42 protein-coding genes are annotated in these 57,671 nt (G+C 51.7%); 32 read left to right on the top strand and 10 right to left on the bottom strand.

From position 1 onward, the window contains the following. Window positions 1-408: 408 nt before the first annotated feature. From V8F51_RS01970 to V8F51_RS01960, 3 genes are read right to left on the bottom strand one after another with little or no spacing between them, the layout of a single operon-like run. Complete coding sequence (locus V8F51_RS01970; protein WP_337098353.1) at window positions 409-2,049, bottom strand: FAD-binding protein; 1,641 nt, start codon at window positions 2,047-2,049, stop codon at window positions 409-411. A gap of 18 nt (window positions 2,050-2,067) precedes the next feature. Then, a complete protein-coding gene (locus tag V8F51_RS01965) occupies window positions 2,068-3,432 on the bottom strand; it encodes an ABC transporter substrate-binding protein (RefSeq protein WP_337098352.1) in 1,365 nt (454 codons plus the stop codon). Between the two features lie 53 nt (window positions 3,433-3,485). Next, a complete protein-coding gene (locus V8F51_RS01960; protein ID WP_337098351.1) occupies window positions 3,486-3,836 on the bottom strand; it encodes a ferredoxin family protein in 351 nt (116 codons plus the stop codon). A gap of 340 nt (window positions 3,837-4,176) precedes the next feature. Between V8F51_RS01960 and V8F51_RS01955 the strand changes: the two genes are divergently transcribed. The 15 genes from V8F51_RS01955 to V8F51_RS01885 all read left to right on the top strand — a co-directional run bounded on the left by V8F51_RS01955 (window position 4,177) and on the right by V8F51_RS01885 (window position 25,556). Then, window positions 4,177-5,502: an ABC transporter substrate-binding protein gene (locus V8F51_RS01955; RefSeq protein ID WP_337098350.1), complete on the top strand. Its 1,326-nt coding sequence runs from the start codon at window positions 4,177-4,179 to the stop codon at window positions 5,500-5,502. A gap of 162 nt (window positions 5,503-5,664) precedes the next feature. Then, window positions 5,665-6,252 carry a thioredoxin family protein gene (locus tag V8F51_RS01950; protein ID WP_337098349.1) on the top strand — a complete coding sequence of 196 codons (588 nt, stop codon included), beginning with the start codon at window positions 5,665-5,667 and terminating at the stop codon, window positions 6,250-6,252. 256 nt (window positions 6,253-6,508) lie between these two features. Further along, the gene (locus tag V8F51_RS01945; RefSeq protein ID WP_337098348.1) at window positions 6,509-7,888 is read left to right on the top strand and encodes an ABC transporter substrate-binding protein; all 1,380 of its coding nucleotides are present in this window, start codon (window positions 6,509-6,511) and stop codon (window positions 7,886-7,888) included. Between the two features lie 78 nt (window positions 7,889-7,966). Next, complete coding sequence (locus V8F51_RS01940; protein ID WP_337098347.1) at window positions 7,967-9,082, top strand: ABC transporter ATP-binding protein; 1,116 nt, start codon at window positions 7,967-7,969, stop codon at window positions 9,080-9,082. A 27-nt stretch (window positions 9,083-9,109) separates the two neighbouring features. Continuing rightward, window positions 9,110-12,097 carry an extracellular solute-binding protein gene (locus V8F51_RS01935; RefSeq protein WP_337098346.1) on the top strand — a complete coding sequence of 996 codons (2,988 nt, stop codon included), beginning with the start codon at window positions 9,110-9,112 and terminating at the stop codon, window positions 12,095-12,097. Beyond that, window positions 12,087-13,226 (top strand): carbohydrate ABC transporter permease, encoded by a 1,140-nt coding sequence (locus V8F51_RS01930; protein ID WP_337098345.1) that lies wholly within the window; start codon window positions 12,087-12,089, stop codon window positions 13,224-13,226. The genes V8F51_RS01935 and V8F51_RS01930 overlap by 11 nt, the downstream gene beginning before the upstream one ends. Then, a complete protein-coding gene (locus tag V8F51_RS01925; protein ID WP_337098344.1) occupies window positions 13,226-14,113 on the top strand; it encodes a carbohydrate ABC transporter permease in 888 nt (295 codons plus the stop codon). The genes V8F51_RS01930 and V8F51_RS01925 overlap by 1 nt, the downstream gene beginning before the upstream one ends. A gap of 37 nt (window positions 14,114-14,150) precedes the next feature. Beyond that, a complete protein-coding gene (locus V8F51_RS01920; protein WP_337098343.1) occupies window positions 14,151-16,307 on the top strand; it encodes a YIP1 family protein in 2,157 nt (718 codons plus the stop codon). After that, entirely contained in the window at window positions 16,304-18,586 is a 2,283-nt protein-coding gene (locus tag V8F51_RS01915) for a DUF5696 domain-containing protein (RefSeq protein ID WP_337098342.1), read from the top strand. Before V8F51_RS01920 ends, V8F51_RS01915 begins: the two co-directional genes overlap by 4 nt. Further along, complete coding sequence (locus tag V8F51_RS01910) at window positions 18,587-19,453, top strand: carbohydrate ABC transporter permease (protein WP_337098341.1); 867 nt, start codon at window positions 18,587-18,589, stop codon at window positions 19,451-19,453. 282 nt (window positions 19,454-19,735) lie between these two features. Beyond that, complete coding sequence (locus V8F51_RS01905; protein ID WP_442956392.1) at window positions 19,736-20,626, top strand: carbohydrate ABC transporter permease; 891 nt, start codon at window positions 19,736-19,738, stop codon at window positions 20,624-20,626. 25 nt (window positions 20,627-20,651) lie between these two features. Further along, entirely contained in the window at window positions 20,652-22,406 is a 1,755-nt protein-coding gene (locus V8F51_RS01900; RefSeq protein WP_337098338.1) for an ABC transporter ATP-binding protein, read from the top strand. After that, window positions 22,390-24,216, top strand: a complete 1,827-nt coding sequence (locus V8F51_RS01895; RefSeq protein WP_337098337.1) for an ABC transporter ATP-binding protein — start codon at window positions 22,390-22,392, stop codon at window positions 24,214-24,216. The genes V8F51_RS01900 and V8F51_RS01895 overlap by 17 nt, the downstream gene beginning before the upstream one ends. A gap of 30 nt (window positions 24,217-24,246) precedes the next feature. After that, a complete protein-coding gene (cysK, locus tag V8F51_RS01890; protein ID WP_337098336.1) occupies window positions 24,247-25,191 on the top strand; it encodes a cysteine synthase A in 945 nt (314 codons plus the stop codon). A gap of 74 nt (window positions 25,192-25,265) precedes the next feature. Then, entirely contained in the window at window positions 25,266-25,556 is a 291-nt protein-coding gene (locus tag V8F51_RS01885) for a hypothetical protein (protein WP_337098335.1), read from the top strand. A 30-nt stretch (window positions 25,557-25,586) separates the two neighbouring features. Here V8F51_RS01885 and V8F51_RS01880 read toward each other — a convergent pair whose 3' ends face one another. Continuing rightward, the gene (locus V8F51_RS01880) at window positions 25,587-26,390 is read right to left on the bottom strand and encodes an aminoglycoside N(3)-acetyltransferase (RefSeq protein ID WP_337098334.1); all 804 of its coding nucleotides are present in this window, start codon (window positions 26,388-26,390) and stop codon (window positions 25,587-25,589) included. A gap of 308 nt (window positions 26,391-26,698) precedes the next feature. Between V8F51_RS01880 and V8F51_RS01875 the strand changes: the two genes are divergently transcribed. From V8F51_RS01875 to V8F51_RS01835, 9 genes are all read left to right on the top strand, one after another. Next, window positions 26,699-27,649, top strand: coding sequence for an AEC family transporter (locus V8F51_RS01875; protein ID WP_337098333.1), 951 nt, complete (start codon window positions 26,699-26,701; stop codon window positions 27,647-27,649). Between the two features lie 629 nt (window positions 27,650-28,278). After that, complete coding sequence (locus V8F51_RS01870) at window positions 28,279-28,971, top strand: ABC transporter ATP-binding protein (RefSeq protein WP_337098332.1); 693 nt, start codon at window positions 28,279-28,281, stop codon at window positions 28,969-28,971. Then, complete coding sequence (locus V8F51_RS01865) at window positions 28,946-29,980, top strand: efflux RND transporter periplasmic adaptor subunit (protein ID WP_337098331.1); 1,035 nt, start codon at window positions 28,946-28,948, stop codon at window positions 29,978-29,980. The genes V8F51_RS01870 and V8F51_RS01865 overlap by 26 nt, the downstream gene beginning before the upstream one ends. A 93-nt stretch (window positions 29,981-30,073) precedes the next feature. Further along, complete coding sequence (locus V8F51_RS01860) at window positions 30,074-32,959, top strand: ABC transporter permease (RefSeq protein WP_337098330.1); 2,886 nt, start codon at window positions 30,074-30,076, stop codon at window positions 32,957-32,959. Window positions 32,960-32,962: 3 nt separating this feature from the next. After that, a complete protein-coding gene (locus V8F51_RS01855) occupies window positions 32,963-33,847 on the top strand; it encodes an ABC transporter ATP-binding protein (RefSeq protein ID WP_337098329.1) in 885 nt (294 codons plus the stop codon). A 261-nt stretch (window positions 33,848-34,108) separates the two neighbouring features. Beyond that, the gene (locus tag V8F51_RS01850; RefSeq protein WP_337098328.1) at window positions 34,109-34,870 is read left to right on the top strand and encodes an SDR family NAD(P)-dependent oxidoreductase; all 762 of its coding nucleotides are present in this window, start codon (window positions 34,109-34,111) and stop codon (window positions 34,868-34,870) included. Window positions 34,871-34,906: 36 nt separating this feature from the next. Further along, on the top strand, window positions 34,907-36,778 hold the full coding sequence (locus V8F51_RS01845; protein WP_337098327.1) for a cache domain-containing sensor histidine kinase: 1,872 nt from the start codon (window positions 34,907-34,909) through the stop codon (window positions 36,776-36,778). Continuing rightward, complete coding sequence (locus V8F51_RS01840) at window positions 36,775-38,061, top strand: ABC transporter substrate-binding protein (RefSeq protein ID WP_337098326.1); 1,287 nt, start codon at window positions 36,775-36,777, stop codon at window positions 38,059-38,061. The genes V8F51_RS01845 and V8F51_RS01840 overlap by 4 nt, the downstream gene beginning before the upstream one ends. Window positions 38,062-38,075: 14 nt before the next feature. Continuing rightward, complete coding sequence (locus V8F51_RS01835) at window positions 38,076-39,155, top strand: LacI family DNA-binding transcriptional regulator (RefSeq protein WP_337098325.1); 1,080 nt, start codon at window positions 38,076-38,078, stop codon at window positions 39,153-39,155. A gap of 118 nt (window positions 39,156-39,273) precedes the next feature. On the opposite strand, the gene V8F51_RS01830 is transcribed toward V8F51_RS01835, so the two are convergent. The 3 genes from V8F51_RS01830 to V8F51_RS01820 form a co-directional block, all read right to left on the bottom strand. Further along, a complete protein-coding gene (locus V8F51_RS01830; RefSeq protein ID WP_337098324.1) occupies window positions 39,274-41,262 on the bottom strand; it encodes a transglycosylase domain-containing protein in 1,989 nt (662 codons plus the stop codon). A gap of 542 nt (window positions 41,263-41,804) precedes the next feature. Continuing rightward, window positions 41,805-43,622, bottom strand: coding sequence for an ABC transporter ATP-binding protein (locus V8F51_RS01825; RefSeq protein WP_337098323.1), 1,818 nt, complete (start codon window positions 43,620-43,622; stop codon window positions 41,805-41,807). Beyond that, window positions 43,619-45,418: an ABC transporter ATP-binding protein gene (locus V8F51_RS01820; protein WP_337098322.1), complete on the bottom strand. Its 1,800-nt coding sequence runs from the start codon at window positions 45,416-45,418 to the stop codon at window positions 43,619-43,621. Before V8F51_RS01820 ends, V8F51_RS01825 begins: the two co-directional genes overlap by 4 nt. Before the next feature lie 221 nt (window positions 45,419-45,639). Here V8F51_RS01820 and V8F51_RS01815 point away from each other — a divergent pair, with 221 nt between their 5' ends. The 4 genes from V8F51_RS01815 to V8F51_RS01800 are packed head-to-tail and all read left to right on the top strand — an operon-like array spanning window position 45,640 to window position 49,696. After that, the gene (locus V8F51_RS01815) at window positions 45,640-47,100 is read left to right on the top strand and encodes a spore germination protein (protein ID WP_337098321.1); all 1,461 of its coding nucleotides are present in this window, start codon (window positions 45,640-45,642) and stop codon (window positions 47,098-47,100) included. A 35-nt stretch (window positions 47,101-47,135) separates the two neighbouring features. Further along, the gene (locus tag V8F51_RS01810; protein WP_337098320.1) at window positions 47,136-48,227 is read left to right on the top strand and encodes a GerAB/ArcD/ProY family transporter; all 1,092 of its coding nucleotides are present in this window, start codon (window positions 47,136-47,138) and stop codon (window positions 48,225-48,227) included. A 21-nt stretch (window positions 48,228-48,248) separates the two neighbouring features. Further along, the gene (locus V8F51_RS01805) at window positions 48,249-49,451 is read left to right on the top strand and encodes a Ger(x)C family spore germination protein (RefSeq protein ID WP_337098319.1); all 1,203 of its coding nucleotides are present in this window, start codon (window positions 48,249-48,251) and stop codon (window positions 49,449-49,451) included. Between the two features lie 26 nt (window positions 49,452-49,477). Next, entirely contained in the window at window positions 49,478-49,696 is a 219-nt protein-coding gene (locus V8F51_RS01800) for a hypothetical protein (protein ID WP_337098318.1), read from the top strand. 143 nt (window positions 49,697-49,839) lie between these two features. Here V8F51_RS01800 and V8F51_RS01795 read toward each other — a convergent pair whose 3' ends face one another. The 3 genes from V8F51_RS01795 to V8F51_RS01785 are packed head-to-tail and all read right to left on the bottom strand — an operon-like array spanning window position 49,840 to window position 53,204. Further along, window positions 49,840-51,018, bottom strand: coding sequence for a glycoside hydrolase family 130 protein (locus V8F51_RS01795; protein WP_337098317.1), 1,179 nt, complete (start codon window positions 51,016-51,018; stop codon window positions 49,840-49,842). 48 nt (window positions 51,019-51,066) lie between these two features. After that, window positions 51,067-52,263 (bottom strand): AGE family epimerase/isomerase, encoded by a 1,197-nt coding sequence (locus V8F51_RS01790; RefSeq protein ID WP_337098316.1) that lies wholly within the window; start codon window positions 52,261-52,263, stop codon window positions 51,067-51,069. Then, window positions 52,260-53,204, bottom strand: coding sequence for a glycoside hydrolase family 113 (locus V8F51_RS01785; protein ID WP_442956389.1), 945 nt, complete (start codon window positions 53,202-53,204; stop codon window positions 52,260-52,262). Before V8F51_RS01785 ends, V8F51_RS01790 begins: the two co-directional genes overlap by 4 nt. Before the next feature lie 365 nt (window positions 53,205-53,569). Between V8F51_RS01785 and V8F51_RS01780 the strand changes: the two genes are divergently transcribed. The 4 genes from V8F51_RS01780 (at window position 53,570) to V8F51_RS01765 (ending at window position 57,561) form a co-directional block, all read left to right on the top strand. Beyond that, window positions 53,570-54,892, top strand: a complete 1,323-nt coding sequence (locus V8F51_RS01780) for an ABC transporter substrate-binding protein (protein ID WP_337098314.1) — start codon at window positions 53,570-53,572, stop codon at window positions 54,890-54,892. A gap of 93 nt (window positions 54,893-54,985) precedes the next feature. Next, window positions 54,986-55,876 (top strand): carbohydrate ABC transporter permease, encoded by an 891-nt coding sequence (locus V8F51_RS01775; protein ID WP_337098313.1) that lies wholly within the window; start codon window positions 54,986-54,988, stop codon window positions 55,874-55,876. A gap of 3 nt (window positions 55,877-55,879) precedes the next feature. Then, complete coding sequence (locus tag V8F51_RS01770; RefSeq protein WP_337098312.1) at window positions 55,880-56,710, top strand: carbohydrate ABC transporter permease; 831 nt, start codon at window positions 55,880-55,882, stop codon at window positions 56,708-56,710. 92 nt (window positions 56,711-56,802) lie between these two features. Further along, a complete protein-coding gene (locus V8F51_RS01765) occupies window positions 56,803-57,561 on the top strand; it encodes a response regulator (RefSeq protein ID WP_337098311.1) in 759 nt (252 codons plus the stop codon). The last annotated feature ends 110 nt before the right edge of the window (window positions 57,562-57,671 follow it).

Raw genomic sequence — 57,671 nt, 5'->3', positions numbered from 1 at the left:
TCCTCTTCCTCAATGCTTCTTACTCAATGCTTCATTCATGATATTGATGTATTACAAATAAGGTGCTTTTATTTCCTTTCTCACACTCTCCCGTCAGATCAGGACGTAGGTTGAGGAGATTGTTGATAGCATGAGTAGAGGGGAGAGTGAGCTAAAGCGTGTAAAAGATAGTAGCAAGCCTGAGTAGAGGGGAGAGTGTGCTAAAGAGGGGAGAAAGGTAGAAGCCTGAGTAGAGGGGAGAGTGTGCTAAAGAGTGTAAAAGGTAGGAGTCTGAGTAGAGGGGAGGCTTTGCTAAAGGGTGAAAAGAGAGAGCGGTAATCCGCGTTGAGAGTTGTGCAGAGTGACGAGATACCTCAGTCTAAGAGGTTTCCCCTCGAAGACGGCGTGACTTCGAGGGGGGGGGTTGGATTAGCCGATGCTTCGGATGACTCTATCTTTGATGGAGCCGGGTACGGGCTCGTGGCTGATGTTTATTGTTTCGATTCCGGACAAGATGATGCGATGAAGCTGGCTAGGATCTTGTTCTGGATATTCTTTCAGTGCATGCATGCCGCGCGACTCTTTGCGTTCAAGTGAGGCTGTGTGCATCCATCGTGCCGTTGCGGCCATCGCGGCGAGCTCACGCGAGCGGAGACGCTGTTGAATGGTAGATCCTGCATAGCGGGCGGAAGCTGATTGCCAAAGAGGTTGCAATCGTGCAAGCGATGCCTGGAGTCCAGGTACGCTGCGGAAGTAGTTGATGCTCAGCGATACTTCTTGCTGCAATGCCTTCACTAGCTCATTTTGCTCCGCTTGCGATAACGAGCGTGTACGCTCATTAACGGAGTCGCTGTCGTCGCTAGCTTGGCGGATGCCATAGCGACCGGCAGCGCGAAGGCTACGCTGGTCTGCATCGCGCTCTTGACGCAGAGCGTGAGCGGCAGCAGCCTCGCCCGACCATGTGCCGGAGCAAATGGCCCATGAAGCGTTGAAGGCGCCGCCGCCGGACATGCCGCCCATTAGTCGCTCGCGAGAAGCGGCATCACCGGCTGCATAGAGCCCGGCTACGGTCGTGCTGCAATCTTCGCCGACGATGCGGATACCGCCCGTGCCGCGAACCGTTCCCTCGAACCTCAGCGTCAGCGGGAACCGCTGCGTGAACGGATCGATGCCGGAGCGGTCATACGGCAAGAAGAAGACGGCGTGGGAGTGGCGCAAAATATTGCGCTTTTCTTCGGTGTCCGCTTTGTCGAGGACGGCGTATACCTTCTTGCCCTCGCTTATATATTTCTGCAGAATACCGGCACGATTGCCGTCGCTGTTCAATACATTGCCTTCCTCGTCAGAATAAGTAGCCCAGCCGAGCAAGCGGCCGCGTGTAATGGTGCCGAAGGCGGCGCTTGGCGCATAAGCGCGGCTGAATTCCATGCCCGACAAGTCAGCGCCAAGCTCGGCGGCCATGAGCAGGCCGTCTCCGGTGAGCACGTTGCAGCCGAGACCCTTGCTAAGGAAGGCGCAGCCGCCGGTTGCGATGACGACGGCGTTCGCTCGGACCTCCCATTCTTTGCCGTCCAGGCGCGAGATGCCTCGAGCCCCGCCGACACCGTGCTCATCGGTGAGCAGCTCTAGCGCCGGAGACTGGTCAAGCACCTTCACGCCTGCTTTCAGCACGACCTTCCGCATTAGACTCATATATTCGAGTCCTTGCAGATGACCGCGCATCGGGGTGCCGTTCTCGTCACGGACGAACGGGTAACCCCAATTTTCGATCCGCTCCAGATTGATATAGACCTGATCGAGCACCCGATACGTCCAGGACGGCTCCGATAGGAAGCCGCCCCCCTTCAACCGATGCTCAACCGCTTGATCGCGCAGCGCCTGATCCGGCGGCAAGTAAAGCAGATTCGTGCCGCCGGGCGCAGTCGCGCCGCTCGTCCCGAGGTAACCCTTGTCGGCGAGCACGACCTTCGCCCCCTTCGAGGCGGCGCTCCACGCCGCCCAAGCCCCTGCAGGACCGCCGCCGATGACGAGCACATCGGCCGTTAGTTGCTTCGTAACGTTCGAGCTCATCCTTATCGCCTCCTGCTGTTATTTCGTCTTTTTGACCGTTTCGAGCTCCTTCAGAATGAGATCTTCCGCTGTTCTTGCAGCCGTATTGATATCCACTCCGCGCAGCGCGATGTCCTCAATCGCTTTGGTCAGGTGTTTGGAAACGTAGTTCTCGTTAGGATCGAGATGAAGAACCGAAGGCTGGGTTGTGAAAATATTAGCGATCTTCTTATCCTTCAGCACCTCGATGTCCGCGCCGAATTCCTTCTCCAGCTCCGGGGCAACAATAGCAGGCACGCGGCCGTTGCGTGCAACAATGCGCTGCACTTCGTCGGACAGAATATAATCAAGCACCTGGAATGCAACATCCTTATGCTTGCTGACGCTGGAAATGACGAGCGAGTGAACGTTCGCTTCCTTGTTCACGCCGAGATTATCGCTGAAGTTCGGAATCGGCGCGATGTCCCAGTTAAGCGGTTTGCCTTGTGCGCGAAGCTCCTCGAGCGGTCCGATTAGGTTCGCCAGCAGCGTCGGGCGCATCGCTACGTTCTGGTCGACGAGGAACGCATCGCGGTCGTACGTATATTTGTCGCCTTGGACGAAACCTGGAATGTCATAGTTTTGTTTCAAAATCCGGAATACGTTCTGCCATTGCTCCGATTGCAGCGCAGGCAATCCCGTCTTCGGATCAAGAGCGGCAATACCATAGCTGCGCTGCAGCGAAGCTGGGCCGTTCTGTACATCAATGCCAATATAGTTAACGCCGTTGTCCGAACGTGTCAGCTTCGTTCCGATTTCAAGCGCTTGCTCCCAAGTTAGTTGCTCGTCGCCAGGATAAGGCACGCCGAACTTATCGAAAATATCTTTGTTATAGAACAAAGCGGCGACATTGGATGAGAACGGCAGCGTGAAGATTTCGCCTTGCTTGGAGAAGTTGATGATCGTATCCAGAAGCACCGGCTTTAGGCGCTTCGTATCGAAATTATTTTTCTCGATGTAAGGCGTTAAGTCTTCCATGACGCCAAGATCCTGGAAAGCGTGATAGGATCCGCTCGTTAAGTAAACGATGTCGGGCACGTCGCTTGAAGTGAGCACCTCAGCAGGCGTAACGCCTTCCGCAGGTTTGACGAGGTTGAGCGTAATATGAGGGAATTTCTTCTTCACCGGCTCCTCGAAGAAGATTTTGAATTCCGTATCGGTAAGCGTGCCTCCGCCTACGTAGAACGATAGAGTTACGGGTTCGGCAGCTGGAGGAGCTTCTTCCTTAGGTTTATTGGTCTGGGCAGCAGCAGCTTCAGCGGGCTTATTCGACGCCTGCCCCTCTGTAGTTCCGCTCTTCGCGGAGCATCCGGTTACAAGCAATATTGCAGTTAAAGAAATGACAGTCAGCAAACGCAGTTTCATATGGCATATAGCCCCTCTCTAATAGATCGTTTCATCTCTCATTTACAATTGTTTTAATTCGGTCTGGCAGGTCGCGGAGGCAAAATCCGATTGATGAATTCCGTCGTATCGACGGATGCAAGCTTCGTTCTCCCGGGTCCCCAGCCGATCGTTGCGCGCCAACTGCCAAGCAGGCCGGATGCTATAAGCTGCTCCTCATCGACTGCTTCTTGCACATCAGCCTGAGGCGATACGTATAGCGCATCTACTGGACAATGCGCCTCGCATACGAAGCAGGTCTGGCAATCTTCCTGCCGTGCAATATAGGGCAAGCCGTTATCGTCCTCATCGAATACGTTCGTCGGACATACCTTCACACAGAGCCCGCATTGGATGCAGCGTTCGGCGCTAACCAGCTCTATCATGTTGTCATCACCTCCCTTAGTAACACAAAAAAACGGAGAAGCACAAGGATCGTGTTTCTCCGTTAGAACGGTCGATTATGAAACTAAACATTATTATTCATAGTTGTTTAGTTGGAATTTATGACAACAATCGTAGCATCTCGAGTTTTGCAAGGTCAAGCATAATTTTTGTGGTTGACAATTCGATTGCCAAGAAACTATATTTAATCCCACAAGAGAACTTGGGTATTACCAAAGGGCATACGGTTTCGACCGTTCGGACGGAGATGTGCTTCCTAGCAGGAAGTATGCCTCCGTCTTTTTTTTGTTTGTATTTGGCCAAAAAGGGGAGTGTTGAGAAATGGGTAAAAGTAAGATTGCAAAATGGTTGATGCCTATCTTAATGGTGATGGTTGTTGTATGGGTAACGGCTTGCGCGCAAGGGACGCAGAAGACGCCGACGCCAGCCGCTACGGATAAGCCAACCCAAGAACCTGTCGAGTTGCTTGTATTCAAATGGGGCGGAGTGACGCTTACCGCAACGGAGGTCGAGAAGTATTTTAATGAGCCGATCGCGAAAAAGTTCCCCCATATCAAGGTGAAGCTGATCGACGTACCGGAGGGCGATCCGATTGAACCGCTGCTTACGCAAGGCATTATCCCGGACATTATTTTCGGCGGCTCGTACACCGCTATTGAAGAGGCGGGTCTAGCTGAAAAACTCGCCCCGTACAAGAAAAAATTTGGGTACGATGACAAGAAGATCAAGCCGAGCGTGAACGAATCGATCGAGCTGAAGAGCGGCGGCAATCAGGTGCCTTTCTCGGTTAATTTGCCCGTTATCTACTACAACAAAGATATTTTTGATAAATTCAGCGTGCCGTATCCGACTGAGGTGCAGAGCTGGGATCAAATTCTTGATACGGCGAAGCAGCTGACAAGAGCGGACGCCGGGGTTAACTATATCGGCATTGATTTGCAGCCGACGAGACTGGCTAGCGGACTATCGCTCGATATTATCGATCCTGCTACGAATAGGGCGGCAGTCACTTCGCCCGAATGGGTGAAGGTATTCGAGACGCTCAAGAAGCTATACAGCATTCCTGGGTTTATCGGTACAGACGATAAATACAAATACGCGGATAAAGACGATGTGTTCTACAATGATCAGAACTTGGCGCTATATTCACACAATCTAGCTCAGCTTGTAGGTCCGCTTGAGGAGCTGCGCAAGCAGGGCATTACGCTCAACTGGGACTTCGCGCCGCATCCGAACTTCGAGGACGCGCTTGGCACAAGCATCGAGATCAACGTTCATACGTTAACGCTGTCGAAAGCGAGCAAGCACAAGGATGAAGCCTATCAGGTGATTGAGTATATGCTGTCGGAAGAAGTGCAGCGGATCATAACCCGCAACGGCCGTGTGTCAGTGCTCGATTTGCCAGAGCTGGAGAAGGAATACGGCGCGGATATCGAGGTGCTGAAGGGCAAGACGATCGAGAATATTTTCAAGACCGAGCCGCGCCAAATCCATAAGCCGAACATTTATGAAAGCAAGATCACCAAATATATTAACGATGCTGCTAAAGATGTGGCAATAGGAGGCGTCGACATTAACACGGCGCTCCGAACGGCGAAGGAGAAGATCGACAAAGACTTGGAGACGCTGGAAACTACGAAGTCTTGATCAAAGAGCGCAACACGCGCAGATCTAAACCATACTTGACAGGTAGGGATAATGTGTTATTATCGGATTAGCACAGCCTACCGGTCAACCGGAGACACTTTCCTACCAAAGGAGTGTCTCCTTTTTTTATTTTATTTCATAATAGAAGGGATGAACGTATTCATGGCTTTTACGTTACAAATTGGCGAGCAAGCGCCGGATTTCAACTTGCTGGCTACAGATGGCAAGCATTACGGCTTAGCGGATTTCGCCGCTTCGAAAGCGCTGGTCGTGTTCTTCACGGCTAATCATTGTCCGTTCGTTAAGGGCTCGGATGAAGTGACTCGCGCAACAGTGGAGAAGTTCGCGCCGCAGGGCGTATCATTCGTCGGCATTAGTTCCAATAGCGTTACCGCGTATCCGGATGACTCATACGAGAAAATGGTAGAGCGAATTGCGGAGCATGGTTTCCCTTGGACTTACGTATACGATGAGAAGCAAGAGGCAGCACTTGCCTACGGTGCGCTTAGAACGCCGCACTTCTACGTGTTCGATCAAGAGCGCAAACTGATCTACACGGGCCGCGCTGTCGATTCGCCGAAGGATGCGGACAACATCACGTCCTATGATTTGGAAAATGCGCTTAACGATTACTTGGCAGGCCGCGAGGTGGCGGTGCCGCTCACTAATCCGATTGGCTGCAATGTGAAGTGGGAAGGCAAAGACAAGCGTTGGATACCTGAAGAAGCATGTGATCTCGTATTAAACTAAGGCTAGTGTACAGCAGCATGTGAGGACATCCGCTACTGACGCGAACAATGCCTCGGTAGCGGATTTTTATTTAAAAAAAAGGCTTTGACACGATCCGTGCAGGATGCTATTATAAGCCTAATTTAAAACCGACTAATACAATATGAATTATTGGTAATGTGAGTCGACCGTATAAACGGAGACGCGCTTCGAAACGAAGTGCGTCTTCTTTTTATTTGTCCACAAACATCGAAAATGAAAAATGGGGGTTTTGAGAATGAAAAAATTTGTTGTTCTTCTTATCAGTATAATGGTTGTCGTGACGTCGCTTACGGCATGCGCTTCGGGCAGTGGCAATAAGCCGGCAGCGACTGACGGCAGTGATCAAAGCACTAGTTCTAATGCCAACAAGGATGCTGAGAAAACCGAGGAAGTCAGCACGGAGCCCATTACACTGAAGGTGCTTCGCGCAGGCATTACCGTAACGGAAACGGAGTTTCAGAAGTTTCTCGTAGAACCGACGAAGAAAAAATATCCAAACATAACGCTTGAATGGGTAGATGCGCCTGAGGATGTAGAGCTCGAGCCGCTCATTACAGCGGGCACTGTGCCAGATATTATTTTCGCATCGACGGCGGCAGTCTCAACGACTTACAAGGAACTGGACCTGGTCGAGAATCTGAAGCCATACGTAGACAAAAACGGAGTCGATCTAAGCCGCCTCAAGCCAGCTGTTCTGGATGCGATCACCAAATATTCGCCGGAAAACGAGCTGTCGGTCATTCCGTTCTCGATCAACGTGCCGGTATTGTTCTACAACAAAGATATTTTCGATAAATTCGGCGTTTCGTACCCGAAAGACGATCAATCGACGTGGGATGAGCTTGTCGAGCTTGGCAAGCAAGTGACGAGAAACGATAACGGCGTGAACTATATCGGCATCGACTTGTTCGGCCCGACCAACATTAACACAGGACTTGATCTGAACATCGTCGATCCGGCTACGGGCAAGGCTGACGTAACGACGGACGGTTGGAAAAAGGTGTTCGAGACGTTGAAGAAAAGCTACGAGGTGCCAAATTATATCGGCGAAGACGGCCGATTCGAATATGCGAACGACGACGATATTTTCTTCAACGAACAAAATCTAGCGATGCTTCCTTATAATATTGCACATTTGCTTGGCCCGCTTGAGGAGCTTCGCCAGCAAGGCACGGAGCTGAACTGGGACTTCGCGCCATTCCCGAACTTCACCGAAAATCTCGGAACAGGCAAAGCGATCAACGTTCACTCGTTATTCGTGACGAAGTCGAGCAAGCACAAGGAAGAGGCGTTCAACGTCATCGCTAACGTGCTGTCTGATGAATCGCAGGAGACGTTGTCCCGCGGCGGACGCGTTCCGACTGTAGCGAACGAAGCATGGGAGAAAGTGTACGGCGCGGATATTCCAGTTCTAGCAGGCAAGAAGATCGAGAACATCTTCAAGGCTGAGCCGCGCAGCGTTGTACGTCCTCATAAGTTCGAAAGCAAAGTTCGCAAATTCATTAACGAAGCGGCGAAAAATGTTGCCGTAGGCGGTCAGGACGTCAATACGGCGCTGCGAACGGCGCAAGAGGCGATCGAGAAAGAACTCGAAACGCTTAGCAAAACGCAATAACAAACAATGGTAAGGAAGGGGCGTCTCCTTAATTGCGGATGTCCCCTTCGTTTTTTCTGAATTATAGGGGGTGGGCTTATGGCAGGTATTCGCATTGAGCATCTGTACAAAAGATACGGCAAGGATAAGCAAACGGTCGTGAACGATTTTCACCTCGATATTAAGGATAAGGAGTTTCTGGTCTTCGTCGGTCCTTCAGGCTGCGGCAAATCGACAACGCTGCGCATGATCGCCGGGCTTGAAGATATTACGGAGGGCGAGATTTACATAGGCGACCAGCTCGTCAATGACTTGCCGCCGAAGGATCGCGATATTGCGATGGTTTTCCAAAATTACGCGCTTTACCCGAACATGACCGTTTTTGAAAATATCGCCTTCGGTCTTCGCCTCCGCAAGCTGCCGCGCCATGAGATCGAACAGTCGGTGAAACGCGCGGCGCGCGTGCTGGAAATTGAAGCGTATTTGAACCGCAAGCCTAAGGAGTTGTCCGGCGGACAACGGCAGCGCGTTGCGCTGGGCCGCGCTATCGTGCGGGATCCGCAAGTGTTTCTCATGGATGAGCCGCTATCCAATTTGGACGCGAAGCTGCGCGTACAGATGCGGATGGAAATTATTAAGCTGCACAAGACGCTCGAGACGACGTTTATATACGTTACGCATGATCAGATCGAAGCGATGACGATGGCGGATCGGATCGTCGTCATGAAGGACGGCGTTATCCAGCAGATCGATACGCCGGAGACGGTATATACGACCCCGAATAACACATTTGTGGCGAGCTTCATCGGCTCGCCGCAAATTAATCTCATAGAAGGCAAAGTCGTGGAGGATATTCCGGGCAGCGGCAGGCTTAAGTATGAAACATCGCGCTTCTCGCTGCCGATTCCCCAAGAAGCGGCGCGCGTGCTCGTTCACCACAATAAGGTGAACAAGCGCGTCACGCTTGGCATTAGGCCGGAAAATATCGGACTTGAGGGCTTGTTCTCGGACGCGATTATTACCGGCGTATACAAAGTGAGCGAGCTCATGGGAGCGGACCGCTTCCTCCATCTGGACATCGGGCAGGATAAGCTGCTCGTCGTGCGGGTGAATGCATATTACCATTGCGAGGAAAACGAAAAAGTTCGCATCGTTCCCGATATGTCGAAGGCGCTGTTCTTCGATGCGGACAGCGGCGTTCGATTTCAGATCTAATTAAGGCGGGAAGGAGTGTGCTGCCTGATGCTGCGCGCCATCATTCATTCTAAGACGTTCAAGCTGCTATTTCCGATAGGGGCGGCAGCCGTACTATTATTGTTTTTCGTCGCATGGACGTCCAGCGCGACCGCGACGGTCGATGCCGGCCCTTTCAAGCTTAGCAGCTTCGATGCCGGCTTTGTAGAGTGGGAGGATACGTCGCTCGCCGCAGCCGATCTTGAGCCCTATTATGAGAAAGTGCTTAAGGGGCTGGAAGAACAGGGCGTGAGGCCTGCCGATGAGGAGGTTGTCATCGAGGCGGCCGCTCCTTCCGGACAATCCGATAGCTCGGTCATTCGTACAGGCGATTACGAAGGCAAAAGCAATGTGTTGATCTGGGAATCAACCGACACGAATTGGGTGGAGTATACGTTCAATGTCGAGCAGGATGGCATATACACGATCTTCGCCGATTACCATCCTCTGCTCGGCAAAGGGTATACGCGCCCGGTCGTATGGGATGTGACGATCGACGGATCGCGGCCATTCCGCGAAGCTTCTTCAATTACTTTATACCGTCAGTTCAAGGATAAAGGGTTGCCCCAGGTTAACGACGACGGGGATCAGATTCGTCCAACTTCGGTGGACATCTCGACGTGGTCGACGATGCCGTTCATCGATTCCGGTGCCAACTACGCCGGGCCGTTGAAATGGCATTTCACGAAAGGCAAGCATACGCTGCGTTTCGAAGGGTATGAGCCGGTTGCGCTGAATACGATATCGCTGGTGCCGCCGGAGACGTTGCCTAGTTACGTGGAAGCAGCCGCGGCTTATCCGTCAAGCGAGCCTGTTGCCGCTCAAGGAATTACGCTGCAGGCGGAGCAGATGACGAGCAAAAACGACGCTTCCGTACAAATGATGTCGGACCGCGACAGGCGTACGAAACCGCTGGCGAAAGGACGTATTACGTACAATACGGTCGGCGGCGTGAGCTGGGACTGGCCGAATCAAGAGGTGGCATGGACATTCGAAGCGCCCGAGACGGGGCTGTACAAAATCGCGCTGCGGACGCTGCAAAACCGCTTCTCGCAGAAGGCGTCGTTCCGTACGATACTCATCGACGGCAAAGTGCCGTTCGATGCTTTTCTAACTTATCGATTCCCGTATGCGGCATCGTGGAAGGGCACGGTGCTTTCGGGTGACGATGGCGAGCCGTATGAACTGTACTTGGAGAAAGGAACGCATACGCTGTCGCTTGCTCTAACCCATTCGACGGTGAGTCCGATTGTTAGAGGAATCGAGAACCTAAGCGCATTGCTGCGCACGGTTGATCAAGATTTGAAGTCGCTCACCGGCGGTCAATTGGACCGTAATCGGACGTGGAAGATCGATCGCGACTTGCCGGATTTGAAGGAGCGGCTGGAAGTCGCGGCCGGCAATCTCGACGTGCTTGCTGACGAGATGGCCGAAGTGAACGGACGCAAGGACAGCGCGAGCGAAGGCTTCCGTTCGTCCGCCTCCGATATTCGCTCCTTGTTGGAGACGCCTGACGATATTCCCTACCATATCGATGAGATTACTTCGATTGATGAAAAAATCAACAATTTCGTTGTCAATTTGTATAAGCAGCCGCTCTTGCTCGATGAGATCTATATCGTCCCCGCGGAGAAGTCTTTCCCCGATATGACGGCATCCGTTGTGGATAAAGGCGTTGGCCTGCTGGCGAACTTCGCTTATTCATTCAACTCCCGCGAGAGCTTAAGCGATATGGATGACAAGGAGCTCAACGTCTGGGTGCAGCGGGGCAGGGACTATGTGACGCAGCTTCAAGAGCTGACCGACGAGCTGTTCACGCCGGCAACCGGCATCAAGGTGAAGGTTAATCTGCTGCCGAACGCACAGCTGCTCGTCATGTCCAATGCGGCAGGCTTGCAGCCCGATGTGGCGCTGGGATTGTCGCAGGATTTGCCTGTCGATTACGCGATTCGGGGCAGCGTGTACGATCTTAGCAAGTTCCCGGATTTCAATGAGGTGTACGAACGATTCAGTCCAGGTTCTTGGCAGGCGCTTTACTACGATAAGGGCTACTATGCCGTGCCGGAGACGCAATCGTTCCAAGTGCTCTACTATCGCAAAGATATTATGCGGGAGCTCGGCCTCGACATTCCGCAGACATGGCAGGATGTCTATGACATGTTGCCGACGCTGCAGCAAAACTTCATGAACTTTTATGTGAATCCGCAAATGTTCCTGCCGTTCATCTATCAGAACGGCGTCGAGTTCTTCCAGCCGAACGGCTTCACGACGGCGCTGGATTCGCCTGAAGGGTTCAAGGCGTTCAAGCAATGGACCGATCTGTTCAATACGTATGCGCTGGAGAAACAGGTGCCGAGCTTCTATCAGCACTTCCGGACAGGGACGATGCCGATCGGCATCGCGGATTACAACATGTATGTTCAGCTGGCCGCGGCAGCACCTGAGCTTAACGGACGCTGGGGCATCGCGCTTATTCCGGGCATGCCGGAGCAGGACGGGACGATCAGCCGCTGGGCGGCTGGCGACCAGACGACGGGCGTCATTTTCGAAGCTTCTAACAAAAAAGATGAAGCATGGCAATTCATGAAATGGTGGATCAGCACCGAGACGCAGGAGCGTTACGGCTCCGATCTCGAATCGATCAACGGCGTTTCGTTCCGTTGGAATACGTCGAACGTGGAGGCGTTCGTAAGATTGCCATGGAAGACCGAGGATGCGAATGTGATCCTGGAGCAGTGGAAGTGGTACAAGGAGAAGCCGAACCCGCCGGGAGGCTACTTCATGGGCAGGGAACTTAACAATGCATGGCTTCGCGCGGTTATCGACGGAATGAATTACCGGGCGTCGCTCGAGACGGCCATTCTGGACATTAATCGCGAGCTGCGCCGCAAGCAGCAGGAATTCGGATTTATCGACGAGACGGGCAAGCCGCTGAAGACGCTGGACTTCCCGCATATCGATAAGCCGTGGGAAGGAGTGGACGAATATGTCAGGTAAAGGAACCGGCGCCAGCGTCGCGGTCGTTCCGCAGTCTACGGCAGCCTCGCCCGAGCTGGAGAACACTCGGGCTGCGGCAAGTGTAGAGATATCGCACGATGCTGGAGTAACTGCCTTGCCATCGCCAGTCTCGCCTGCGCTAGCTCATCAGGTTGACGCTGCGCAAGCGAAGGCGATCGCGGCTCTTGAAGCGGCCCAGCAGCGCAGGAGCAGAGGCAGGTTCGCGCGGCTGTTGGCGGAAATATGGTCGTTCCGCCTCAGCTACCTGTTCGTTGCTCCGTTCATGCTCTGCTTCGCCGCTTTCATACTTGTACCTGTAGGAGCGGCCATCGTTCTTAGCTTCACCTACTTTAACGCGATCGGCCGCCCGCGTTTCATCGGGTGGCAGAACTTTCAATATTTGATTTCGCAAGACTTGCTGTTCCTCAAGTATGCGCTGCCGAACACGTTCAAGTTCGCCATTATCGTCGGGCCTGGCGGTTATATCGCCGCTTTCCTGCTCGCTTGGCTCATCTCGCAGCTTCCGGGCAAGCTGCGCAAATGGTTTGCGCTTGCGATGTATACCCCTTCGCTTACGATCGGTATCGCCATGTCGATCGTCTGGCTTCCGATGTTGACTGGCGATCGGATCGGTTATCTCAACAGCGTATTGCTGCGGCTCGGCCTAATCGATGTGCCGAAGCTATGGGTAACCGATCCGTCTTATCTGATGAATTCGATGATCGTTGTCACCTTATGGTCTAGCATGGGCGTCGGATTCCTCGCGATGTTGGCCGGCATTCTTAATGTGAACCGCGACTATTACGAAGCGGCCAAGATCGACGGCATGAAGAGCAGGCTGCAAGAAATCTGGTATATTACGATCCCGTCGATGAAGCCGCAAATGCTGTTCGGCGCCGTTATGGCGATCGTAACGACCTTCAAGACGGGCGCAATCGGCGTTGAGCTGTCCGGCGTCAATCCGACGCCGGGTTACGCGGGGCATCTCATTATTAACCATATCGACGACTTCGGCTTCATCCGCTTCGAGATGGGGTATGCGGCGGCGATATCGGTATTTTTGCTTCTCCTTATGTATGCTTCCAATAAACTGAGCTGGAGCTTGTTCGGCTCGAAGGGAGATGAGTAATGGTGCAACGACTTCTTGGGCTGCGATGGAGAGGCTCGAGGCTGCAGGCGATGGACGGCTTTCAGAAGCTGCTGACGCTGCTTATGATCGCGCTGTCCGTATTCATGCTGCTGCCGATCGTCTACATTTTCAACCATGCATTCAAGCCGTACCATGAGCTGTTCGTCTACCCGCCGACCTTCTTCGTGCGAGAGCCCAGCTTCCAAAATATTAACGAGCTTCTGTCGGTAACCTCCAGATCGACCGTTCCGATGATCCGCTACTTGTTCAACAGCGTCTTCATATCGGGGCTGGCAGTCGTCTTCGTGACAGGCGTGAGCGCGTTATGCGCCTTCCCGATCTCGAAGCATAAGTTCCCTGGGGCGAAGCTCGCGTTCTCGACGATTCTGCTTACGCTTATGTTCGCGCCGGAAGTAATCCAAATTCCACGGTATTTGGTCGTCAGCAATCTCGGCATCATGAACACGTATTTCGGACATTTGCTTCCGATGCTGGCGATGCCGATCGGTGTGTTTCTGCTTAAGCAGTTCATCGATCAAATTCCGGATGCGCTGCTGGAGGCGGCAAGAATCGACGGAGCGAACGAGTTCTATGTATTCATCCGGATCGTCATTCCGGTCTGCATGCCGGCTATTGCGACGGTAGCCATTCTTGCGTTCCAGAACTCTTGGGGCAATGTAGAGTCTTCTTCACTGTTCATGCTCGACGATGAGATGAAGAGCTTCGCCTTCTTCCTATCGACGCTTACGAACAACCTCGCGGGCAATGTGGCTATGCAAGGCGCAGCGGCCGTGGCTTCACTCATTATGTTCGTTCCGAACTTGATTGTTTTTATTATTTTGCAAGGCAAAGTGATTGCTACGATGGCGCATTCCGGCATCAAGTGATGCCGATACGAGAAAGAGAGAGAAAGGAGGGGGGCGAATGCCTAAGCGGCTGACGTTACGCCTGATGCTGTTGCTCGTTGCGGCTCTAGCCGCGCTTGCATCCATCCACCCGGAATCGGTATCCGCGGATGTGCCATATCAAACCTATTACAAGGACAATTACAATCAACTGTTCAAAATGCAAGCGGCGTACACGCCGGCTGGCGCGCTCGGCAAAGATCTGTTCATTCCGGATCCGTCGAATCCGGGCCAAACGGTATACTCCCCGCTGAATCAGCCGCAGGATCTGTATATCGATAGCCGCGATCATATTTATATCGCGGATACGGGCAATAACCGCATCGTGCATCTCGATGCGGAAGGGCAGCTTGCCGGGCTGCTGACACTTCCAGAAAGCCCGTTCAATCGGCCGCAGGGCGTATTCGTCGATACGAACGACGATATCTACGTTGCGGACACGGGCAACCAGCGTGTCGTTCGATTGAATGGCGAAGGGGAGCTGCTCGCCGAGTTCGGCAGACCGGAATCGAAGCTCATTCCCGAAGCGTTTAAATACGATCCGATCAAGCTGGTCGTCGACAAGCGCGGCTTCATGTATATCGCTACGCTAGGCGGGTATCAAGGCTTGCTGCAGCTTGATCCGCAAGGCGAGTTCCAAAGCTTCTTCGGCGCCAACAAGACCGGCTTCTCCTTGTCGGATTCGATCAAGCGGCTGCTCTATACCCGCGAGATGTACGAGCGGGAGATCAGCAAGCTGCCGGGCTCGATCGCGAGCGTCGACAAGGACGAGAACGGCTTCGTGTACACGGTGACGAAGGAAGTCCGCACGAAGCAATTGAAGAAGCTCAATATCGCGGGGCTCGACCAGCTCGCGGGCAAGGGCGAGTTCGCCGATACGATGACGGACGGCAGCTTCGGCGAGTATACACACCGGGCAGGACGCACCGGCTATCCTCAGCTTAACGATCTGACCGTCGACGGGAACGGCAATATGACGGTCGTCGATTCGAAGCTTAATATTGTGAGCCAATATGACGGCAACGGCAATTTGCTGTTCTTCTGGGGCGGAGCGGCAGGCGATACGACGACGAAGCTCGGCATCGTGAAGATTCCGGCGGCTATCGAGACGAATTCGGCGAACGACCTGTTCATTCTGGACAGCGAGAACAATATCGTGCAGAAGTATCGCTTGTCCGAATTCGGCGCGCTCGTACATAAGGCCAATCAGTTGACGCAGGATGGCCGATACGAAGAGAGCGAGCCGCTATGGCTGGAGGTTAATCGGCTGAACGCTTATTACGCGCCAGCCGTGCTTGGCCTCGCCAAAGCCGCTTATAAGAAAGGCGAATACGAACGCGCGCAGGAGCTTTTCAAGCAAGCGGGCTGGGCGCAAGGCTATTCGGATTCGTTCTGGCAAAATCGCCTGTTATGGTTTCAATCCAACTTTGGGTTGCTCATGAACGTAGTGATCGGGGCTCTGCTTATCCTCTTCGCCGCGAGGTTCACGGCTAGGAGACTTGGCTTCGGCGGAACGAAGCGCAAGGCGGGGCGAAGTGAACAAAAGCAAGCTTCGAGGCCGCTCCTGCGACAGCTTGGTCATGCCTTCTATGTGCTCAAGCACCCGATAGACGGCTTCCATTCGATTCGTTACGAGCAGAAAGGCGGCTTGCTTAGCAGCACGATTCTATTCGTTCTGGCGCTAGTTTCATATGCCATTATGAGGGCGGCAATAAGCTTTATTTTCAATCCTTCTATTATAGTAGAAGTTCAAATCGTCACGATTCTCATCCAATTCATTGTCGTATGGCTGAGCTTCGTGATCGCTAATTATTTGATCAGCTCGTTGTACCACGGGGAAGGCCGCTTCCGCGATGTGCTGTATGGCAGCGCGTATGCGCTATTCCCGTTCATCCTGCTCGGTATACCGATTACGCTTATCTCAAACGTAATGACGCTAAGCGAGCAGTCGATCTTTACGTTTCTGGAGTACGGCCTCTATGTGTGGGTCGCGCTGCTCTTCTTCTGGATGGTGCAAGGCATACAGAACTACAGCGTCGGCGAGACGCTCATTAATTTGCTGCTGTCGATCATTACGATGGCGATCTGCGCGGTTCTTGTATTTATCGTATTCAGCTTAACTTCGGAGCTCTTCAATTTCATTTACTCGGTGTATCAGGAGGTGACCATCCGATGAAACGCAAAACGATAGTGAAGCTTTCGGCGGCCATAGTAACGGTGCTGCTGCTGATCGGATGGGGCCTGCTGCTGCAGCGTGATGTCGATCAGCAGGCTGTGCCGGCGGATGATGGGAATGCCGCCGTGAACAACAATAATGGCGCGGGCGGGGCGAGCGGCGGTTCGCCAGTCGAAGCGGCGCTTCCTGTAGAAGCCGCCTTCGTGAAGGCGGCGGAATCAGAACGCTTCGTGTTGTGGGCGGATGCCGTAACGGCTCATTTTAAGATCGAAAGCAAGGAAACGGGAAAAGTGTGGCGCTCCTATCCGAACCCGGAATACTGGGAGCTGGAGAAGACAACCGGTACTTGGAAGAGCAGCTTCCTATCGCCGGTTATGCTCGAATATATCGACGCATCCAATTCGAAGTCGCAATCGAAGCTGACGAACTGGATGGAAGAGAAGGGCGTCCTCGAAAACTATGAGCTGACGGGCGATGGCTTCAAGGCGACGTTTTATTTTCCGGGCACGAAGTTCACCATTCCCGTAGAAGTAGCCTTGATCGGCGATCATGTGGAAACGAAGGTCTTCGATGAAGGCATTGCCGAAGGAAACTTAAGCTTACTCAATCTGAAGCTGTATCCGCTCTTCGGGGCAGAGCCGTCGCACGGCCAGGAAGGTTATATGCTCGTACCCGACGGTTCGGGCGCATTGATTAAGTTCAATGAAAATCGCAGCAACGACAAATCGATTTACCGTGAAAATGTGTATGGCGCCGATCTATCGTTTTATAACGAGCAGACCGGCAGGCAGGAAGTTAAGATGCCGATCTTCGGCTTGAAGTCGGGCGACCAATCGTTTCTTGCCGTTATGACGGATGGCGAGGAGTATGCGAAGCTGTTCGCCGCTCCTGCCGGAGCGCTCGGCATATCCAACTGGATTACGCCGGAGTGGCAGTATCGGATCAAGTTTTTCCAAAGCACGAATAAACAGGGGGATCAAGGGTTTTATACGTACAGCAAAGACCGCTTCGTAGCAGGGGAGCGTACGACCCGTTATTATCCGATTGACGGCCCGAAGGCGGACTATGCCGCAATGGCAGAGCGTTATCGGAGTTATTTAATAGAAGAGAACGGGCTTGCGCGCCTTGAGCAGGCGAAAGAGAACATTCCACTGTACGTCGATATTATCGGTGCTGATCTGAAGCAAGGGCTTCTATGGGATGATTACATCGAGGGCACAACGACGAAGCAGGCGGAGACGATGGTGAAAGAGCTGAGTGAAGCAGGCATTGCGAATTTGTCCGTACTGTATGCCGGCTGGCAGCGTTGGGGCTATAGCTCATACGGCGGTTTGTTCCCGGTCGATAAGCGGCTTGGCGGCAACAGCGGCATGAAGGCGTTCATAGACGCCGCTCATAAGCTGGATGTGTCGGTATTCTTGTCCGCGAATTATTCGCTGAATAGCAGCGGCCGCGGCGGATTCTGGAAGCTGAATGACGGCTTGCGCAATTTGGCTGGCACTCTGCAGGAGCAGTACGGAGGCCGCAACAACGATGATAAGGTTACGCTGACGAGTCCGTTGTACGGCATTCGCGAGGCGGAAGGAGACCTGGCGGCGTACAAGTCGCTTGGCGCCGATGGCCTGCTGCTGGAGGGCGGGATCGGAAGAGCGCTGAATACCGACTTCAACAATCGGCATAAGGCGAGCCGGTCCGAGGTGCTGGAAGGGCAGCAAAGGCTGCTGGAGAAAGCCGATCAAGAGCTTGGCTCGATAGGCGTTGCGAATGGCAGCTTCTACTCGCTCGCGAATGTGGATCATATTCACCGAATTGCGGATGACTACTCCTACGATATTTTCGTCGATGAGGCTATACCGTTCGAGCAGATCGTCCTGCATGGTCTCGTTACGTACTCCTCGGACTGGGCGAATCTCAGCGACGAGTACAATGCCGACTTTCTGCGCAGTGTCGAGTATGGCGCTTACCCGTCTTACGTATTCACGGCGGCGGATTCGGGAAAGTTCAAGCGCGCGTACACGATCTGGTATTACAGCATGAGCTATCGCGACTGGAAGCAGTCGGCTGCCGAGCAGTATAAGCGGCTGAACGAAGCGCTCGGGGATGTGCAGGACCAATATATCGTTGGTCATCGGACGCTCGCCGAAGGCGTGAAGGAAACGATTTACGAGAATGGCAAGACGATTATCGTTAACTACAACGAGAAGCCTTACTCGATTGCAAGCGGCAGCGTGACCGTGCCCGCACTGGACTTCATCGTGACGACGGGAGGTGGCGCATAGATGAGCAAGAGACGTAAACCGAATTCAGCCATGCTTCGCAAAATCGAAGGCTCTATCTTCATCGCTCCGTGGGTATTCGGCTTCCTTGCGTTTGTCGCATTCCCGCTTGGTTATTCGTTCTATATGAGCTTCCATCAAGTGCGCATTACCGTAACGGGCGTGCAGACGACGCCGGTAGGCTTCCAATACTACCGCGAAATTCTGTTCGCGGACGGCGGCTTGCTCTATGACGATCTGTTCCCGTTTTTGCGTGAGGCGCTCGTCATGATTCCGATTATTATCGTCTTCTCGCTGTTAATCGCTATTTTGCTGAACTTGAAGTTTTATGGGAGAACGGCGTTCCGGGTTATTTTTTTCCTGCCGGTCATCTTCTCTTCCGGTCAGATCATTACCGAGTTCATATCGCAGGGCGAGGGCGAGCTGTCTATCATTCAGAACTTGCGCATCGATACGTTCCTTGCCGAGTATATTCCAGCGTCCTGGGCCGGGCCGATCCAAAACGTCATCGGCTCGTTCGTGCTTGTGCTCTGGTATTCCGGCGTACAGATTCTAATCTTCCTGGCTGGGCGTCAGACGATCTCCGCTTCCGTATACGAGGCGGCGCGCATCGACGGGGCCGACCCGTGGAGCACCTTCTGGAAAATCACTTTGCCGGGGCTCGCACCGTTTATTTTCCTGAACGTGATCTACACGATCGTCGATTTGTTCACCTTCCCTTCGAATCCGATCATCGGCAAAGTGACGACGGAGAACTACGGCGTTTCAAGCGCGCTCGCATGGGTGTACTTTATGATTGTGCTGCTGTTCATCGGCATCGCGCTGTTCTTATACGGAAGAGTCAATAAGTCGATGACGGCGAGGCGGTAGCGGGGGTGGAAAAAATAACGGGAAAAGCTCCCTCTATTTTCTTCATAATACGCTTACGAGAAAGAATAGAGGGAATTTCTACCGTTAACATATGGGGAAATCAAGTCTTAGGGCAGTAGACGTGTTAATAACGGGAGTTTTTCCTGTAAATCGCCAATTTGGCGTCCAAACTCGGTTAATAACTGGAGAAAATCCCGTTATTGCCGACGAAGGGCTGAGGGAAGCGGACAGCTCGATACAAGAAGGGAGTGGAGGAGCGTGGGGAAGCTGGCTAGGCTTAGAATGAGGCTGCTTGGACGGGAAGCTGATAGAGGGCTGTTGTTCCGGCTGTTTATGTACGTGCTGCTCATCGATGTAGCATTTATTTATTTGAAGCCCGTATTTTATATGGTAACGACAATGGTGAAAAATGCGGGCGATTTGCTTGACCCGGCTGTCATTTGGGTGCCAAGCGCGATCTACGGGGGGCATATTGCCGAGGCGTTCCGGATGCTTCATTACGCGGGCAGCTTCGCGCTCAGCTCGGGGCTTTCGCTGTTAGTCGCGGTGCTGCAGGTACTCTCGTGCGCGGTGGCGGGCTATGCGTTCGCAAGGCTCGATTTTCCGCTTAAGAAGCTGTGGTTCGCCGCGCTGCTGTTCACGTTCATCATGCCGCCCCAAGTGACGATATTGCCATCGATTCTGATGTTCAAGGACCTCGGATGGATCAATACGGTGCTGCCGATGGTCGTGCCTGCGTTGTTTGGGCATGGACTGAAGGGAGCTTTGTTCGTCATTATTTTCAGACAGTTTTTTGGGACGCTGCCGAAGGAAATGGAGGAAGCGGCGCGAATAGATGGAGCAGGGGCATTTCGCATTTTCTTTCGCGTCATGCTGCCGATCTCGCGATCGGCTATCATCGTCGTGTTCTTGTTTTCCTTCGTATGGACGTGGAATGACGCTTATTTTCCGTCGATGTATATGTTTGGCGCGTCTGATGTACCGTTGTCGGTCGGGATGGCGAAGCTTAATGCTTCGCTTAGCATGGAGTCGGATCAAGGCGGCCTGCGGGTATTCGTGGAGCCGCTTAAGATGGCTGCTTCTTTTCTCATTATTTTGCCGCTGCTCGTGCTTTACGCGTTCACGCAGCGCTGGTTCGTCGAGGGCGTGGAGCGTACCGGGCTAGTCGAGTAATTCGAAGGTAGGAAGTGATACGGAATTGAAATCACCGCGATTGTTAGCCGATTTTTTCAGACAGACCTGGCATATTTACATGTTCTCGATTCTGTTCCATCTTATCGCCAATATCATTCAAGTTAACTTTCCGAAGGTGCTTGGCGACTTTACGAACGAGCTGGAGAGCGGAAGCTTGACGACCGATTCGGTCATCCGCTACAGCTGGCTGCTGCTTGGCATCGGCGTTGGCTTCGCGTTAATCGGCGGCCTCGCACAATACCTTGTCATGTACGTCGGCAGGCTGTTCGAGTTTCTGACGAGGCGCCGGCTGTTCACGCATTTTACGGGCTTAAGCGAACGGTTCTATTCGAAGAACGGCGTAGGGAAGCTGCTCAGCTACTTCATGAACGATGTGACGAGCGTGCGCGAATCCATTTCGATGGGCGTAAACCAAACGGCTGGCGCGACAATTCTGCTCATATCTACCGTTACGATGCTGTTCCTTAGCGATATTCCTTATTACTTAATTATTGCTTGCATTTTGCCGCTGCTTAGCATTCCGGTCATCGTGACGAAGTTCGGTCCGGTCATTCGCAAACGGTCGATGTCCGTGCAGGAGTCGCTCGGGACGATGACGGAATCGGCGGAGGAGCAGTTCGGCGGCATTCGCGTCACGAAGAAGTTCGCTGTAGAAGGCATTATGAACCGCCGCTTCGGCGAGACGGTAGACCGGATTCGCGACAACCAGTTGAGGCTGGTGCGGGTATCGTCGATCTTCCAGGCGCTCATTCCGTTCCTAGGTTCTCTGTCGCTCGTGATCGCACTTGCGCTGGGCGGTTACTTGACGATTACAAAACAAATCTCGCTTGGAAGCTTCGTTGCGCTGACGCTTTATATTCGGATGCTAATGAACCCGTTGCAGCAGATTGGCAACGTCATCAATACAATGCAGCGCTCGCGTGCGTCGCTGGCGCGTCTGAACGATCTGCTCGGCAACGAGCCGGATATCAGGCAGCTTGAGGATGCGTTGTCGCTCGACTTCCGCGAATCGGGCATCTATGTTCGCGACCTTACATTCGCGTACGAGGAGTCCTCAAGGCCGGCTCTGCGCAATATCGATCTAGAGATTAAGCCGGGCACGACGCTTGGCATCGTCGGCAGAACGGGCAGCGGCAAGACAACGCTCATGAAGCTGCTGCTCCGTACTTACGATGCGCCGCCGGGCACGATTTGGTTCGACGGTACGGACATTCGCGAGCTGACGCTGGAGAGCTTGCGCGGTCAGATCGCATACGTGCCGCAGGACGGCTTCTTATTCAGCACGACTATACGCGAGAATATCGCATTCTACCGCCGTGACGCCTCGCTTGCGGAGGTTGAGGCAGCTGCGAAGCAAGCACAAATCTATAACAACATCATCGACTTCCCTGACCGTTTCGAGACGAAGCTCGGGGAGCGCGGCGTCACATTATCCGGCGGCCAGCGCCAGCGTACAAGTCTGGCAAGGGGCATTATTAAGGATTCGCCGGTCATGATACTCGATGATAGCGTCAGCGCCGTAGACGCAGTGACGGAGACGGATATTATTGAGACAATCCGGGCAGGACGCAAAGGGAAGACGACGATTATAATCGCCCACCGTATCAGCGCGCTTAAGCATGCGGATGAAATCATTGTGATGGATGACGGAGAAATCGTTCAACGCGGGACGCATGAGCAATTGCTTGCGCAGGAAGGCTTGTACAAGACGCTTCATGCGATACAAGAGGAGGGAAGTCAGCATGCCGCAGGCCATTAACAACTGGCAGATGGATCAGAAGGCGGACCTTAGCCAGCCGGCAGCGAAACCAAAATATATATCGACGTTTCGGGCGCTTGGGGGCTATGCGAAGCCTCACTGGCTCGCTTTTCTCGGTGTATTCTTATTTACGATTATTGCGATTGCGGCGGAGCTGCTTCAGCCGTACCTTGTAAAGATCGCCATAGACGATAAGCTGATCGGTGGGAATGGCGATTATAGCGGTTTGCTGGTCATTGGCGGCGTCTACCTTGGGCTGTCGCTGCTTAGCCTGCTGTTCACTTACATGCAGAACAACGTGCTGCAGTATGCAGGGCAAAGCATTGTTGCGCGCATTCGCAAGCAGCTGTTCGAGCATATTTCGAAGCTGTCCATGTCCTACTTCGACCGCGTGCCGAGCGGCAGCTTGATTACGCATGTATCGAGCGATACGGAGGCGATCAACCAGTTTTTCAATCAGGTGCTGCTTAGCCTGCTGAGAGACGGCATGACGCTCGTGTTCATCATCGTGCTCATGTTCCAGCTCGACGTCCAGCTTACGCTGTATTGCTTGATCTTGCTTCCCGTTATCGCGCTTATCGCGATCGGCTTCCGCTCGTATATGCGCAAGACGTACCAGATGGCGCGGACGCGGCTGTCCCGTCTCGTGGCGTTCACGGCGGAGAACTTGTCGGGCATGAACCTGATCCAGGTGTTCCACCAGGAGAAGGAGCAGGGCAAGCAGTTCAAGGAGCGGAATGATTCGTACTTCCAAGCGAACGTGCGCGAGATACGTACGAACGTGCTGTTCAACCGTTCATTCGAAGTATTAAGCAATATTTCAATTGCGCTGGTCACTTGGCTCGGCGGCAAAGCGGTGCTCGGATCGGATCTGGAATTCGGCGTCTTGTATGCGTTCATCACGTATATTCGCCAATTCTTCCAACCGATTAATACGATTACGCAACAGTGGAACACGCTGCAATCGGCGACGGTGGCTGTTAACCGGATTTGGGGCATCTTCGCGATCGACCCGGAAGTGGACGATCGGAAGGACGCTAAACCGCTCGATCCTGCATCCGTTGAGGGACATATTAGCTTTGACGGCGTAACTTTCGGTTACGGAGGAGGCAGTCCCGTTATACGTAATCTTGATCTTCATATTAAGGCTGGCAGCATGATCGGCATAGTTGGCACGACCGGAGCCGGCAAAAGCTCGTTAATCAGTCTGCTGTGCCGGTTCTACGACGTGTCTGAAGGAAAAGTGACGATAGACGGCACCGATATTCGGGATATTCCGCAAGCATCGCTGCATCGCGTCATTGGTCTAGTGCAGCAGGAGCCGTACTTATACTCCGGCACGATACTCGATAACGTCCGATTATTCGATGAAACGATCACTCGCGAGGCCGTCATTCAAGCATGCGAATTCGTCGGGGCCGATTCATTGATCCGTCAAATGAAGGACGGCTACGATACGCGCCTGTCGGAGCGAGGCAGCGGCTTATCCGCAGGGGAGCGGCAGCTTATCTCCTTCGCCCGCATTATCGTATTCGAGCCGAAAATATTAATTTTGGACGAAGCGACCGCCAATCTTGATTCGCATACGGAGCAGTTGATCCAGTCGGCGCTTCAGCTCGTATCGGCTGGACGGACGACGATTGTTATCGCACACCGGCTATCGACGATTATGCAAGCCGATCGTATTATCGTCATGAAGAAAGGCGAGATCGTGGAAGAAGGCACGCATACGGAATTAGTCGATATCGGCGGCTATTATGAGGAGCTGTATCGGCATTCGCAAGGCAAATCGATGCATGAGGCTGGTTAATCAATTACTGTGAAATTGGAGGAGAAGAGCATGGTGAAAGCTGTACAGAACATTACAGAGCTAATCGGCGGAACGCCGATCGTCAAGCTGAATGGAATCGTGCCGGAGGATAGCGCGGAAATTTATTTGAAGCTGGAGTTTTTCAATCCCGGCAGCAGCGTGAAGGACCGGATTGCGCTAAGCATTATTGTCGAGGCGGAGAAGGAAGGAAAGCTGAAGCGCGGCGATACGATCATCGAAGCGACAAGCGGCAATACGGGTATCGGCATCGCGATGGTTGCGGCAGCCCGCGGCTATCGATCGATCATCGTTATGCCGGAGACGATGAGTCTGGAGCGGCGCAGCCTGCTTAAAGCTTTCGGCGCGGAGCTAGTGCTTACACCTGGTGCGGAAGGGATGAAGGGGGCGATTCGGGTCGCCCAGGAAATACGGGAGCGCAACCCGCATTACTATCCTGCCCAGCAGTTCGATAACGAAGCGAATGTGAAAATCCACCGCGAGACGACGGGGCCGGAAATTATCGAAGCGATCGAATCGCTGGACGGTCAACTGGACGCCTTCGTGGCCGGCATCGGCACGGGCGGTACGATTACGGGCGCGGGCGAGGTGCTTCGCGAGCGCTTCCCGTCCATTCATATCGTGGCGGTCGAGCCTTCCGCTTCGCCCGTCTTGTCAGGCGGAGCGAGCGGTCCGCATAAGATTCAAGGCATTGGAGCCGGCTTCGTCCCTTCGATATTGAATACCGATGTGTACGATGAAATTATACAAGTGACGAACGAGCAAGCCTTCGAGGCTTCGCGCCGCGTCGCACGCGAGGAAGGCATTCTCGGCGGTATTTCCTCGGGAGCCGCGGTCCATGCAGCACTGGAGGTTGCCCGCAGGCTTGGCAAAGGCAAACGAGTCGTCGCCGTTATTCCAAGCAACGGAGAGCGCTATTTGTCGACGGTATTGTATCAAGAAGAACAACAATTGTAATTTCCGCCCTCTCCCATACGTAGTAGTAAGTAGTAAGTAGTAGTCATTCAGTTACTGCGTAGGAGGGATGGGGGATGTTGATGATGGTATGGCTATTGTCATTAGCGCTATGCGTATTCGTCGTCTATTTCATTTACCGCAAGCGCCAGGAGGATGAGAACGGCTTGTTTCTGAAGCTGCTCGTATATTCCTTCATTGGCGCTTTTTCCTTAGGATTGAACGACATTAAGCTGCCCTTGGGCTTCTTTATCGGATTGTTTATCGTTGCAAGGCCGAATAAGCGGAATCGGAAGTCGAAGCAATACGCGCTTCTTTTCGGCCTGCTGCTCTACCTCTGGTCGCTTGCGGCGCCGGCTGTGGGGTAGCGGATCTGGATGAGTGCATCGCTACCTGCGTTATCGGCGATGCAGTTGCATCCAGTCAACGGCCCAGTCGATAAGCGGCCTTTGCTTGAGCAATCGGACGGCGGCGTCACCGACCTTATGAATAGGGATGCCGTATTGTTGCTCATACGCTAAGCCAAGCGGGACAAAATCGTCATCAACGACGACTTGGGTGCTGTAGGTCGTCCATCTTCGTCCATCGCTTGTCATGATAGCGCTGCTCTCGTCGACGAACCGCTTGGATGGAAAGCTCGCCCGCGTTTCAGCCAAGTGCAAGGACGTGTTTTTGTCATGGCCGACTCCGATAAGGAGCACGAAACCATCCAGCTCGTAAAGCTTGGCGATCGGGGAGCCTTCGCCAAATATATTGCTTAGGTCATGATCCTTGGTTATGTATTCGGCGTGCTTTCCTATGGCCGCGAATGATCTGGCTGGATGATCGGAGCGATGGGCTTTCGGCCAACTTCTGAACATTTCGGCTACCGCGCCCATGCCGATGGCCGGCGTGATATGTTTGTCGTACGCGGGCCAGTTCTCCCTTATGATCGGCCACCATTCGGCGGGTTCTTCCCAGTGGACGCCGCTCTCTGGATCGAGATTTTTCCACGTTTGGGAAGGCATGATAAGCGTGCCTTCCTCTCCGACGATCTCAAGGAGCGCACGTATTAACGTTTCGGCCCCTCCTACGACAAAACCGATGCTGCTTAAGGACGTATGGACGATGATCGATTGTCCTTCCGCTACGCCGCAGTTTATCAATTGCCGGGTAAGCTGTTCCTTCGTTAGGATTGATCGAGTGGTGTTGATTTCCTTCATGACTAAGCTCCTCCATTCTTGAATTGGACAAATTCGGCTTAATTGGGCACAAAAAAAGACAACCCCTCTAGATTAGAGGGGTTGTCTCCGGTAAAACCGGAAAAGCATTGCCCATAAATTGTGTGATTAACTCTCGTATTTACCAGTATACGGGAAACGGCGGAGCACGGCAACGGGATTATTGCAACGCGAATCCTTGCCTAAACAGGCCGCTGCCCCTAGAATAATAGAAGCACGCTATGCGCGGTCGCTGCTTCCCCAGTTACGGGGGGCATGCGAGTACCTAATAGAAAGAAGCAGATGCAGCTATGGATATTTTCATACATATATTACTGACGAACGTGTTGCCGATGGGCATTATGATCGGGCTGGGCATCATTATCCAAAGGGCTTTCTCGCTCGATATTAAGACGTTGTCCAAGCTGAACTTCTATTTGTTCTCGCCTGCGATTATGTTCGATCTACTCTACAAGACGGAAATTTCAGCTAAAGTCATTTATCAGGTGCTCGCCTTCTTCGTCGTCTTCATGGCGGCGCAATATATCATCGTAGAGGCGGTTGTGCGTGCCAGAGGTTATAAGCCAAGCATGAAAAGCGCCATGCGCAACAGCGTCTTATTCTACAATAGCGCGAACTACGGCATACCGCTGAATCAATTGGCCTTCTCCGGCAACGAGAGAACGCTAGCCATTCAAGTGCTTATCATGATGATGCAATCGCTCGTGCCGAACACTTACGGCATTTATAACGTTAACGCTCACAAAGCGGATATGCGGGCTATTATGAAGACGATTCTGTCTATGCCCATCATCTATATTATTCCGCTCGCCTTCCTTCTAAGAGGCTTGCACGTTCCGATTCCCGGACCGATCGCTACCCCGATCGACTATTTATCCAAGGCGTTCATCGGTACGGCGCTAATTACACTAGGCGTACAGCTTGGCAATATGGAGTGGAAAATTAGCCGCTCGCTTGCGATCGACGTCAGCATTTCCGGCGTTCTTCGTCTGGTTGCGGGTCCGTTGCTTGCATGGCTGATCGTATGGACGATGGGTCTCATCAAGCCGATGGAGCTCGACAAGCTGATGGCGGCGGCGCTGATCGTATCATCGGCCGTTCCGACTTCGCTCAGCAGCGTGCTGCTGGCGGTAGAGTTCGACAATGAAGCCGAATTCGCCTCGCAGTCGGTATTCGTATCTACTTTAATCAGTATGATTACCGTCACAGTCGTCATCTTCTTTTTGAATCTGGATATATGAGCACCATTTGCAATCGAAGCTACCGGGGCAGCGTCTATGCCCTCGGCGGCTTTTTTTTGTGAAAGAGGAGATTGTCGATGCAGTCTTTGTTACGTTTGCCTGTATTTCAACCAGTCTAATCGGTTACAATCGCCCGTGGCGTGACTTTTGAGTGGACATCATACAGCCAAAACCAGCATTTTAGCTCTCAGTCTACTTTTATCGTCCATTTGACTGTACAGAATCCAATCAAACTCTGCTATCTTCTCGTTCCTAGTCCTTTGACTGTATGAAATCCAATCAAAAACCTAATACATCTAAGCAAGCCAAATGAATGTCCGGACAGTCTTAAAGAGGTTAAGAAAACACCTGATAAGCTGTGAAATTCTTATTTATTTCCAAATTAAGCGATGATAGGATGAAATAAACGCAAATGGGAGCGGGGGGAGGCAGCCAAAAAAGCTTCTATTAAAACATAAATATAAAGCATTGTGACATGTATTTCGGATTATCACTCGATTATACTACTAGTGCAGCTATTTCTGCTTGTTGGATTAGTAGAATAGGTTTAAAATGGAAGCGACAATACTGTAAGCGTTTTATAGTAAAATAATGTCTAGTATTCTCGGAATGTGGAGGTAAGTAGAACGATGCAGGCTGCAACAGACGCTATGATTCATGCAAACGCTTTAAAACGTACCTTCGGAAAGGGTACGGGGGCGGTTACGGTATTGAAGGGTGTTGACCTACACATTCCTTCCGGCAAGCTGATTGCTTTCAAGGGCCGCTCTGGATCGGGCAAAACGACGCTAATCAATCTGCTTAGCGCGCTTGATCGCCCGTCAGAAGGACAGATCCACTTTGCAGGGCGCGATCTGACGGCTATGTCGAATCGGGAACGTGATCAAGTGCGGCGAACGGAGATGGGCCTGATCTTCCAGTCTTTCGCTCTCATACCGTTAATGTCCGCTTACGAGAACGTCGAGTTTATATTGCGTGTATCAGGGTTTCCGGCGAGCGGACGCAAGGACGCAGCCGTGCAAGCGCTTGAACAAGTCGGCTTGAAGTCGCGCATGCATCATCGTCCTTTCGAAATGTCGGGCGGCGAGCAGCAGCGTACCGCTATTGCTAGGGCAATTGCTCACAAGCCGAAGCTGCTGCTTGCGGATGAGCCTACTGCCGAGTTGGATAGTCGAACGGGGTTGCAAATTATGAAGGTGTTTCGCGACCTGGTCGAGGACGCCGGAATGACGATTATTATGACGACGCACGACCCTGCCATTATGGAAATCGTTGATCATGTCTACGAATTGGAGGATGGACAAATTGTTGCAAAAGTTTAAACCTTTGCTCGGTATATCATGTGCGTTGCTGCTCGGCGCATCGTTAACGGGTTGCTCGCTGCTGCCTGCAGAGGAAGAGGCGCTGAAGCCGCCGCTCGTCAAGCCAGCCGAAGAAAATTACCGTACGGTCACCGTGGAGAAAGGCAGTATTTCTCAGGAAATAAACGGTAGCGGAAGTTTAGAGTCGACGAATACAGAGCTTGTCCAGTTCAATGGTCAAGGCGGAAGAGTTCTAAAGGTAAACATTAATGCAGGAGACCAGGTTAAGAAGGGCGATGTGCTTATTCAATTGAACCTCGATGGACTCGATGTTCAGTTGAAGGAGCTGGAGCTTGCGCTTGCGAAGACGAAGATATGGGTGAAGAATGCTACGTTAAATAATAATACCGACGATCAGAAGCTGGCAAGCTTGCAGCTTGAAATTGATACGATTAAGTATGAACGGCTTCTTAGCACGTTTAATAGCAAACAGCTCGTAGCGGGTATGGACGGTCAAGTCACTTTCGTTGAGGAATTGAAGGAAGGAGATTATGTCGAGCCATATCAAACGCTTGTCATTATTTCCGATCCGAATGAGTTGCGTGTAGCGCTTCGTGTCGAGGATGCGACATCAATGAGCAGCGTAGACGTAGGCTACCCGGCACAAGTGATCTTCGGTTCGCAGACTATTGAAGCGGAAGTCGTGCAAACGCCTTCATCTGCGCCGGAGACGCTTAATCCTCAGTTGCTTGAGCGGTATTCCAAGACCGTTTATATCAAAATGCCAACGTTGCCGGAAGGAGCTAAAATCGGCTCATTAACGGACGTGAAGATCATCTTGCAGCACCGCGAGGATATATTGAAGATTCCGCGCAGCGGCTTGCGCAACTTCCTAGGCAGAACGTTCGTCCGGACGCTGGACGAGGACAATAAAGTACGTGAGATCGACGTCGAGACAGGCATTAAGGGATCGACAGAGATCGAAATTACGAAAGGTCTTGAAGAAGGGACTATCGTTGTGTTGCAGTAACTTGCTGTGATGAAGAATGAAATGTGAGAGACGGCTTTGCCGATGTAACACGGCGTTAGCCCGTGAACGCTTGTTTTTGTGGGAGGTTTTCGAGTGGCTTTGTTTGTCATGATATTACGCAAGATGGTCCAGAACAAGTGGCTCGTCGCAAGCTTATTCATCGGCTTGTTAATGTCCGTCGCCCTGGTCAGCAGCATGCCGATCTATTCGGAAGCGATTCTGTCCCGCATGCTCGTCAAGGACCTGGAGACGATGCAGACGAAGACGGGCACTTATCCCGGGACTCATTATTCCAAGTTGTTTTTCACGAAAGAAACGCCTGATAAGATGAATCAAATTTATAACCGTGTTAGCAAGTTTATTAAGGAGGAAGGAGCTCCGGGCTTCCAGCTTCCTGTTCAGGAGGTTGTCACCGACCTGCAATCGAAGTCGTTCAAGATCCGGCCTCAGAACGATCCCGAGCCGGATACGAAGCGTAATGTGAAGAGCGTGGCGCTTCGCTCCTTCACCGACTTCGAGAAACATATCAAGATTTCGGACGGGCGCATGCCTGCGGCGCAGCCGGTTGACGGCGTGTACGAGGTGCTGTTAACGGAGAGAGCGCTCATTCAGTATAAGACGGTCATTGATTCGATCTTCATTATTGAAGACGACAAAATAACGGCGCCGATCAAGCTGAAGGTCGTAGGCACGTTCGAAAAGCTTGCGGATGACGATGCTTACTTTAGAGATACCGACTTAAGCGACTTGACGAACAGCTTCGTCATCAATGATCAGTTCGCTTATCAGCAGATGTTGAAGGACAACATTATCCCTATAGCAGGAGCAGGCTGGTTCATAGTCGTCGATTACTCGAAGATGGAGCTCCAGCATGTGGATGACTTCATTGCAACGAGCAACATGATTCGCGATACGATGTTGAAGAACGTGACGATGTACCAGATGGTATCCGAATCAAGGGCGCTTGAAGCGATCGCGACCTATATGGAGAGAGCCGAACAGCTGCGTACGCTGATGTGGTCGCTTAACGTTCCGGTACTCATTATGCTTGGCTTCTATATGTTCATGGTTTCGAACCTGATTGCAGATCGTCAAAAGAATGAAATTGCCGTATTACGCAGCCGCGGCGCGGCAAGATGGCAGGTCGTTACCTCCTATGCCGTGGAGGGCTTGTTGCTAAGCGGGATTGCCTTTGGCCTTGGGCCGTGGCTGGGCATGGTGCTCACAGAGGTGCTGGGCGCATCAAGCGGATTTTTGGAATTCGTGCAGCGGGTAAGACTGCCTGTTCGGGTAACGAATGAGGCTTACCAATACGGCGCGATTGCGGCAGGGGCATGCTTCCTCATTATGCTCATCCCGATTATTCTTGCGACAAGAGTAACGATTGTCGGTCACAAGCAGCAGATGGCAAGGCTGACGAAGTCGCCGCTATGGCACAAAATCTTTCTTGACGTCATTGCCATCGCATTGGCGTTGTACGGACTTAATACGTTCAAGAAAAGGCTTGCCGATCTTCAAAGCCTAGGTCTGAATGCTGGCGATCTGACGATCGATCCGCTGCAATTCGTCGTTCCTGCCTTATTCATCATGGGCGGCGGCTTGCTGCTGCTTCGCCTTTACCCTTGGGTGCTGCGTCTTGTCTATTGGATCGGGAAGAAGTGGTGGCCGCCTTCGGTCTACGCGACGCTCATTCAGGTCGGGCGCTCAAGCAGCCAGTATCAATTTCTAATGATCTTCCTTATTATGACGATTGCAACGGGCGTGTTCAGCGCTTCGGCGGCAAGAACGATCAACAATAATACGGAAGACCGTATTCAATACGGCAATGGGGCGGAAATGGTGCTTACCCAGCAATGGATCAATGACGCGCCGCCGCCACCGCCGCCTGGGGCTCCATCTGGCCCGACTGCCGCTTTGGTAACGGATCCGGTCATTCATTACTTAGAGCCTTCATTCGATCCGTTCACGAAGCTTCCGGGAGTCGTGCATGCAGCCAAAGTGTTTACGAAGAACGAAGCTGCTTTCTCCGTCAATGATCAATCGGGCGTAGCGAAGCTGATGGGCATCGATACGTTCGATTTTGGCAATACGACTTGGTTCAGAGACAGCTTGCTGGACTATCCGTTGAACGATTACTTAAATCTGATTGCAGCTGATCCTACGGCGGTCCTTATCTCAAGCACGCTGGCGAAGCAGAAGAATGTGAAGGCAGGCGACACGATCTGGGTTGGCTGGGAGGATGTGCCGCAGCAGCCGTTCAAGGTGTACGGCATTATCGAATACTTCCCGACGTTCAATCCGAACCCTCCGATCGGCAGTGTCGACGCCAGCAAGGAAGACTCGTTTAGCAACGGTCCGATGCTTATCGTCGGCCATCTGCCTAGAATTCAGGTACAACTGGCGCTTGAGCCTTACGATGTGTGGATTAAGCTCGATACGGAAACGCCGACCGCCGATTTCTACGAAGGAATTACCGAACAGAAGATGTCGATTACGAAAATCGTCAACACGCGCGAGGAGCTGGCAACCGCCAAAAACGATCCGTTCTTGATGGCGCTTAACGGCGTATTGACGCTCGGCTTCGTGCTCTCGATTCTTGTTAGCTTCATCGGCTTCCTGCTGTATTGGGTGCTTTCATTGCGCGGCCGCACGCTGCAGAACGGTATTCTGCGAGCGATTGGACTATCGCTTCGCCAGCTTATTACCATGCTGGCCGTGGAGCAGCTGTTCACGTCTGGCGTAGCCGTACTTATCGGTGTTGGCATCGGCAACTTGGCGAGCAAGCTGTACGTGCCGAATTTCCAAATTGCGTTCAATCCGAGCAGTCTCGTTCCGCCTTTCAAAGTGATGTTCGAAGCTTCGGACTTGGTTCGTATTTATACGCTGGTCGGCATCATGCTGCTGGTAGGCCTCGTTATTCTGGCCTATATGCTGTCCCGTCTGCGTATTCATCAAGCGATCAAGCTAGGGGAGGACTAACGAGTGATTCATTGCGAGGGACTAGTGAAAATATACAAAGCGGCCGATCTGGAAGTGTTCGCGCTGCAAGGGCTTGATCTGCACGTTGAGAGCGGCGAGCTGATGGCGATTATCGGCAACAGCGGCAGCGGCAAATCGACGCTGCTTAATATGCTGGGCGGTCTCGACCGCCCGACCGCCGGCAAGCTGATGGTCGACGGCAAAGATATGTTGAAGTTCAAGGAGAAGGATTTCGTAAAGTACAAGCGGGAAAGCGTCGGCTTCGTCTGGCAGAACAACGCTCGCAACCTTATTCCGTACTTAACTGCGCAGGAGAACGTGGAACTGCCTATTCTGCTAACGGGAGCGCGCAAGCGCTGGAGGGCGAAGGAGCTTCTCGACGCGGTTGGCTTAAGCCACCGCGCAAACAATAAGCTGTATCAGCTCTCCGGCGGTGAACAGCAGCGGGTTGCCATTGCGATCGCGCTGGCTAACCACCCGAAGCTGCTGCTTGCCGATGAGCCTACCGGATCGGTCGATTCCAAGATGTCGAACCAAATCCTTGATCTGTTCCGCGAGCTCAATCGGACGATCGGCATTACGATCGTAATTGTCACGCATGATCCGGAGCTGGCGAAGAAGGTTGACCGTGTAGCGGCGATAAGAGATGGTAAAATCTCGTCCGAAATGCTGCGGAGACGCTCTTACGCGGAAGAGCTTGCCGAGCTCGAAGAGACTGAAGCAGAAGAAACGCATGTCGAGTATGCGATTCTTGACAAGGCTGGAAGGTTGCAGGTGCCTGCGGGCTACCTGGAATCGATCGGCGTCAAAAACTCGAATAAACTGCGTCTGGAGTTGGGAGAAGGACGTATCGTCCTTCTGCCGCCGGAAGCGAAGGAAAAGGAATAAGCCCTAAGCGAAAACAATGGCAGTCAGGAGCTCGTGTTCGAGACTTCTGACTGCCATTATTGTTTGGTAGTGATTCATAGCTTCATGGGCTATCTGAGGCTATGAGGTGGTATATCGATCATCGATGGACGTTAGGAAACGCGAGGAGAACAGAAAGAGTGAGATTTGAACATAAAAACATTGACTTTTTGATAGCATAACTAATAATAAAATATATAACAAATTACTTACTAACTAATAAAGGGACGGTGTCCGTACGATATGAAGCTTGATCTCACAAACAAAACGGCATTAATAACAGGAGCGACCGGCGATCTGGGACGCGTGATGGCTAGAACGCTTGCCAAATGCGGAGCTAACATTGTTCTTCATTATAACAGTAACGAGTTAAAGGCAAAAGAGCTTCAAAGGGAAATGTCGGAAATTGGCGTGCAGGCGCTCATCGTAAAGGCAGACGTGACGAGCGAGAAGCAAATAGGCGATATGAAGGACTATTTGGACGGGCAGGGCTGGCATATTGATATCGTCGTTGCAAATGCCGTCATTCAATACGAGTGGACGAGCATTCTGAAGCAGGCTGCGGATGATTACGTCAGCCAGTTCGAATCATGCGTCATGCAAAGCGTTTATTTGGCGAAGGCGTTCGTTCCGGCAATGATCGAGCGCAAGCAAGGCCGCATGATCGGGATCAACACCGAGTGCGCAATGCAGAATTTCGCAGGGCAATCGGCCTATACGGCTGGCAAGCGCGGCATGGACGGTATTTACCGCGTGCTGGCGAAGGAAGTCGGGGAGCACCAGATTACGGTCAATCAGATCGCGCCGGGCTGGACGATCAGCGACCGCGACCGAGAGAACCATACGGAGCATAGCGAGAGCTATGAACGGACGGTGCCGCTGAAGCGCAGAGGAACGGATCAGGAAATCGCCAATGCGGTTGCGTTCTTGGCATCTGATATGGCGAGCTTCATAACAGGCGCTTACATCCCTGTGAACGGCGGAAACGTAATGCCAGCCATCTAACTTATCATCTAAGCAAAGCAACGGGGGAATCGAGCAATGAGGCTGAACAGGCGCTTCTGGCGCGTCGGGTCGATTTTTGGCGATATGAGAATGGAGCGCAAGCTGATAGTCGTCTTTCTGCTCGTTGTTACGCTGCCCTTAGCCTTCATTGGCTATATCTCTTATACGAATTATTCGCTGTCGATCGAGCAGAAGACGATTGTATACTCGACGAAAATGCTCGAAAACATGATGGTGCGGGTCGACGATTACATTGAGGATATGATACGCATCACTTCAATCCCAGCCTATCAGGACGATATCAAGCAAAACTTGATTCGTTCTAACAGCTATTACGAGCAGCGCAAGCAGGCGGCCGGGGAAAGCGGCAAATCGATTCCTGAGGATTTCAATACGCTGCTCTCCATTCAACGGGGTATCGAAAGCAATATATCTTTCATTAATACGATTAAGCGCGGCGCAAACTCTGTATATATTTTCGATCAGTTCGGCAACAGCTACTTCCAAGCGGCGGCCGGCGGCATCCGGTCTAACGTCAAGGAGAGCTACGACTACTGGCGCGAAGCGGTTGAGGCATCGGGTGGCGAAGCGAAGCTGTTCAGCACGCAGAAGTATACGAGCAACCTGCAAAGCGAGAAATATGCGTTCTCGGTCGTGCGCAAAGTTATCGACAAATCGCTTAAACCGATCGGTGTCATTGCGGTTGACGCGAATATTAGCGTAATCGAGGACCAAATCGCCGAGCTGGACAAGGTGACGAGCGGTCAATCGCTTATTATCGACGAGAGCGGCAACGTTATCTATGATACCGACCGGCAGCGCATTTCAACCAATATTAAGGACGACCCTGCCGTCCTGCAAGCGGTCGGAGCCAAAGGTAGCTTCTACGATGAGCAGGACGGCGTGAAGCGTCTCAATATTTATACGACATCTCCCAATACAAATTGGAAAGTAATGACCTCCATACCGGTCAGCGAGTTGACGAAGGATGCGGTCGTCATCCGTAACGTGACCTGGATCGCGACCTTCATTACCATTTTGGTGGCGCTGCTCATATCGACGTTCTTTTCCTTCGCGCTTACGAATCCGCTGCGCAAGATGATGAGGCTGATGAAGACGGTGCAGGAAGGCGACTTCAACGTCCAGTTTCCGGTTAAGTCGCGAGATGAGGTAGGTCAGCTCGGCAATCAGTTCAATCGGATGATCGTGCGCATCAGTCAGCTCATTAGCGACATCTACGAAATGGAGACGAAGAAGAAGGAAGCGGAGCTTCAAGCGCTGCAGAGCCAGATCAATCCGCATTTTATGTACAATAGTTTGGAATCGATCCGCATGGCGGCAGAGCTGAACGACGATCCGGTGGCCGCTGATATGATTTCAATATTAGGCAAGCTGCTGCGCTACAGCATAAGCGATCTGCATGAAGAGGTGACGCTGTCGAGAGAATTCGGTCATGTTCGCAATTACGTTGAGCTGCTGAATTACCGATATCCGAATCGGTTCGTCCTCGAATGCGGCTTGGATAAGCCATTGGAGCAATATCCGATCATTAAGCTTGTGCTGCAGCCGATCGTGGAAAATGCGATCTATCATGGCATGGACGACTCCAAGCCGCTCATGACGATTGCCCTTCATGTCGAGGTGACGATGCAGGGCATGCTTGTCCACATTAAGGACGACGGAGTCGGCATGGATGACGATACGCTCGAGCGGCTTAACCGTTCGCTTGCAGGCGGCGAGGAGACTGTATCCATACGTACGTCCGGAGGCATCGGACTCAAGAACGTGAATGAACGAATTAAGCTCCATTACGGCATCGGCTATGGACTGAAAGTATACAGCCAGCTAGGGCACGGTACGGAAGTCGTGCTGCAGCTTCCATTTGAACCTGGGAGAGAAGCGGAATGAATAAATACGCTCTTCTGTTCGTTATCTCAATATTATTAGGCGTATTCGTTACAGGATGCGGGCAAGGCACATCCGGCAATCCGGACAATATCGCCCCAACCGACAAGTCGAAGACAGAGACGGAGCCCGTTACGCTTCAGGTGCTGACCAATCGAGTCGATCTGATCGAGAACGGCGTATTCCAGCAATATGCCGATGACTTCGCGAAGCTGCATCCGGGCGTCACGGTCAAGTTCGAAGGCATTACCAATTATGCAAGCGACATTATGGTCAGGCTGTCGACGCGGACGATCGGCGATGTGCTGCTAGTGCCGAATAGCATTAAGAATGAGGCGCTGCCTGATTATTTTGAACCGCTTAGCATGGATTTGTTCGAGAATGTACGGTTCGCCGATTTCAAGGCGTATAGCGGCCAGCGGTACGGCATTGCGACTGGCGCATCGACGACGGGCATCGTCTACAACAAAGAAGCGTTCAAACTGGCAGGCATAACGAAAGTGCCAACGACGCTGGATGAGTTCTATGCGGCATGCGAGAAGTTGAAGCAAGCGGGCGTCGTGCCCGTCTTCCTGAACTATGGCGCGCAGTGGCCGCTCATGACATGGGGTGAAGACCTCGTCAGCTACATGACGGGCAACCCGGAATATTTGAACGAAATGGTATTGACCGATGAGCCGTGGACGATCGACAATGCTTGGGGTCAAGCGATTACGATCGTTAAGACGCTTATTGATAAAGGGTATGTCGAGGAGCAACTGCTGTCCAACCAGTGGGAAGCTTCCAAGCGCGAGCTTGCCGAGGGTCGTGCCGGCATGTACCTGATGGGCAATTGGGTCATTAATCAAGTCATCGCTGCGGGCGCGGATGCTGAGGACATCGGGTTATTCCCATTCCCTTACGACAACAGTGATAAGCGGTTCGCACCGCTAAGTCCCGACTGGTTCGTAGGCGTCAGCAAGTTCAGCGCGAACAAGGAGCTGGCCGAGGCATGGGTCGATTATTTTGTCCATAATTCAGGATATGTGGACGATTCCGGCTTCTTGCCCGTCGATAATTCGAAGGAGCCGATGCTGCCGCAATTCAAGGAGTTCCTGTCGTTCGACATCGAGTTTCTGGAGAAAAGCGTCCCGAATGATACTTTGCTCGAGATTGCCTCCGCCGCTCAGATGACGTTCTGGTCCGGCGATTACATTCAGGAATGGATTGCGGCTCCTAGCCTGCAATCGGCATTCGACGAGTACAACAAGCGCTGGAAAGAAGCGCGCAACATATCAAAAAGTTAGGTGGAGCATAACCGATGTCAAAGAAGGTAACTATGCAGCAAATCGCCGATCACTTAGGCGTATCGAAGTTTGTCGTATCCAAAGCGCTTTCGGGCAAGGGGGGCGTTAGCGACGCCACGAAGGAGCGGGTGATCAGTGCCGCATCCCAGCTCGGGTATTTTGCCCAAAAGAATGCATACGTGAAGTCGATGAACTTGGAGCAGCTGCCTAAGGTGCCGGCTTCTGGCAAACAATCGGTGCTCGTCCTTATGCCGAATATCCGCTTTCAGACGAAGGAGTCGCTTTATTGGGGGCGCATCCTTGACGGCATCTCTACCTGCTTGGAAGAGGCTGGACTGGGGATGGTGATCGTATCCGAGCAAAGCGTCGAGCACTTCCTTCATTTTCTGAACCCGAACGGTATTCTTGGACTGGTCGGCGTAGGTGAAATCTCGACGTCGCTGCTCCTTGAAGTGCACCGAATCGGCTTGCCTATGGTGCTCGTCGATCATGAGGATATGCTTATTCCAAGCGATGCTGTATTCGCCAACAACTTCGAGAGCATGTACCGCCTTACGAAGAACCTAATCGGCATCGGCCATAGGCAGCTCTGTTTCGTAGGCGATATCCGGTATTCGCGCAGCTTCCAAGATCGTTTCCTCGGTTTCCGCAGTGCGATTGAGGAGCAGGAGGGCGCCGAGCAGCAACGCGATGATTATTTGCTAAGAGTTGAAGGATATGAGCATGACGCGTTCGAGGAGCAGATTAAGCAGTGGGCCATGAAGCGCAAGAAGCTTCGCAAGCTTCCTTCCGCGCTTATATGCGCCAATGATATGATCGCCATCGGTGCGGTCAGAGCGCTGCAGGAGCTTGGCATATCCGTGCCTGACGACATCTCCGTTACAGGCTTCGATAATATCGAAGACTCCTATCGGATGGAGCCTGCGCTGACGACCGTGCATGTGCCGAAGGAGGCGCTCGGAAGACGCGCGGTCGAGCGATTGATGGAACGAATCGTGAAAAAGGGAGCGCCGATCGAGAAAATATTGCTCTCGAGCGAGCTGTTGTATCGCGATTCGACTGCGCATGTGAAGAGCGGAGTGAAGCAGCAGTAGCAGCAGCAGCTGCTGTGCGATGAACAAAAAAACAGTGTTGGCCATGAAGCAGCAGCTTCGGCCAACACTGTTTTTTTATAAACGGCGGTATAATGGCAGACGAAATGTCGTTACGAGCTCAGCGATCGCGGTCTCGTTCACGCTCTTTTTTCTTCTGCTTATCGTTTTTGTTTGATTTTTTATTGTCCTTTTTATTTTCCTTATTCTTATCCCGTTTCTCTTTATTCTTCTCTTTATTTTTGGATGGTTTGTCTGAATTAGGCTCCGTTTTCTCTTCCTTCTGTTTCTTGCCCCACATATCGGAAGGCGCGGGCGGAAAGGCCAGCACAGGCTCATCCTTAAGAGCTTGCTCCATTAAAGCTTGAAATACGGCAGCCGCAGCCTTCGAAGTTGTCGTTAAATAATGCGTGCTGTCGCTATGGTCGTAGCCTAGCCACACAGCCCCGACAAGCTGCGGCGTATAACCGACGAACCAGTTATCCTTGGCGCCTTGCTCGGTTGCTCCCGACATTTGGGTCGTCCCCGATTTCCCGGCAACCGGGCGTCCTTGCAAAGCAGCGGCGGTGCCTGTACCCTCTTGAACGACTCCTTCTAGCATGGCGGTTATCGTTCGAGCGATGCCGGGCTCCGTTACCTGCGTGCCTTCCGGCTTAGATGCCTCGGCCAGCAGAATGCCGTCTGCGGATTCGATACGCGTTATCGAATGTGCCTGCGTCTTCACGCCATCATTAGCGAATACGCCGAACGCCTCCGCCATTTGCATTGGCGATACGCCTTCATGCAGACCGCCAAGAGCTAGGCCGAGCGTTCGATCCTCAGAGGTCAATGGAATGCCGAAGCGACCGGCCGCGTCCAGTCCTTTGTCGATGCCGAGTTCGTTCAACAGCTTAACAGCCGGGATGTTATAAGAGTTAATGAGCGCTTCGTACAGCGTAACGTTCCCGTGATAGCCCCCGCCGGCATTTTGCGGTTCATAACCTCCAATGTTAATCGGTTCGTCAACGATCGTATCCATCGGACGATAGCCCGCTTCCAATGCCGGCGTATAGACGGCGATCGGCTTGATCGTAGAGCCGGGCTGGCGCTTAAGCTGCGAAGCGCGGTTAAAGCCGCGAAACGGCTGCTCGCCCCTGCCGCCTATGAGCGCTCTAATGCCGCCGCTCCTCGGGTCTACCAAAGCTGCGCCGCTCTGGATCAATTGATCTTCCTTGCTTTGCGGGAACAATGACTCCTCCGCATACACTTGCTCGGCTGCTTGCTGCATGCCTTGATCCAGCTCCGTGTAGATACGAAGCCCGCCGAGGAGCACTTCATTTTCCGATAAGCCGTACTGCGTCATTGCTTCGCGAATCATTTGATCCACGTAATAGGGAAACCGGATATCGTCGACCCGGTTAGGCTTAGCGCTTAATAACGTAACCGGCTCCTTAACCGCTTCATTGTAAGTATTGGCGTCAATGAAAGATTGCTCCTTCATCTGTTTCAGAACAAGGTTTCGCCGCTCCGTGGCTTTCTCTAAATGCTTATACGGTGTAAGTGCCGAAGGCGCTTTAATAAGTCCGGCCAGCAAAGCCGCCTCGGCGACGGTCAACTGATCGGCCTCTTTGCCGAAATAGGTGTATGCCGCCCGTTTAATTCCCCAGGCTCCTTCTCCGTAATAAATTTGGTTCAGATACATTTCCATGATACGTTCCTTGCTGTAGTTTTCTTCAATTTTTTTCGCCAAAAGCACTTCGTTCCATTTCCGCGACCACGTTCGTTCTTGAGACAAAAATACGTTTTTCGCAAGCTGCTGCGTAATCGTGCTCCCGCCTTGCATCGTACCGCCCGCGGATACATTCGTCCAAAAAGCGCGTCCGATTGCCCGGACGTCCATGCCGTCATGCGCTAGAAACCGTTTGTCTTCGATGGCAATGACTGCATGGACGAGTTGGGCCGGAATACTCGCGTAATCTATTTCCTCTATTTTATTAAACGATATTCGGCTTGCTTCCTTGCCATCCTTGTCATAAACGATGGTCGCAGCCGGAAGAGGAGTCTCCAACTGACCAATATCCTGAGCGCCGACGAGCAATCGGAAAGCTACCCATGCGGCTACAGTCATCATAAAGACGACCAAAAACAAAACGGTTACTATTTTTATGACCTTTCTTCTTATGTATGTTGTTTTCTTTATTGACTCCATCTCGTTCCCCCATGATCGTATTCATGCTGTATTTCATACGTTATACCTTTCGGCAGAGGGAACGATTTTTAGTACGTTCGGCAGGGGGGAGGGGGCGAGTAGCCGTAAATTGGCTTGAATGGGTGAACTTGCATAATTCCATATTGGAGGGCTCGTTGCAAAATTTACAACGGATAGAGCTGAGGAACACTCGCTCATGAGCCCTGGTTGCACAATATGCAGCGGATGACCGTTCACTAAGGCATGAATGAATAGGTAACTGGGTATTCAGTTGCAAAATTTGCAACGAGGACTTATAGAAGCTCCGTGTAGAGGTTGATCAGTTGCATAAAGTGCAGTGAAAGGTTGAGGGGGAGGCGTTAGTTTGCTAAGGATCGAAGCGGATGTGAAGCTGGGGGAGGCATCAATGGACCGTTAAGAAACGGGACGGAGCAGCTAATAGAGCTGATCCATCCCGGTTATATTTAGTTTTTATTCCAGAGCTTGCGATAGGTGCCGTCTGTGAGCATCAGCAATTGATCATGGTCGCCTTGCTCGGTGATCAAGCCGTTCTCCATGACGATAATGGAGTCTGCGTCCTGCACGGTCGTCAGCCGGTGGGCGATAACGAGCAGCGTGCTTCCTTGCAGCAGTGTGCGTTTGCGAACACTATCCATCACGAAGCGCTCCGTATCGGTGTCGAGCGCCGAGGTCGCTTCGTCGAAGATCCAGATCGGCCGATCTGAGAGCATGGCGCGGGCGATAGCCAGCCGCTGCTTCTGCCCGCCGCTTAAAGAGCTGCCATGCTCCTTCAATGGCGTATCGTAGCCGTCCGGCAGAGCCACGATGAAATCGTGAGCGGCTGCGGCAACAGCTGCATCAACGAGCTCGGAGTCTGAAGCATTAGGCTGGCCGACGAGCAGATTGTCGCGGATCGTACCCGCGAACAGATATGGGGATTGCGGAACATAAGCGACGAATTGCCTTGCGAATTCAGCATGGCGGCTAGGATTCGATCCGCATATGGTTACTTCGCCATCGTCGGGAAATAACAACCCCGCGCCAAGCTTGGCCGCCGTGGACTTGCCGGACCCGCTTGGTCCAACGATAGCGGTGAATGAACCGGGAAGCAGCTCCAGGCTGAAGCGCTGCAGCAAAGGTTGACCGGCTGCGGCCATGTCGGCATTGGTGTTTGAATCGGTTGTTTGTTGATCTGTATGAACGCCGGCATGCTCATCGTAACGAAACGATACGTTGCTCCAGCGTATTCCATGCTGCTCCTTGCCGCTGAAGCTGTCGGCGACATGGCTAGGCTCTTTCTTCGCCCTCCAAAGGGCGGATATACGAGCGGTCTGCCCTAAGTTCTGCTGTACCTCGCCCCACATTCTGCCGATATTGACGAGCGGATTGTAGATCCTCCAGACGAGCACGAAGAAGGCCATCAACGCGCCGATCTGGAGCTTTCCTTGTACGGCTAACCAAGCGACTGCGAGTACAGAGCCCCAGGTGAAGAGAAGGGATAGCGAGACGGTAAGTCCGTTCACGAGCTCGTTCCACCACATGCGCTTCATATACAGCCTGTTCAGCTTATGGCGTTCCTCCACGAATCGGTCCATCATCCAGCCTTCGGCGCCGAACGCGCGCAGCGTCTCCATGCCTTGCAGCGCATCCTGCTGACATTGCCGGACGGCGGCTTCCTGCTCCGCTACGGCAAGGCCGATGACGCCGAGCTTTCTGCGAAGCAAGTGGCTGCCAACAATGCCAATCGGCATAAGGATGAACAGCGCCAAAGCAATCTCCCATTGCAGCCACAGCATATAGATGGCGGCGAGCACAAGCATAATCGCTTGGCTGCCGATGCCGTGGAACAAGGTGGAGAGAATCCAGCTTGTTCGGTCTCCATCGGCCCATATCCGCTGGGCCAGGTCGGCGGAATGCGATGCCGCGGCATCTTGCAGCGGCAGTCGTTGCGCTTCGTCGGCGAGTTCTAAACTAACGTCTCGTTGAAGTGCGCTCATACTATTTTGCTTATAGTAGAATCCGAGAATAGTGAGACCGAGAAGGACGATTACGATTACGGTAGAAATGATCATTAGGTTGTTAATATAGGTTAACTGTCCTAGCTCTAGTCGGTTATAGTATATTTCCATCAGCAGTGGAACGAGCAGCATGACAACAGTCTCGCCGAGGGTTAAGATGACCGATGCTGTAAAAGGAACTTTCCCCTTGCCCAGCTTCGACCAGAGCAAAGCAATAAGCTGCCTGAGCGTTGGCGATGTACGTAATGGGACTGGTGAATTCATCGGGCCATACTCTCCTCTCGCAGGTCGGACCAGTCGCCCGCTTTGACAAGCGCAGCGTACTTGCCGCCTAACTGCAGCAACCCGGCATGCGTCCCGCTCTCCATGATGCTGCCATTCTCCATATAAACGATACAATCCGCGTCTTCAACGGTGGATAGCCGATGTGCCGCTACAAGTACGGTTCTTCCTTGCATTACGCTTTGAAGCGCATCCTGCATGAGACGCTCGTTAATGCCGTCCAATGCCGAGGTAGGCTCATCCAGCAGCAAAACACGAGGATTGCGCAAGTACGCTCTTGCCAGTGCCAAACGTTGCCGCTCGCCTCCGGATAGACGCTGTCCTCTCTCTCCAAGACGGGTTGCATACCCTTCGGGCAGCGCCTCTATAAAAAGGTGAGCGTTTGCAAAACGAGCCGCTTCGGCAATCTCTTCATCCGTAGCGTCCAGTCGGCCGATGCGGATATTATCCATGACTGTTGCATCGAACAGTGCGGCGTCTTGCGGGACATAAGCGGTAAGCCTTCTCCACGATCCAGCGTTGCGTTCATTCAGATCATGTGCGCCATATCGAATCGTTCCCGAAGAAGGGGAATGAAGACCGAGAATGAGTTTAATCAGGGAGCTCTTGCCGCTCCCGCTAGGACCGACAATGGCAGTAACCTGACCTTGCCGAATGGTCAGCGAGAGCTGATTAAGGACAAGGTCTTGATCGTTGTAGGCGAACGTGACATGATCCAAGACGATATCGCCCTGCTGAGGCAAGTCGGCGGCGGAAGGCAAGCTGGCATCCATAACTGTTGCTGTTGCTGCTTCGGCAGGATCGATCATCTCATAGACTCGCTTCGCATGCGCGACGGAGTCCGAGACGGAGGACCAGGTCTGAATAAGATGCGCAAGAGGGAAGACGAGCCGTTCATACGATAACATGAAAGCGGCTATGGCGCCGACGGCGAGGCTCCCATTAACGACCATCGAAGCTCCCATGCTGAATATATACACTTGGCCAAGCCAAAAACCGATAAACACAGCCCAGCCGTTCACGGCGCGCAGCAGCTCGGTTCGCAGCCAACGATGCCTTGTCGTCTCGACCTTGTCTCTCCACGCTTTGTTGAAGGAAGGGCGCAGTCCGTAGCTGCGGATAACCTCAGCGCCTTGCAATTGATCGAGCAGCATGGCGTCGCGCTCGCCATGGCCCTCGTTCGTCTTGTCCTGCCATCTGCGTATCGGCTTCGCGAGCATATTGCTAAGCAGCGGAAGCAGCAAGGCGACGACGATCGCTCCGGCCATCAGCTCCCAAGACAGAATCGTTAAGTAGACGAATAGGAACAAAATCGAAAGGACGTTGTGAATGAGCTCGGGGATACGTTTATTGATTCCCTCCTGTGCGGTCGGTGCGGAGCTATTGAGCCGCTGGAGCTTATCGCCTGTATGCCATTTCATGTAACGAGAAAGCTTCATTGAGAAAAGTCCGCCAAGCAGGCCTCGCTGCATATCGAGCGTGGTGCGGTTGCTTAGCCGCTGATTGAGCAGCGCTTGCAGGAATGATACGGCAACTTCAATAACGAACAGGGAGCCGAACCAAATAGAGGCTTGAAGCAAGCCGTCCATATTGAGCTGCGAAGTCGCGTCGAACAATAGGCGCATCGCTTCGGCCCAGCCGACAGGAAGCAACGATGCAACTAGAACGATGGCAATAATGCCTAAGTAGGCGAGCCAGTAGGCTTTGGCCCAGCGCAGCATTTTAAGTACAACTAATATTGGCTTATCTAACTCCGAAGCTTGCTCTTGGGTGGTCAATTCGATTCCTCCTTAACTCTTGCGACGAGTGAATCCGCGGCATGACAATGCTGCTGCACAAGTTCTATTATTTAGTAAATGGAATCGATTGACAATAGGGCTGCAGAACAGAACGATCTACGTCTGGGGGAGGAGGGGGGGAATGACGAATAAACTTTGGATTGGCAGATCATGCTAGAATCATCCATTAATTTCATCAAGAGTAAGGGGTGACCATCATCGTGAACACGAGCGGGCAAGGGCAGCAAGTGGCTGCATTCACAGGTAACCTAACAGAAGATGAAGCGATGCTGCGAAAAGCCTTTATAAATTGCTCGGATATCGTGTTCCACATGTTCATTACTTCCATGAGCACTCCTGCACTATGCGTCTACTGTCAGGGTTTATGCGATACGGATCGACTTGAGAGGCAGGTGCTGATGCCGCTAATAATTGATCCTGCTTTTAATGCATTGCTCAATAACTTGGATGTAAGTGGCGGAACTATTTTACCTAGTCCATCAAATGTTCCATTTTCCTCTATGCACCTTGTAGGCAAGGTGAATGAGGCTGTGCAGGCTATTTTGGAGGGGAACGCTTTTTTGATTGTCGAAGGTAAATCTGCAGGGAGCATCTACTCAATGTCAAAGGTGTCCGTTCGAGCTCCCGAAGAACCTGCCGCCGAATCGACCATTAGAGGTGCGCGCGACGGGTTTACAGAATCTTTGGAAATGAATCTTTCGCTGCTGCGCAAGCGGATGAAAACTCCAGCACTTAAAATAAAATCTTTTAAAAAAGGTGAGTTTACGGGGACGCAGATCGCATTTTTGTTTATTGAGGGGGTAGTCGATCCATCCCTGCTGAGAGAGGTCGAAGCCCGTCTTGAAAAATTGAAACTAAATGACGTGCTTGAGAGCAAATATATCGAGGAAGGAATCATTGATCAACGGTTTTCGCCTTTTCCGCAAATGCTTGCAACGGAAAGGCCGGATGTGGTTGCCGCTAATTTACTGGAGGGACGTTTCGCGCTCGTTATTGACGGGACACCTTTTTCTCTCATCGCGCCCGTTAATCTTTTCACTATGCTTCAATCGCCGGAAGACTATTACCAGAATATATACATGAGTCTTTTTATTCGCTGGATGAGGTATTTTTTTTATGTATTGTCGTTGCTGTTGCCATCCGCTTACGTAGCAATTACTACATTTCATCAGGAAATGATTCCGACAGTGCTGCTTTTGAGCATTGCGCGGGCGAGGGAAGAGATTCCGTTTCCGGCTTTAGTGGAGGCGCTCATCATGGAAATATCATTCGAAGCGTTGCGTGAGGCTGGAGTCAGGCTGCCCAAGCAGATTGGTTCAGCGGTCAGCATTGTCGGTGCTTTGATCATCGGCCAAGCTGCAACGTCAGCTGGCATTGTTTCAGCACCCATGATTATCGTAGTGGCGATGACCGGTATTGCATCCTTCATGATTCCGCGTTATTCGACAAGCGTCGTCACTCGTTTGCTGAGATTTCCGATTATGATACTGGCTGGTACCTTAGGACTCACAGGGATCATGTTGGGTTTTATTTTGATTGTCATTCATTTAAGCAGCCTACGCTCTTTCGGTACGCCTTATCTTTCTCCTGCAGCTCCGACATCAAGCGAGGGATTAAAGGATATATGGGGACGTTCCCTATCGTGGAAGAAACGAGGTTAGCGTACAATTGACTGACTTGGAGAGGTGGAAGCGTCTTGCTTACAGACAAAGGGAAAATATCCGCGCGCCAACTAGCCCTCATGATCTTCCCTGCCATACTGGCTACCTCAATTTTATCCGTTCCAAGCATGACCATGCATTTTGCCGGTCATGATATGTGGCTTTCCCCAGTCTGGGGGGCAATAGTTGGTTTGGCAGTCATCGGCATTTCGTTTGGACTTCAAAAGCTGCATCCAGGAAAAACCATCATTCAGGCTAGCTCATTAATTGCAGGTTGGTTGCCGGGTAAAGTGATCGGCTTTCTTTTTCTGACGTATCTTCCACATGTGACAGGGCTCATTATTCGCGAATATGGAGAGTTTATTGCGAACAACGCCTTACCGCGCACTCCATTATTTATCGTAATGGGTACAATGGTTCTCGTCTGTGCCGTTAATGTGAGACTTGGAATTGAAGTCGTGGGCCGAACCGCTCAAGTATTTGTTACATTGCTTGTGATCTTGTTGAGCCTGATCTTTGTTCTCCTGATTGGTGAATTAGAACCAGCTGAGCTTTTACCTTTTATGGAAAACGGGCTTCTTCCTTCGATTAAAGGGGGGATTGCACCGGCAGCATGGTTTAGCGAGTATATTGTGCTTGCTTTTTTGCTTCCTTATATCAAATCGGAAAAACCGCCGGTGAGAACAATGGTTTTATCCCTTCTTGTTATTACTGCTTCGATGATGATCACGAATATTTTTTGTCTGTTTCTTATGGGTGACCTCACGGATAGCTTTGCCTTTCCCTTCATGATCGCAGCTCGATACATTACCATTGCTGATTTTCTTCAGCATATTGAGGCGATTATTATCGCCATTTGGATATTCGGAATTTTCGTTAAAATTTCTGTGTTTCTATATATTTTTGCAACTTCAGCAGCTGAATGGCTGGGCTTGAAAGACTACAGACAGTTAGTATTTCCGCTTGCATTCCTGTGTGTTATCTACTCTTACTGGATTGTATCCGATAGCCAGAGCGCCGCTGGTCTTATTAGCACATCGGCTAATGTGTATACCATGTTAATGCTGTTCGTGCTGCCAACGGCGATATATGTTCTGGGGTTACTGAGAAAAAAAGCAGGGATTTAGCGAAAAGAATGGTGAACGGGTATGAATCATAGAAGGCGACAAAGAAGAAGTGGAGCTTTCATAGCTCTTCTACTGAGCGGCATCTTATTGACGGGATGTTGGGATCGAACTGAAATTAACGATTTGGCTATCGTTCTGGCAACCGGGATTGACTACGTGGATGATAAGGTGCAGTTAACTTCTCAAATATTCATTCCGCGAAAGGGCGGAAACGGAGCTGAAAGCGGCGGCAGCGGCCAAGGAGGCAGCTCTAGCGGCGTAACATTGATTCGTACGGCAGAAGGAAGCAATATCGCTGAAGCCTTGAATCGATTACAGAGAAAGGTTGCCCGCAATATGTTCTGGGGACATTGCGAGGTTGTCGTCATCAGTGAACAGGCGGGCAAGCAGGGACTGCGAGAATATATCGATTTTTTGCTGCGCTACCCACAATTTCGCGAACATGCTTACGTGTTTTCCAGTTCTGAACCCGCCAGGGAGCTGCTTGCCTTGTTGGATCCTTTGGAAAGAAGCTCAGCCGAATCTTTACGTGAAATGGCGAATATGGGTCTTGGTACGCGAGTTACCGTACTCAAACTGGCCAAGTCCATTGAAGGACCCGGTCAATCGGCCATTTTATCGCGAATGCGCGTCCTTCCAGCCGATCCTGGACAGAACCGCTACACAACGACCCCTTATGTTAAAGGACTTAGCTTGTATAAAAACGGCCGATATGTGAATACCGTCGAGGAGCCGCTAACCGTTGGCGTTTTGCTGCTTGCAAACGAATTGAATAACCTTATTATGCCGCTCAAAATGAAAGACGAGAAAGGCTCATTTTCGATTCGCGTTATAGAAATGAAGGCCAAATTGGTGCCTCGAATCATTGACGAGGTGTGGAACATGCAGATTAATATACAAGCTAAAGGCGAGGTTGTATTAGATACAACGGATATTAGTTTGGCTGAATCGACAAGGATGGATGAGCTTGAGAGAGTTTGGGCGGAAAGATTGGAGAACTTGGCCAATAAGGCGCTCTTATTGGCACAAAAAAAATTGAAGGCTGATTTGTTTGATTTTTCCGTAGCATTCCGCAGACGCTACCCCAAGCAATGGAAAAAACAAGTCCATAATTGGGAAACCCGCTTCTCCGAATTAGATGTGAAAATGGACGTTCAAGCACATATTGTACGTACCGGAAAATCGATTGGACCTCAGGGAATCACGGGACAGGATTCGGACTAAGACGGGTTGCAAGGGGATGGAAAGGCATGAAAACAATATCGGTTATGGGGATCGTTCTTTTGACCGCTGTAATTTTGATTGCCGAGTGGCGAAGCAACAAACAGGAGGAAGCTAGAAAGGTATCGGCAGGCGTTACGATTTTTGCTTCTCTTCTGGCGATAGTACTTCTTTATTACCCTAGCTTGCCAGGACCGACCCAGTTCGTAAAGCTTATATTCGGTAAAGTAGATAAAATAATCAAATAATCAAATAAAACGATACGTACGAGCGGCGACGATTGGCTCCAATCAGGAAATAGCAAGCCAAAGCAGGCTTGCAGTAGTTGAAAAGCCTATCCATCTATTGGAAAGGAAGGATAGGCTATTTATATGGCTAAACGGGCAAGAATCTATTTTGACGAAAGCTGCAAGTTGCGGTTAATCATTTCAATACGCTGCTCTACGCAAGCATATGAACGAAGCGGATCCTCCGGCGTGTTCATGACGTAGTCGAGCAGACGATCAACTGTCGTCGCGGCGACATGGCAGCGCGTGTCGGAGGATGCATAGTAGATGAACAAATCACCGTTCTCTAGTGCGATAACCCCGTTGCAGAACGTTACATTGGATACGTCGCCTACGCGCTCGATGCCTTCCGGTGCGATCAGATGACCGCCAGGTCGATGCGTTACTTTGCTAGGATCGTTAAGCTCGGATAGGAACGCATAGATGACGTAGCGCAGGCCGGCAGCGGTGTTGCGAACGCCATGAGCGATATGAAGCCATCCTTTGTCCGTCTTGATCGGAGCGGGACCTTGGCCGTTCTTCACTTCCTTGATCGTATGATAGTGACGCTCGTCGATAATGATCTCGCGATCGATAACCGCATTCTCGATCGTGTCGGACAAGCCCCAGCCGATGCCGCCGCCGGATCCCGTATCAATGAAGCCGTCTTGCGGACGCGTATAGAACGCGTATTTGCCGTCTACGAACTCAGGGTGCAGCACAACGTTGCGCTGTTGGTTGGAAGCCGTCTTCAGATCGGCAAGGCGCTCCCATGTTTTCAAATCTTTCGTTCTTGCGATGCCGCATTGCGCAACGGCGCTGGACAGATCGCCTCTTGGCGCGCTTGGGTCTTTGCGCTCGGTGCAGAACAAGCCGTAAATCCAGCCGTCTTCATGCTGAACGAGACGCATATCGTAGACGTTAACGTCCGGATCGGATGTCTCCGGCAGCAGAATCGGATGATCCCAGAAGCGGAAGCCGTCTACGCCATTATCGCTTTCTGCAATCGCGAAAAACGATTTGCGGTCATTGCCTTCGACGCGGGCTACAAGGTAGAACTTGCCGTTCAGCGAGATAGCGCCCGGGTTGAAGACGCAGTTAACGCCGATACGTTCCATGAAATACGGGTTCGTCTCCGGGTTGAAGTCGTATTTCCAGTGAAGCGGTGCATGCTCAGCCGTTAGAACTGGATGTTCGTAACGTTCGAAAATTCCGTTGCCGAGCTCGATCGGACTGTTTTTGCGACTGACGAGAGATTCATAACGCTCCGTAAGAAGCTGTTTGCGTTGTTCAAAATTTAACATTAGGATGGCCTCCATTTCATTAATTGCCTATTTTTTAGTCGGGATGTGCTAGTGCTGCAGCCGCTCAAGCATCTCGAAGCAAGCTCTGCCGTTGTGATAAGGGCACTTCCAGGCGCTTACCTTCTGCACATTCTCGCTCGGCTTGCCGTCTTCGTTTACGCTCCAATGCCATTCGCCGAACTGTTTATCGACGATATAATTTTCGATGAATTGCCAGGAGCGCTGCGCAGCGTCACGGTACTTCTCGTCGCCGCTCATCTGATAAGCATTATAGAAGCCGACAACGGCTTCGGCTTGCGGCCACCAGTCCTTGTCTGCGTCGATGAGTCCATGAGCGTCTGCTTCATTCCATAGCCCGCCGTCTTTATCGACGCCTTCATTCAACGTCGCTTCCGCCATGCGCAGCGCAATGGCCTTCGATTCTGCCAGCAGAGCTTCGTTGCCAAGCACCTCAGCAGCTTCGACGAGCAGCCAACTGCCCTCGATGTCATGTCCGTAAGAGACATGCTCGGACTTGCTGTTCCATTCCTCGTCGAAGAAAAGCAGGAAATGCGCGCTGTCGGCATCGATAATATGCTTGATCGTGACTTCGATTAGCTCCTTCAGCTTCGCGCTAAGCTCATCCGACTTCCATACACGGTACAGATTCGTGTACGCCTCCAGCACATGCAGATGCGTGTTCATCGATTTCTTCTCGTTCAAATCTTTGTTGCTTAAGGAAAGATCATCGGTTTGTTCCCATTCGCGGGACAACGCTTCGACATAACCTTTATGGATAGGATCGTAGCCATGCTTCTCGAGCACCGAGAAGAGCTCGATGGCTTGTGCGAGTGCCGGCTCGTGCCCGGTGGCGCGGTAATATTCGGACAGCGCATAGATGGCGAATGCTTGGCCGTAAATCTGCTTCTTAGGCTGGGACGGGCTACCTTCCGCATCCACCATCCAGTACAAGCCGCCGTATTCGCGATCGATGAAATGCTCGGTTACATAGGCATACGCACGCTCGGCTATTCGCAAATATTGCTTGTCTTTATAAATGCGATAGGCGGAAGCGAATGTCCATAAAATGCGAGTGTTGAGCACAGAGCTTTTGTCTGCCGAGGCATCCACTTCAAGCTCGCGGCTGATGTAGCCGTAGAAGCCACCTTTCTCTTCGTCAATGGAATGCTTCATCCAGAAGCCGAGAATATTATCCTTCAGCTCCGCCTCAATGGCAGGCAACCATTGCTGTTTCCAGTCGCTCATTTAGTTGCCGCCCCTTTCGCCGGTTGCTTTGTTTTAACTGTGTAATACGAACGAACAGTGCTCTCCGCTTGCTTGCCGTACATGCAGTAGTCGTCGTTGGCGCCGGCTTCGCTTTCTTCATAAAGCTTTGCCGGCCAATCCCATAACATGAAGCCGCCTACCCAGTCGCGCTTGTCGCAAGCCGAGAACATCGCTTCGTAGAAGCTGCGCTGCGCATCCTCGCTCGGCGCCCCTGCAAGTCCCCAGTCGTTCGGGATGTAAGGCGAGCCCTCGCGGCTCGGACAGCCCGCTTCCATGAAGAAAAATGGCTTATCATGAGCAGCCACAACACGCTCGATGCGATCAAGTTGCTCCTCCCAATTGTCAATCGGGTAGTAGCCGCTCGAAGAGATGACGTCGACGGCATCCCACCATTTCACATTGGCTTCCTGATATTTATCGCAGTTGTAAGTAATGATGCCGGAATAAACGCCTCGAACCTCGGCGATAAGCTTACGCCATTCTTCCTCACGGCGATCCGTCTGTACCATCTCGCAGCCGATACAGAGCATCTCGCAGCCGGTCTCTTCCGCGATCCGTGCATAATGAACGATAAATGCGGTATAGGAGGCGAACCATTCCGACCACTTCGGTTCACAGGGCACGTCGACATCGAAGAAGTTAATATGGGCGCGCCAAGTGCCGTTGGCACAGTTCACGACAGGTTTCATTACAACCTGCAGCCCAAGCTCCTTCGCTTTGCGAATGGCAGAGCGTACTTCCTCGTCGGTTACGGTAGGCGCTTCCTTATATTTGATTTCAGTTGCTTGCGGATGATCTTGCAATGCTCCGAGCGTGATGGCCGTCCAGTTCACGTTAAGGCGGCTGGCCATAAGCTCCATCGATTTATCGGCTTGCTCGCCAGTCCAAGTGCCGCGAACGCCGGTCCAACCCCAGGTCATTCCTCCGATGTAGGAGGGTAAAGTGGACAAAGTTGACATAGAATCGCCTCGCTTTGCTGATAGGTAGATTTGTTATCATAATTAATTAGTTTGTTATATAACAAGTAAACATGATAAACAGGCGTTTTGGCAATACCTTAGTCGCGGAACGGGCGAATTTTATTTCTTCTTCAATAAACGAAGCGATTTAGAGGCAAATAACCTACTTAAAGCGATTACATTGAATAAATGTTAGTTATAAATGAAATTTCTGAAGATGTCATTTGAAGACTATAAATCGCATTTTAAACCATTTGCGAACGCTTACTAGTGAGGTAAACTCAATTTGCAAGCGTTACCAAACGATGAACAGGGGGAAATACGAAATGAAGAAAATTGCATCGTTAGCTTTATTGTCTGCTGTTATGCTAACAACGTTGGCTGCATGTGGCGGGAACAATGGGGACAATGAAACGAACAAAGCGACAAACGCACCGGCAAGCGAGAACACGGCAACGAACAAGCCGAGCAACGGCGGGGGCGAGGAGGCTGCTTCCAACATTACCGGCGAGGTTGTGTTCCTAACGAACCGTACCGACATGGTTGACAAGGAGTATGTTGATTACGAGAAACGATTCGAGGAGAAATACCCGGGCGTTGACCTGAAGTTCGAAGCGATCCTTGACTACGACAAAACGCTTAAGATCCGTATCGCTTCCGGTGATTTCCCGGACGTCGTATTCACGCCTACCATTCCGAACAACGAGCTGTCGAACTACTTCGCTCCGCTTGACGACATTCAATTTTCCGACGAGATCTATTTCAAAGATTTGAAATCGTTCGAAAACAAAATGTACGGCGTATCCTCCGGCGGTTCTACTGTAGGTATCGTTTATAACAAAAAAGCGTTCGAGAAAGCCGGCATTACGGCGATTCCAAAAACGTACGACGAGTTCCTTGCAGCTGCACAGAAGCTGAAGGATGCAGGCATCGTGCCGCTCGCTTCCAACTTCAAGGACAAATGGCCGCTTGATGCATGGGTATATGACGTGACTACGATCGTAGGCGAGGACCCGGCTCACCAGAACAAACGCGCTGAAACGGATACACCTTACACGCTTGACAACGCATACGGCAAATCATGGGGCATCCTTCGTGAACTGTACGAAAAAGGCTTCCTTGAGAAAGACGTTAACTCGACGAACTGGGAGCAATCGAAGAAGGACGTCGCATCGGGCAACTTCGGCATGTATCTGCTTGGCAACTGGGTTATCAACCAAGTTATCGAGAACGGCGCTGCTGCCGAGGACGTAGGCTTCTTCCCATTCCCTGCCGACAACAGCGGCGTAGCGAAAGCACCTCTTAACCCGGACTTCTTCTACGCGGTTAACAAAAACGGCAACGTAGAAGCGGCTAAAGCGTTCGTGAAATGGATGATTGAAGAATCCGGCTTCGACGACTTCGCCGGCTTCATCCCGACGCTCAAAGGCAAAGAACCAAAATTGCCACAGCTTGCGGAATTCAACACGTACTCGCCGAAATACTTCGAGCCGGCGCAACCAGTGGATGCGGCAACGCAAATCCAGAACAAAGCGCAGCTTGACCAAGCGGCTGTCGTTCAAGAGTTCGTATTGTCGAAGGATCCGCAGAAAGTATTCGATAAAGTGAACACGGCTTGGGCGAAAGCGAAGAAGGACTTAGGTCTGTAACTGTAATTGTTATTCATTAGATAACGAGGCGCGGACGGATGATCGGGTTGTGAGATCATCCGTCCTAGTCTTTCGGGAAGGAAGGGATACCGTATGTTCAGCAGGCTTTCTTTTAATACGCAGAAGAAGCTCATCATCACTCTGTTCGTGTCGGTGCCGCTGCTGCTGCTTCTGACATTTGCTTATTACCCGGCGCTCGAGCTGTTTCGCATCAGCTTCACGAGCTGGGACGGCTTAAGTCCGGACCGGTCATGGATCGGCTTTGACAACTATAAGGAGGTTTTCTCCAATCCGGGCATCTTCGGCGTGTTCAAGCATAACCTTGCTTACTTCGTCGTCGGTATCGTTCAGAACATCCTGGCTATTTATTTCGCGGTAGTACTTAACAGCAAGCTGAAGGGGCGCAACTTCTTCCGACTGCTGCTCTTCTTGCCTTATATTCTTAACGGCGTTGCCGTCGCCTACTTATTCGGATACGTATTCGATACGACGAACGGCTCGCTTAATTACTTATTGGGACAGCTGGGCTTCGGAGCTTTGTCCGAAACGAGCTGGCTTGGCAATGGTTCATTCGTTAACTATACGCTCGCTTCTATCGGCCTATGGAGATTCATGGGCTTCAATATGGTTATTTACTTAGCGGCGCTTCAATCGATTCCAAGTGACCTATATGAGGCCGCATCGATCGACGGAGCGAACGGCTGGAAGCAATTTTTGCATATTACGCTGCCAAACATCTATAAGATTATCGAGTTGAACTTGTTCTTAACCGTTACGGGAGCTTTGGAAGTATTCGATCTACCTTTCGTATTGACGAAGGGCGGACCGGCCGGAGCAAGCGAAACCTTCGTTATGAAAATTATCGAGACCGCATTCCAGTTCAACAACTACGGCCTAGCATCGGCAATGAGTGTAGTCTTGTTGTTATTTGTAGTCATCGTGTTATCGATTCAGCGCTTCCTGCTGAATAGAAAGGGGGAATAAAGGATGCAGCGATCTAGCCGAATCTGGGATAGCTTCAAATATTTATCGCTCATCGCAGCCGCCTTTGCGATATTGTTCCCGCCTTACATTATTATCGTCAATGCGTTCAAGACGAAGGAAGAGTTCCAAACGAAGTCTTCCATCTCCTTGCCGGACAGCTTCCTTAACTTCAGCAACTTCGGCGCGGCATTCAAGTCCGCGGACATGACGACGGCCTTCGGTAATACGATTATTATTATCGTTGTTACGCTCGTGCTTAATATTCTGATCGGCTCGGCTTTCTGTTATGCGGTCGGACGATTCAACTTTAAGTTCAAAGGCGCGCTTGTCGGACTGTTCCTGTTCGCGACAATCATTCCGTCAATTACGACGCAGGTTGTCAACTACAAGACGATTCAAGCGCTGGAGCTGACGAACAACCTGATGGGGCCGGTACTGATCTATGTCGGCGCCGATATTTTGCAAATCTATATTTTCTTGCAATTCATTCGCAACATCCCTTATGAGCTCGATGAGAGCGCCATGCTGGAGGGAGCTTCATTGTTCAGGATCTTCCGCTCGATCATCTTCCCGCTGCTTGCCCCGGCGACAGCGACCATCGTGATCTTGAAGACGATCAGCATCTACAACGATATGTTCATTCCGTACTTGTACTTGCCACGGCCCGAGCATGTCGTCGTATCGACGTCTCTTATGCGCTTCTTCGGCGTCAACAGCGGCGACTGGCAGATGATTTCATCGGCAATCCTGATTATTATGATTCCTACGGCAATACTCTACATGTTCCTTCAAAAGTATATTTTCGCAGGTGTGACAAGCGGCGCGGTGAAGTAACCGCCCGCTTGTTTTTCTTGCACAGGCTGATGAAGGAAAGATTGAAGTTTCGCGGATTTTGGCTCAAACTACGAGGGAGGAGCTGAAGTGGTATGAACATCATCATTGTCGACGACGAAGAATTTATTAGGCTCGGTTTGCAAAAGATTTTGCTGAAAATGGAGCTCGACATACAAGTGATCGGCTCGTTCAGCAACGGGATGGACGCTTGGACGCATATTGCCAAGCTTGCCCCCGGCGAGCTCGACGTCCTGATTACCGATATAAAGATGCCGATGATGGACGGCTTGCGTCTCATCGAACATATACGCGACAAGTCGATAGCTATGATCGTGCTTAGCGGCTTCAGTGAATTCGAATACGCCCGCAAGGCGCTTAGGCAAGGGGTGAGGGACTATCTGCTGAAGCCGATCGATAAAGCGCAGTTGTACGAACTGCTCACAAGGCTGAAGAGTGAAAGGCAAACGGCTAAGGAGCAGGAGCAGCTAGCCGATGAAGCGTCGTCGCAGTCCCTGTCTGCCGACAAGGAGCATCGCGTCATTGAACGGATGAAGGCGATACTGGAGCAGCAGTATGACAAAAACTTCGAGATGGAGAGCATTGCAGAGACGGTTGGCATGAGCGGCAACTATTTGAGCAGGCTATTCAAGCAAGAGACGGGGGAGACGGTAACCGACTTCCTTATTCGGATTCGGATCGAGAAGGCGAAACAGTTCATGAGCGATCATCCTTCTTTAAAAAACTATGAAATCTCGCAGTTGGTCGGCTACAGCGATCCGGTCTATTTCAACAAGCTGTTCAAGAAGATGGTCGGCGTAACGCCGAAGGATTATAAGGATAAGCACCGCTGATCGTATAGCAGCAAAAAACAATAATTATTTTGCAAATTCACACATTTACATAACATCCCTTTAGGAGTTAAGATGAGTGGCGTCAGCACGAAACGATGATACATAGAGAT

Origin of the sequence: Paenibacillus sp. YIM B09110 (genome assembly GCF_037167145.1) — a bacterium.
GTDB lineage: Bacteria > Bacillota > Bacilli > Paenibacillales > Paenibacillaceae > Pristimantibacillus.
This window is presented reverse-complemented; position numbering and strand designations above follow the sequence as displayed.

Bases quoted from the DNA above. Each gene is read 5' to 3' on its own strand.
- V8F51_RS01880 (WP_337098334.1), bottom strand. From the start codon at position 26,390: ATGAAGGAAATCAACACCACTCGATCAATCCTAACGAAGGAACAGCTT.
- V8F51_RS01920 (WP_337098343.1), top strand. From the start codon at position 14,151: ATGCCTAAGCGGCTGACGTTACGCCTGATGCTGTTGCTCGTTGCGGCT.
- V8F51_RS01970 (WP_337098353.1), bottom strand. From the start codon at position 2,049: ATGAGCTCGAACGTTACGAAGCAACTAACGGCCGATGTGCTCGTCATC.
- V8F51_RS01935 (WP_337098346.1), top strand. From the start codon at position 9,110: ATGCTGCGCGCCATCATTCATTCTAAGACGTTCAAGCTGCTATTTCCG.
- V8F51_RS01950 (WP_337098349.1), top strand. From the start codon at position 5,665: ATGGCTTTTACGTTACAAATTGGCGAGCAAGCGCCGGATTTCAACTTG.
- V8F51_RS01850 (WP_337098328.1), top strand. From the start codon at position 34,109: ATGAAGCTTGATCTCACAAACAAAACGGCATTAATAACAGGAGCGACC.
- V8F51_RS01945 (WP_337098348.1), top strand. From the start codon at position 6,509: ATGAAAAAATTTGTTGTTCTTCTTATCAGTATAATGGTTGTCGTGACG.
- V8F51_RS01905 (WP_442956392.1), top strand. From the start codon at position 19,736: ATGAGGCTGCTTGGACGGGAAGCTGATAGAGGGCTGTTGTTCCGGCTG.
- V8F51_RS01770 (WP_337098312.1), top strand. From the start codon at position 55,880: ATGCAGCGATCTAGCCGAATCTGGGATAGCTTCAAATATTTATCGCTC.
- V8F51_RS01960 (WP_337098351.1), bottom strand. From the start codon at position 3,836: ATGATAGAGCTGGTTAGCGCCGAACGCTGCATCCAATGCGGGCTCTGT.
- V8F51_RS01790 (WP_337098316.1), bottom strand. From the start codon at position 52,263: ATGAGCGACTGGAAACAGCAATGGTTGCCTGCCATTGAGGCGGAGCTG.
- V8F51_RS01845 (WP_337098327.1), top strand. From the start codon at position 34,907: ATGAGGCTGAACAGGCGCTTCTGGCGCGTCGGGTCGATTTTTGGCGAT.
- V8F51_RS01780 (WP_337098314.1), top strand. From the start codon at position 53,570: ATGAAGAAAATTGCATCGTTAGCTTTATTGTCTGCTGTTATGCTAACA.
- V8F51_RS01925 (WP_337098344.1), top strand. From the start codon at position 13,226: ATGGTGCAACGACTTCTTGGGCTGCGATGGAGAGGCTCGAGGCTGCAG.
- V8F51_RS01930 (WP_337098345.1), top strand. From the start codon at position 12,087: ATGTCAGGTAAAGGAACCGGCGCCAGCGTCGCGGTCGTTCCGCAGTCT.
- V8F51_RS01915 (WP_337098342.1), top strand. From the start codon at position 16,304: ATGAAACGCAAAACGATAGTGAAGCTTTCGGCGGCCATAGTAACGGTG.
- V8F51_RS01955 (WP_337098350.1), top strand. From the start codon at position 4,177: ATGGGTAAAAGTAAGATTGCAAAATGGTTGATGCCTATCTTAATGGTG.
- V8F51_RS01965 (WP_337098352.1), bottom strand. From the start codon at position 3,432: ATGAAACTGCGTTTGCTGACTGTCATTTCTTTAACTGCAATATTGCTT.
- V8F51_RS01940 (WP_337098347.1), top strand. From the start codon at position 7,967: ATGGCAGGTATTCGCATTGAGCATCTGTACAAAAGATACGGCAAGGAT.
- V8F51_RS01895 (WP_337098337.1), top strand. From the start codon at position 22,390: ATGCCGCAGGCCATTAACAACTGGCAGATGGATCAGAAGGCGGACCTT.
- V8F51_RS01885 (WP_337098335.1), top strand. From the start codon at position 25,266: ATGTTGATGATGGTATGGCTATTGTCATTAGCGCTATGCGTATTCGTC.
- V8F51_RS01775 (WP_337098313.1), top strand. From the start codon at position 54,986: ATGTTCAGCAGGCTTTCTTTTAATACGCAGAAGAAGCTCATCATCACT.
- cysK (WP_337098336.1), top strand. From the start codon at position 24,247: ATGGTGAAAGCTGTACAGAACATTACAGAGCTAATCGGCGGAACGCCG.
- V8F51_RS01910 (WP_337098341.1), top strand. From the start codon at position 18,587: ATGAGCAAGAGACGTAAACCGAATTCAGCCATGCTTCGCAAAATCGAA.
- V8F51_RS01785 (WP_442956389.1), bottom strand. From the start codon at position 53,204: ATGACCTGGGGTTGGACCGGCGTTCGCGGCACTTGGACTGGCGAGCAA.
- V8F51_RS01830 (WP_337098324.1), bottom strand. From the start codon at position 41,262: ATGATGACTGTAGCCGCATGGGTAGCTTTCCGATTGCTCGTCGGCGCT.
- V8F51_RS01865 (WP_337098331.1), top strand. From the start codon at position 28,946: ATGGACAAATTGTTGCAAAAGTTTAAACCTTTGCTCGGTATATCATGT.
- V8F51_RS01765 (WP_337098311.1), top strand. From the start codon at position 56,803: ATGAACATCATCATTGTCGACGACGAAGAATTTATTAGGCTCGGTTTG.
- V8F51_RS01840 (WP_337098326.1), top strand. From the start codon at position 36,775: ATGAATAAATACGCTCTTCTGTTCGTTATCTCAATATTATTAGGCGTA.
- V8F51_RS01795 (WP_337098317.1), bottom strand. From the start codon at position 51,018: ATGTTAAATTTTGAACAACGCAAACAGCTTCTTACGGAGCGTTATGAA.
- V8F51_RS01870 (WP_337098332.1), top strand. From the start codon at position 28,279: ATGCAGGCTGCAACAGACGCTATGATTCATGCAAACGCTTTAAAACGT.
- V8F51_RS01825 (WP_337098323.1), bottom strand. From the start codon at position 43,622: ATGAATTCACCAGTCCCATTACGTACATCGCCAACGCTCAGGCAGCTT.
- V8F51_RS01875 (WP_337098333.1), top strand. From the start codon at position 26,699: ATGGATATTTTCATACATATATTACTGACGAACGTGTTGCCGATGGGC.
- V8F51_RS01800 (WP_337098318.1), top strand. From the start codon at position 49,478: ATGAAAACAATATCGGTTATGGGGATCGTTCTTTTGACCGCTGTAATT.
- V8F51_RS01805 (WP_337098319.1), top strand. From the start codon at position 48,249: ATGAATCATAGAAGGCGACAAAGAAGAAGTGGAGCTTTCATAGCTCTT.
- V8F51_RS01835 (WP_337098325.1), top strand. From the start codon at position 38,076: ATGTCAAAGAAGGTAACTATGCAGCAAATCGCCGATCACTTAGGCGTA.